54 protein-coding genes and 1 tRNA gene (1 of these 55 only partly in view) are annotated in these 56,232 nt (G+C 71.5%); 14 read left to right on the top strand and 41 right to left on the bottom strand.

All coding sequences use genetic code 11. From position 1 onward, the window contains the following. The 3 genes in view from ACWEF6_RS25680 to ACWEF6_RS25670 are tightly spaced (at most 9 nt apart) and all read right to left on the bottom strand, a layout consistent with a single transcriptional unit that may run on beyond the window. On the bottom strand, positions 1 to 188 hold the beginning of the coding sequence (locus ACWEF6_RS25680; RefSeq protein ID WP_449685281.1) for a carbohydrate ABC transporter permease. Its footprint begins 709 nt before the window's first position; only the first 188 of its 897 coding nucleotides appear in the window; it begins with the start codon at positions 186 to 188; its stop codon lies beyond the left edge, outside the window. A gap of 6 nt (positions 189 to 194) precedes the next feature. Further along, the gene (locus ACWEF6_RS25675) at positions 195 to 1,439 is read right to left on the bottom strand and encodes an ABC transporter substrate-binding protein (protein WP_449685280.1); all 1,245 of its coding nucleotides are present in this window, start codon (positions 1,437 to 1,439) and stop codon (positions 195 to 197) included. A gap of 9 nt (positions 1,440 to 1,448) precedes the next feature. Next, positions 1,449 to 2,027 (bottom strand): response regulator transcription factor, encoded by a 579-nt coding sequence (locus ACWEF6_RS25670; RefSeq protein ID WP_449685279.1) that lies wholly within the window; start codon positions 2,025 to 2,027, stop codon positions 1,449 to 1,451. Between the two features lie 936 nt (positions 2,028 to 2,963). Here ACWEF6_RS25670 and ACWEF6_RS25665 point away from each other — a divergent pair. The 3 genes from ACWEF6_RS25665 (at position 2,964) to ACWEF6_RS25655 (ending at position 6,005) form a co-directional block, all read left to right on the top strand. Continuing rightward, entirely contained in the window at positions 2,964 to 4,118 is a 1,155-nt protein-coding gene (locus ACWEF6_RS25665; RefSeq protein WP_449685278.1) for a glycoside hydrolase family 3 N-terminal domain-containing protein, read from the top strand. A 566-nt stretch (positions 4,119 to 4,684) separates the two neighbouring features. After that, a complete protein-coding gene (locus ACWEF6_RS25660; RefSeq protein WP_449685277.1) occupies positions 4,685 to 5,554 on the top strand; it encodes an oxidoreductase in 870 nt (289 codons plus the stop codon). 43 nt (positions 5,555 to 5,597) lie between these two features. Next, positions 5,598 to 6,005, top strand: a complete 408-nt coding sequence (locus ACWEF6_RS25655) for a hypothetical protein (protein WP_310973657.1) — start codon at positions 5,598 to 5,600, stop codon at positions 6,003 to 6,005. On the opposite strand, the gene ACWEF6_RS25650 is transcribed toward ACWEF6_RS25655, so the two are convergent. Continuing rightward, on the bottom strand, positions 5,983 to 7,299 hold the full coding sequence (locus ACWEF6_RS25650; RefSeq protein WP_449685276.1) for an MFS transporter: 1,317 nt from the start codon (positions 7,297 to 7,299) through the stop codon (positions 5,983 to 5,985). The genes ACWEF6_RS25655 and ACWEF6_RS25650 overlap by 23 nt on opposite strands. A 109-nt stretch (positions 7,300 to 7,408) precedes the next feature. Here ACWEF6_RS25650 and ACWEF6_RS25645 point away from each other — a divergent pair, with 109 nt between their 5' ends. Next, complete coding sequence (locus tag ACWEF6_RS25645) at positions 7,409 to 8,356, top strand: Lrp/AsnC family transcriptional regulator (protein ID WP_449685275.1); 948 nt, start codon at positions 7,409 to 7,411, stop codon at positions 8,354 to 8,356. Positions 8,357 to 8,374: 18 nt separating this feature from the next. Here the strand turns inward: ACWEF6_RS25645 and ACWEF6_RS25640 are convergent, their stop codons facing one another. Continuing rightward, the gene (locus ACWEF6_RS25640; protein ID WP_449685274.1) at positions 8,375 to 8,551 is read right to left on the bottom strand and encodes a zf-HC2 domain-containing protein; all 177 of its coding nucleotides are present in this window, start codon (positions 8,549 to 8,551) and stop codon (positions 8,375 to 8,377) included. 314 nt (positions 8,552 to 8,865) lie between these two features. Between ACWEF6_RS25640 and ACWEF6_RS25635 the strand changes: the two genes are divergently transcribed. Both ACWEF6_RS25635 and ACWEF6_RS25630 read left to right on the top strand, forming a co-directional pair. Further along, positions 8,866 to 9,114 (top strand): hypothetical protein, encoded by a 249-nt coding sequence (locus ACWEF6_RS25635; RefSeq protein WP_449685273.1) that lies wholly within the window; start codon positions 8,866 to 8,868, stop codon positions 9,112 to 9,114. A gap of 277 nt (positions 9,115 to 9,391) precedes the next feature. Beyond that, positions 9,392 to 10,465, top strand: coding sequence for a glycoside hydrolase family 19 protein (locus ACWEF6_RS25630; RefSeq protein WP_449685287.1), 1,074 nt, complete (start codon positions 9,392 to 9,394; stop codon positions 10,463 to 10,465). A gap of 34 nt (positions 10,466 to 10,499) precedes the next feature. Here ACWEF6_RS25630 and ACWEF6_RS25625 read toward each other — a convergent pair whose 3' ends face one another. The 7 genes from ACWEF6_RS25625 to ACWEF6_RS25595 form a co-directional block, all read right to left on the bottom strand. After that, positions 10,500 to 11,246, bottom strand: a complete 747-nt coding sequence (locus ACWEF6_RS25625; protein ID WP_449685272.1) for a thioesterase II family protein — start codon at positions 11,244 to 11,246, stop codon at positions 10,500 to 10,502. 113 nt (positions 11,247 to 11,359) lie between these two features. After that, positions 11,360 to 12,199: a dioxygenase family protein gene (locus ACWEF6_RS25620; protein WP_449685271.1), complete on the bottom strand. Its 840-nt coding sequence runs from the start codon at positions 12,197 to 12,199 to the stop codon at positions 11,360 to 11,362. 73 nt (positions 12,200 to 12,272) lie between these two features. Beyond that, the gene (locus ACWEF6_RS25615) at positions 12,273 to 13,100 is read right to left on the bottom strand and encodes an AraC family transcriptional regulator (protein WP_449685286.1); all 828 of its coding nucleotides are present in this window, start codon (positions 13,098 to 13,100) and stop codon (positions 12,273 to 12,275) included. Between the two features lie 193 nt (positions 13,101 to 13,293). Then, complete coding sequence (locus ACWEF6_RS25610; protein ID WP_449685270.1) at positions 13,294 to 14,442, bottom strand: thioester domain-containing protein; 1,149 nt, start codon at positions 14,440 to 14,442, stop codon at positions 13,294 to 13,296. Between the two features lie 196 nt (positions 14,443 to 14,638). After that, complete coding sequence (locus ACWEF6_RS25605; protein WP_449685285.1) at positions 14,639 to 15,478, bottom strand: tat pathway signal sequence; 840 nt, start codon at positions 15,476 to 15,478, stop codon at positions 14,639 to 14,641. Positions 15,479 to 15,597: 119 nt separating this feature from the next. Further along, complete coding sequence (locus ACWEF6_RS25600) at positions 15,598 to 17,115, bottom strand: cellulase family glycosylhydrolase (protein ID WP_449685269.1); 1,518 nt, start codon at positions 17,113 to 17,115, stop codon at positions 15,598 to 15,600. Positions 17,116 to 17,279: 164 nt separating this feature from the next. Continuing rightward, positions 17,280 to 18,995 carry a GTP-binding protein gene (locus tag ACWEF6_RS25595; RefSeq protein WP_449685268.1) on the bottom strand — a complete coding sequence of 572 codons (1,716 nt, stop codon included), beginning with the start codon at positions 18,993 to 18,995 and terminating at the stop codon, positions 17,280 to 17,282. Positions 18,996 to 19,173: 178 nt separating this feature from the next. On the opposite strand from ACWEF6_RS25595, the gene ACWEF6_RS25590 reads away from it, so the two are divergent. Beyond that, a complete protein-coding gene (locus tag ACWEF6_RS25590) occupies positions 19,174 to 20,277 on the top strand; it encodes a sensor histidine kinase (RefSeq protein WP_449685267.1) in 1,104 nt (367 codons plus the stop codon). 74 nt (positions 20,278 to 20,351) lie between these two features. Further along, entirely contained in the window at positions 20,352 to 21,635 is a 1,284-nt protein-coding gene (gene eno / locus ACWEF6_RS25585; protein ID WP_449685266.1) for a phosphopyruvate hydratase, read from the top strand. Between the two features lie 50 nt (positions 21,636 to 21,685). Here eno and ACWEF6_RS25580 read toward each other — a convergent pair whose 3' ends face one another. From ACWEF6_RS25580 to ACWEF6_RS25550, 7 genes are all read right to left on the bottom strand, one after another. Further along, positions 21,686 to 22,120 (bottom strand): S26 family signal peptidase, encoded by a 435-nt coding sequence (locus ACWEF6_RS25580; RefSeq protein ID WP_449685265.1) that lies wholly within the window; start codon positions 22,118 to 22,120, stop codon positions 21,686 to 21,688. Next, positions 22,117 to 23,931, bottom strand: coding sequence for an ABC transporter ATP-binding protein (locus ACWEF6_RS25575; protein WP_449685264.1), 1,815 nt, complete (start codon positions 23,929 to 23,931; stop codon positions 22,117 to 22,119). The genes ACWEF6_RS25580 and ACWEF6_RS25575 overlap by 4 nt, the downstream gene beginning before the upstream one ends. Next, a complete protein-coding gene (locus ACWEF6_RS25570; protein ID WP_449685263.1) occupies positions 23,928 to 24,434 on the bottom strand; it encodes a TlpA disulfide reductase family protein in 507 nt (168 codons plus the stop codon). The genes ACWEF6_RS25575 and ACWEF6_RS25570 overlap by 4 nt, the downstream gene beginning before the upstream one ends. Then, the gene (locus ACWEF6_RS25565; RefSeq protein ID WP_449685262.1) at positions 24,434 to 24,934 is read right to left on the bottom strand and encodes a MauE/DoxX family redox-associated membrane protein; all 501 of its coding nucleotides are present in this window, start codon (positions 24,932 to 24,934) and stop codon (positions 24,434 to 24,436) included. Before ACWEF6_RS25565 ends, ACWEF6_RS25570 begins: the two co-directional genes overlap by 1 nt. Positions 24,935 to 25,005: 71 nt before the next feature. Beyond that, positions 25,006 to 25,173, bottom strand: coding sequence for a hypothetical protein (locus ACWEF6_RS25560; protein WP_449685261.1), 168 nt, complete (start codon positions 25,171 to 25,173; stop codon positions 25,006 to 25,008). Positions 25,174 to 25,299: 126 nt separating this feature from the next. After that, positions 25,300 to 27,723, bottom strand: a complete 2,424-nt coding sequence (locus tag ACWEF6_RS25555; protein ID WP_449685260.1) for a tetratricopeptide repeat protein — start codon at positions 27,721 to 27,723, stop codon at positions 25,300 to 25,302. 68 nt (positions 27,724 to 27,791) lie between these two features. Beyond that, positions 27,792 to 28,034, bottom strand: coding sequence for a hypothetical protein (locus tag ACWEF6_RS25550; RefSeq protein ID WP_449685284.1), 243 nt, complete (start codon positions 28,032 to 28,034; stop codon positions 27,792 to 27,794). A 10-nt stretch (positions 28,035 to 28,044) separates the two neighbouring features. Here ACWEF6_RS25550 and ACWEF6_RS25545 point away from each other — a divergent pair, with 10 nt between their 5' ends. Together ACWEF6_RS25545 and ACWEF6_RS25540 are read left to right on the top strand one after the other, a co-directional pair. Next, the gene (locus ACWEF6_RS25545; RefSeq protein WP_449685259.1) at positions 28,045 to 28,137 is read left to right on the top strand and encodes an aromatic-ring hydroxylase C-terminal domain-containing protein; all 93 of its coding nucleotides are present in this window, start codon (positions 28,045 to 28,047) and stop codon (positions 28,135 to 28,137) included. Positions 28,138 to 28,382: 245 nt separating this feature from the next. Further along, entirely contained in the window at positions 28,383 to 29,822 is a 1,440-nt protein-coding gene (locus ACWEF6_RS25540) for a DUF1996 domain-containing protein (protein WP_449685258.1), read from the top strand. Between the two features lie 62 nt (positions 29,823 to 29,884). Here ACWEF6_RS25540 and ACWEF6_RS25535 read toward each other — a convergent pair whose 3' ends face one another. The 4 genes from ACWEF6_RS25535 to ACWEF6_RS25520 form a co-directional block, all read right to left on the bottom strand. Then, entirely contained in the window at positions 29,885 to 30,334 is a 450-nt protein-coding gene (locus ACWEF6_RS25535; protein WP_449685257.1) for a hypothetical protein, read from the bottom strand. Between the two features lie 56 nt (positions 30,335 to 30,390). After that, positions 30,391 to 31,122: a hypothetical protein gene (locus tag ACWEF6_RS25530; protein ID WP_449685256.1), complete on the bottom strand. Its 732-nt coding sequence runs from the start codon at positions 31,120 to 31,122 to the stop codon at positions 30,391 to 30,393. 160 nt (positions 31,123 to 31,282) lie between these two features. After that, positions 31,283 to 32,419: a glutathione-independent formaldehyde dehydrogenase gene (locus ACWEF6_RS25525; protein ID WP_449685255.1), complete on the bottom strand. Its 1,137-nt coding sequence runs from the start codon at positions 32,417 to 32,419 to the stop codon at positions 31,283 to 31,285. A gap of 64 nt (positions 32,420 to 32,483) precedes the next feature. Then, complete coding sequence (locus tag ACWEF6_RS25520; RefSeq protein WP_449685254.1) at positions 32,484 to 33,434, bottom strand: zinc-binding dehydrogenase; 951 nt, start codon at positions 33,432 to 33,434, stop codon at positions 32,484 to 32,486. Positions 33,435 to 33,549: 115 nt separating this feature from the next. Here ACWEF6_RS25520 and ACWEF6_RS25515 point away from each other — a divergent pair, with 115 nt between their 5' ends. Both ACWEF6_RS25515 and ACWEF6_RS25510 read left to right on the top strand, forming a co-directional pair. Beyond that, positions 33,550 to 33,987 carry a PPOX class F420-dependent oxidoreductase gene (locus tag ACWEF6_RS25515; protein WP_449685253.1) on the top strand — a complete coding sequence of 146 codons (438 nt, stop codon included), beginning with the start codon at positions 33,550 to 33,552 and terminating at the stop codon, positions 33,985 to 33,987. 15 nt (positions 33,988 to 34,002) lie between these two features. Continuing rightward, a complete protein-coding gene (locus tag ACWEF6_RS25510; RefSeq protein ID WP_449685252.1) occupies positions 34,003 to 35,463 on the top strand; it encodes an aldehyde dehydrogenase family protein in 1,461 nt (486 codons plus the stop codon). A 45-nt stretch (positions 35,464 to 35,508) separates the two neighbouring features. On the opposite strand, the gene ACWEF6_RS25505 is transcribed toward ACWEF6_RS25510, so the two are convergent. Then, a complete protein-coding gene (locus ACWEF6_RS25505) occupies positions 35,509 to 36,723 on the bottom strand; it encodes a zinc-dependent alcohol dehydrogenase (RefSeq protein ID WP_449685251.1) in 1,215 nt (404 codons plus the stop codon). Positions 36,724 to 36,849: 126 nt separating this feature from the next. On the opposite strand from ACWEF6_RS25505, the gene ACWEF6_RS25500 reads away from it, so the two are divergent. Further along, positions 36,850 to 37,932, top strand: coding sequence for an L-dopachrome tautomerase-related protein (locus ACWEF6_RS25500; RefSeq protein WP_449685250.1), 1,083 nt, complete (start codon positions 36,850 to 36,852; stop codon positions 37,930 to 37,932). 176 nt (positions 37,933 to 38,108) lie between these two features. Here the strand turns inward: ACWEF6_RS25500 and ACWEF6_RS25495 are convergent. The 4 genes from ACWEF6_RS25495 to ACWEF6_RS25480 all read right to left on the bottom strand — a co-directional run bounded on the left by ACWEF6_RS25495 (position 38,109) and on the right by ACWEF6_RS25480 (position 41,048). Continuing rightward, positions 38,109 to 38,185 (bottom strand) — tRNA-Leu (locus ACWEF6_RS25495). A 104-nt stretch (positions 38,186 to 38,289) separates the two neighbouring features. After that, a complete protein-coding gene (locus ACWEF6_RS25490; RefSeq protein WP_310973783.1) occupies positions 38,290 to 39,624 on the bottom strand; it encodes an NAD(P)/FAD-dependent oxidoreductase in 1,335 nt (444 codons plus the stop codon). 84 nt (positions 39,625 to 39,708) lie between these two features. Beyond that, entirely contained in the window at positions 39,709 to 40,392 is a 684-nt protein-coding gene (locus tag ACWEF6_RS25485) for a uracil-DNA glycosylase (protein WP_449685249.1), read from the bottom strand. Then, the gene (locus tag ACWEF6_RS25480; protein ID WP_449685248.1) at positions 40,389 to 41,048 is read right to left on the bottom strand and encodes an endonuclease V; all 660 of its coding nucleotides are present in this window, start codon (positions 41,046 to 41,048) and stop codon (positions 40,389 to 40,391) included. The genes ACWEF6_RS25485 and ACWEF6_RS25480 overlap by 4 nt, the downstream gene beginning before the upstream one ends. Positions 41,049 to 41,096: 48 nt before the next feature. Between ACWEF6_RS25480 and ACWEF6_RS25475 the strand changes: the two genes are divergently transcribed. Next, entirely contained in the window at positions 41,097 to 42,590 is a 1,494-nt protein-coding gene (locus ACWEF6_RS25475; RefSeq protein ID WP_449685247.1) for a S10 family peptidase, read from the top strand. Here ACWEF6_RS25475 and ACWEF6_RS25470 read toward each other — a convergent pair. The 13 genes from ACWEF6_RS25470 to ACWEF6_RS25410 form a co-directional block, all read right to left on the bottom strand. Further along, entirely contained in the window at positions 42,568 to 43,356 is a 789-nt protein-coding gene (locus tag ACWEF6_RS25470) for a hypothetical protein (RefSeq protein ID WP_449685246.1), read from the bottom strand. The genes ACWEF6_RS25475 and ACWEF6_RS25470 overlap by 23 nt on opposite strands. After that, positions 43,353 to 44,111, bottom strand: coding sequence for a hypothetical protein (locus tag ACWEF6_RS25465; protein WP_449685245.1), 759 nt, complete (start codon positions 44,109 to 44,111; stop codon positions 43,353 to 43,355). The genes ACWEF6_RS25470 and ACWEF6_RS25465 overlap by 4 nt, the downstream gene beginning before the upstream one ends. A 47-nt stretch (positions 44,112 to 44,158) precedes the next feature. After that, the gene (locus tag ACWEF6_RS25460) at positions 44,159 to 44,995 is read right to left on the bottom strand and encodes a hypothetical protein (protein WP_449685244.1); all 837 of its coding nucleotides are present in this window, start codon (positions 44,993 to 44,995) and stop codon (positions 44,159 to 44,161) included. An 80-nt stretch (positions 44,996 to 45,075) separates the two neighbouring features. After that, positions 45,076 to 46,803, bottom strand: coding sequence for a S8 family serine peptidase (locus ACWEF6_RS25455; protein ID WP_449685243.1), 1,728 nt, complete (start codon positions 46,801 to 46,803; stop codon positions 45,076 to 45,078). A 74-nt stretch (positions 46,804 to 46,877) separates the two neighbouring features. Next, positions 46,878 to 47,876 (bottom strand): ABC transporter ATP-binding protein, encoded by a 999-nt coding sequence (locus ACWEF6_RS25450; protein ID WP_449685242.1) that lies wholly within the window; start codon positions 47,874 to 47,876, stop codon positions 46,878 to 46,880. Further along, positions 47,869 to 48,864 (bottom strand): ABC transporter ATP-binding protein, encoded by a 996-nt coding sequence (locus ACWEF6_RS25445; protein WP_449685241.1) that lies wholly within the window; start codon positions 48,862 to 48,864, stop codon positions 47,869 to 47,871. Before ACWEF6_RS25445 ends, ACWEF6_RS25450 begins: the two co-directional genes overlap by 8 nt. A 4-nt stretch (positions 48,865 to 48,868) precedes the next feature. Further along, positions 48,869 to 49,822 carry an ABC transporter permease gene (locus ACWEF6_RS25440; protein WP_449673703.1) on the bottom strand — a complete coding sequence of 318 codons (954 nt, stop codon included), beginning with the start codon at positions 49,820 to 49,822 and terminating at the stop codon, positions 48,869 to 48,871. After that, the gene (locus tag ACWEF6_RS25435) at positions 49,815 to 50,744 is read right to left on the bottom strand and encodes an ABC transporter permease (protein ID WP_449685240.1); all 930 of its coding nucleotides are present in this window, start codon (positions 50,742 to 50,744) and stop codon (positions 49,815 to 49,817) included. The genes ACWEF6_RS25440 and ACWEF6_RS25435 overlap by 8 nt, the downstream gene beginning before the upstream one ends. Before the next feature lie 79 nt (positions 50,745 to 50,823). Then, the gene (locus tag ACWEF6_RS25430; RefSeq protein WP_449685239.1) at positions 50,824 to 52,449 is read right to left on the bottom strand and encodes a peptide ABC transporter substrate-binding protein; all 1,626 of its coding nucleotides are present in this window, start codon (positions 52,447 to 52,449) and stop codon (positions 50,824 to 50,826) included. A 462-nt stretch (positions 52,450 to 52,911) separates the two neighbouring features. Beyond that, positions 52,912 to 53,865, bottom strand: coding sequence for a Ppx/GppA phosphatase family protein (locus ACWEF6_RS25425; RefSeq protein WP_449685238.1), 954 nt, complete (start codon positions 53,863 to 53,865; stop codon positions 52,912 to 52,914). A gap of 9 nt (positions 53,866 to 53,874) precedes the next feature. Further along, positions 53,875 to 55,041, bottom strand: coding sequence for a lytic transglycosylase domain-containing protein (locus ACWEF6_RS25420; RefSeq protein ID WP_449685237.1), 1,167 nt, complete (start codon positions 55,039 to 55,041; stop codon positions 53,875 to 53,877). Positions 55,042 to 55,181: 140 nt separating this feature from the next. Beyond that, positions 55,182 to 55,691, bottom strand: a complete 510-nt coding sequence (locus ACWEF6_RS25415) for a DUF501 domain-containing protein (protein WP_310973824.1) — start codon at positions 55,689 to 55,691, stop codon at positions 55,182 to 55,184. A 24-nt stretch (positions 55,692 to 55,715) separates the two neighbouring features. After that, on the bottom strand, positions 55,716 to 56,078 hold the full coding sequence (locus tag ACWEF6_RS25410) for an FtsB family cell division protein (RefSeq protein WP_086845214.1): 363 nt from the start codon (positions 56,076 to 56,078) through the stop codon (positions 55,716 to 55,718). Between the last annotated feature and the right edge of the window lie 154 nt (positions 56,079 to 56,232).

Below are 56,232 nucleotides of genomic sequence, written 5' to 3'. Positions count from 1 at the left end.
GGATCCGTGAGCAGGTCGCCGTAGTTGGCGAGGCCGAAGCCGCCCCGGTCGCCTTCGAGCAGGTTCCAGTCGTGCAGCGAAACCCACGCCGTGTAGAGCAGCGGGAAGGCGCCGAAGACGACGAACAGGGCGAAGAAGGGCGCGACGAAGAGCAGCGGCGTGACCGCGCGGTCGAGGCGGTGCTGCACGCGTGGCTACTTCAGGGCGGCTTGGGCCTGCTGGACGGCTGTCGTCCAGGCTTGCTCGACGGTGTCGGTCTTCTCCTCGATCCGCCCGAGGGCCCGGCCGAACTCCGGCCGGACGTCGGCGTCGCGCAGCCCGCGGTAGTTCGGACGCAGCTGGTCGGCCGAAGCGGCGAAGATCCGCCCGGTCGGCGCGTCGCCGAAGTAGCTGTCGGTGTGCGCGACGACCTGCGGATCCTCGTACACCGCGGGCTCGCTGGGCAGGATGCCGTCGGAGAGGAAGAGTTTCTTCTGCTGCTCCGGAGCGGTCAGCCAGCGGGCGAGCTCGTACGCCTCTTTCTGGTGCGTGCCCTGCTTCGGGACGGTCAGGAACGAACCGCCCTGGTTGCCACTCCTGCCGGGCACGGTGGTGACGTCCCACTTGCCGCGGTTGGCGTCCCCGCCGGCTTCCTTGATCTGGCTGAGCATCCACGCGGGGCAGGCGACGGTGGCGAAGGAGCCCTGCTTGATCGCCACGTTCCACGCCTGGGTGAACGTGGTCGCCGCCGCCGTCTGCCCCTTCGCGGCGAGGCCGCCGGAGAGGAAGAAAGCGGTGCGCACGCTCGGATTGCGGTCGGCGATGAAGGAGTCGTCACGCTGGGAGAAGTAGTTTTCCGGCGACTGGTTGAGCATCGCCGTGTAGACGGTGCCGGCGGAGTCGGCGAACTTCACGTTCGGCGTCTTGCTGGTGAACCGCTCGGCGGTGGCGGCGTAGGCGTCCCAGTCCGGCATGAGCTTCGCGACTTCGTCGCGGTCGGTCGGCAGGCCGGCGGCCTGGAACAGGTCGCGCCGGTAGCAGAGGGCGAGGCTGCCCATGTCCGTGCCGAGGCCCAGCACGAAGGCGCCGTCGGTGCCCTGCGCCCACTTCCACGGCACCCACTGCTTTTCGAGTTCGCGGGCGCCGTAGCCGGCCAGGTCGGCGAACTTGTCCTTCGCCTTCCGGTACTGCGGCATGTACTGCTCTTCGATCGCGACGACGTCGGCGGCACCGCGTCCGGTGGCGAGCTGGGTCGCGAGGCCCTTGTGGTGCGTGTCGAAGTCGGTGACGCGGTTCTGCACTGTGATGTCCGGGTGCAGTTTTTCGTATTCGGCGATCAGGGGCGCGTAGCCGAACTCACCGAAGGTCGCGATGGTGAGCTTGGTTTTCCCCCCGGCGTCCCCCGGAGTGCAGGCGGCGAGCGGGATCAACGCGGCGACCAGGATGGCGATCGTTCGCAACAGGCTTCCTCAGATCACACCGGCCCGCACGGCGTAGGCGACCGCGTGCGGCCGGTTGCGCAGGTTGAGCCGGTTGGTCATGGCGTAGATGACGTTCTTCACGGTCCGTTCCGAGTAGCAGAGTTTTCCCGCGATCTCGGCAGTGTCCCAGCCTTCGGCCATCAGGCGAAGCACATCCACCTCGCGCGGCGTGAGCGCCGCCCCACCGCGTTCATCGGCGAGCGCCTCGACCTGCTCACGCAGCGGCGCGGATCGCCCCCGAGCGGCGGCGAGCACGCTCCCGGTGACCCGATCGAGCGCGGTCCGCGGCAGCACGGCGGAGACGTGACAGTCGGCGAGAAGGCCGACGTGCGCAGGGTCGACATGCCCGGCCACCAGCACAATGGCGGCGGGAGACTCAGCCGAGGCGGCCCGCAGAGCGGCCACGGCCTCCCGGTCAACCTCCCCGACGGCGAACACGAGAACGGCCGCCTCACCCCGGCGGGCCCGCGGCAGGACGAGCAGCTCGGGGCGGGACTTCAGGTGGTTGATCAGCCCGGTCAGGGCAATGGGGTCGGAAGCCCACGCCGCCACTCGCACCTGGTCCATCGAACCCTCCTCAGCCCACGACGACGCCTGCCTCGGGCCAGTCTGGTGAGACCGCCTTCACGAATTCTCTAACGGCGGGGGAGCCATTCTTCACGGCGTGAAGTTTGGCGGTTTTGGCGGTGGCGGGGTTGCTGGTTGAGGGTTGAGCGCGCCGGTTGTGGCCGCTCCGGCCGCAGGGTTCCGGCCCGCGGTCGCCAGGCCGAGGCAGCGGGGCCGGCCGCCGCGTTCCGGCCCGCAGTCGTGCGGCGGCAAGGTGGCCAGTCAGGGGCCGAGGCGCTGGTCGGGGCGGCTCTGCCGCCGGCCGCGCTGCCGCCCGCGGTTGTGGAGCCGGGACAGCGGGCCGCCATCGAGGGCAGCCGTGGCTGCTCACGCGGCTGGGCACGTTGGCTGTGGCCGCGCCGGTCTCAGGGTTCGGCCCGCGGTCGCCAGGCCGGGGCGGCGGGGCGGCGGCCGCGTTCCGCCCGCGGTCGCCAGGCCGAGGCAGCAGGGCCGGCCGCCGCGTTCCGGCCCGCGGTCGCGCGGCGACAAGGTGGCCAGTCAGGGGCCGAGGCGCTGGTCGGGGCGGCTCTGCCGCCGGCTGCGCTGCCGCCCGCGGTCGTGGAGCCGGGACAGCGAGCCGCCATCGAGGGCAGCCGTGGCTGCTCACGCGGCTGGGCACATTGGCCGTGGCCGCGCCGGTCTCAGGGTTCCGGCCCGCGGTCGCCAGGCCGGGGCAGCGGGGCCGGCTGCCGCGTTCCGGCCCGCGGTCGTGCGGCGGCAGGGTGGCCGGTCAGGGGCCGAGGCGCTGGTCGGGGCGGCATTGCGGCCGGCCGCGGTCGTCAGGCTGGGGCAGCGGGGCCGTTCTTTACGCCGCCGGGTTGGGGGGTCGACTACGGTCGGGGGGCACACAAACGAGTGAAGGGACCGATGAACCGCCGACGTCTTGCTGCCCTTGGGGTGGCTTTCTCCATCGTGGCCGGTGGACTGCTGGTCGCAGGCTTGGAACCGCGGGTCGTTTCCGGGTTGGCCGTGCCCGTGGCCTCCAGTTCCAGCCGGCCGGCTCCTGCTCCGGCGGCCTCTCCTCCCGCTCCGTCCGCTCCTACCTCGCAGCTCGCGCGGCCGGGTGACTGCGCGTCGATGGCGGCTGGGCTTGATGTTCGGGCTCAGGTTGCGCAGCTGGTCGTTGTGGGTGTGTCCGGGGACAATCCGGCGGCGACCGTTTCGCTGGTGCGGGACCACCAGGTCGGCGGGATCTTCATCGGGGGTAACGCAACAGCGTTGTTGAAAGATCGCTCGCTCGACGCGGTGCAGGCCGTCGCCCGGGTGCCGGTGGCGGTTTCGGTCGACGAGGAAGGCGGGCGCGTCCAGCGCATCGACGACCTCGACGGCGACCTGCCCTCGGCGCGGACGATGGCCGCGACGAAGTCCCCCGACCAGGTTCGGACACTGGCCGCCGAGCGGGGCCGCCAGTTGCGTGCCCGCGGGGTGACCGTGGACTTCGCCCCGGACACCGACGTCACGAACGCCCCCGACGACGACGTCATCGGTGATCGGTCGTTCAGCCCCGACCCGGCCAAGGTGAAGACGTACGCGAAAGCCTTCGCCGAGGGCCTGCGGGACGCGGGAATCCAGCCGGTGCTGAAGCACTTCCCCGGCCACGGCCACGGCTCGGGCGACTCCCACAAGGGCACGGTGGTGACGCCGCCGCTCGACAAGCTGCGCGCGGTCGACCTGGTGCCCTACCGCGGCCTGGCCGACTACGGGCCGGTCGCGGTGATGGTCGGCCACCTCGACGTGCCGGGCCTGACCGGTGGCGTGCCGGCCTCGCTCTCGCCGGCCGCGTACCAGCTGCTGCGCGGCGAGTTCGCGTTCACCGGGCCGGTGGTGACCGACGACCTCGGGGCCATGAAGGCGATCACCGCTCAATACCCGCTGCCCGAGGCGGTGCTGAAGGCCCTGCAGGCCGGCGCGGACGAAGCGTTGTGGTCCTCCGGGGGCCGGGTGGACGAGGTGCTGGACCGGCTGGCCAAGGCCGTGCAGAGCGGGGAACTGCCGAAGCCGCGGGTGCAGGAGTCGGTCGCGCGGGTGCTGCGAGGCAAGGGCCTCTGCTGAGATCCGGCTTGCCCCTGGATCCACTTGCCCCTGGATCCACTTGCCCCTGGACCCACTTGCCCCTGGACCGGCTTGCCTCTGGGACCGCCTCGCCCGAGGACGCCACCCGGCGGATCGCCGGGAAACGGAATCTGTTGCCAGACAACGGATTCCGCGCGCCCTGCCTCGAGCACGACGCCGGAACGATCCGCGCCGGACGCACGCGGAACTGGACCGCCGAGCGGCCGGGATCCGGCGCGGCCGGGATCAGCCGGCCGCCCGGCCGGTCTTCGCCGACCCGGGAGCGCCTGGCCCGGCCTCTGGAGGAGCGGCCGCGTTTTCGGTTGTGCAGAAGGGATCGTTGTCGCCATACCCACGACGGTACCGAACGCGCGTTCGAAGATCACCACTGAATCGGGTGAACATCGGCGGGCAAGTCTCCAGGCCGATTCCGTTGCGCCACAAGGGAAATAGCAGCCAGGCGTCGCGAGCAGCCCCCGATACAAAGGCTACCGATTAGCACCGACAGAAACGGGAAGCCGACCGTGGCTAGACTTTCCGCGATGGCACCCGGCGCAAGGAGCGGCATGGCGAATCTCGGCGGTACCTTCACCCTCGGCGGCGAACTTCCCGTGACGCGCATGGGTTACGGCGCCATGCAACTGGCCGGGCCCGGGGTCTGGGGGCCGCCGAAGGACCGCGACACGGCCGTCGCCGTGGTGCGGGAAGCCGTCGAACGCGGGGTCACCCACCTCGACACCAGTGACTACTACGGCCCTCACACCGTCAACACCCTCATCAAGGACGCCCTGCACCCCTACCCCGACTCGCTCGTCATCGTGACGAAAGTCGGGGCGCGGCGGAGCGCCGACAAGGGGTGGCCGGTCGCCCTGTCGGCCGCGGACCTCACCGAGGCCGTGCACGACAACCTGCGGAACCTCGGCGTCGACGCGCTCGACGTCGTCAACCTGCGGCTCAGCAACGCCGCCGGTGACTACCCCGTCCCGATGTCGGTCGCCGAACCGTTCGGGGTGCTCGCCGAGCTGCAGGCGCAGGGGCTGATCCGGCACCTCGGGCTCAGCCACGTCAGCGCCGAGCAGGTCGACGAAGCGAAGGCGATCGCGCCCGTCGTCTGCGTGCAGAACCACTACAACGTCGCCCACCGCGAGAACGATCCCCTCGTCGACAAGTGCGCCGCCGAGGGGATCGCCTTCGTGCCCTACTTCCCGCTCGGCGGGTTCAGCCCGCTGCAGTCCGGGCTGCTCGACGACTGCGCCGCGCGGGCCGGGGCCACGCCGATGCAGGTCGCGCTCGCCTGGCTGCTGCAGCGGTCGCCGTCGATGCTGCTGATCCCCGGGACGTCGTCGCCCGCGCACCTGCGGGAGAACCTCGCCGCCGCCGAACTGGACCTGCCCGCGGACGTTCTCGCCGATCTGGACCGGATCGGCGCCGCCTGATCGCTACGCTGAGCGCCCGGACAAGCACGAGAACGGAGCAACCGTGGCGGAGTGGGGCGATCTGGTCGCGTACATCAGGCAGTCGTACCGGGTGGTGCGCGACGAGCCCGACGAACTGCGCATCCGTCTCGTCTTCGGCGACGACCCGGACACCGAACAACGGGCGCAGATCGTCGTGATCGCCCGCGAAATCCTCGACCAGCGCGAGGACTGGGTGCAGATCGCGACGCCGTTCGCGCGGCACGAGCAGGTCGACCTCCTGGAAGTGCTGACCGAGGTCGGCGAGGCGATCGTCGTCGGCGGGCTCGCGGTGATGGGCGAGCACGTCGTGCTCCGCCACTCGCTGCCGCTGATCAACCTCGACATCAACGAGTTCACCGACCCGCTCGAGCTGGTCGCCGGCGCGGCCGAGCTGCTGGAGCAGCAGTTCACCGGCCGCGACGACTACTGAGCGGCAGCACCGCCACGGCGGCCGCCACGGCGAGCGCGGCACCCAGCCCGAGCGCCACGGCCGCCGTGCCGGTGCCGAGGTAGAGCCCGCCGAGGAGGGCGACGCCGAGGGTGCCGCCAAGCTGCTGCACCGCGTTGAGCAGCCCGGCGGCCGAGCCCGTCTCGTGCGGGCGGACCCGGCCGAGTGCCGCGGTGAAGAACGGCACCGTGAACGTCCCCATCCCGAGCCCGCACAGCGCCAGCGCCCACGGGTACGCGCCCACCCCGCCGGCCGCCATGGCGAGCACCCCGGCCAGCAGCAGAGCCAGCCCGGCGTACATCACGCGCGGGCCGAACTTCGGCACCAGCCGGGCGCCCGCGACGTACGACGACACCGCGAGCCCCACCGACAGCGGCAGCAGGGTCAGGCCCGCGGTGCGGACGTCGGCGCCGAGCCCCAGCTGCAGCTGCATCGACACCACCTGCATCAGGCCGGTCATCACCGCGAAGAACAGCAGCGACCCGGCGAGCGCGGCCGGAAACCCGCGGTGGGTGAACAGGCTCGGCTCGACCAGCGGCGCGGCCGCGCGGCGCTGCTGGAAGCCGAACACGACCAGCAGCGCGGCGCCGGCCGCGAGCAGGGCCCAGTTCGTCCCCGCCGGGTCGATCAGCGGGTAGACGAGCAGCCCGGCACCGGCGACGACGAGCGCGGTGCCGGTGAGGTCGAGCCGCGGCCGGGTGGCCGCGCGGTCCTCCCGCAGCAGCCGCGCGGCGAGCAGCACCGCGAGCCCGAGCGGGACGTTCACGAGGAACGCCGCCCGCCAAGAGATCGCCTGCGTCAGCAGCCCGCCGAGCAGCGGCCCGGTGACCGCGGACAGGCCCATCACCGGGCCGATCGCGCCCAGGGCCTTCGCGAGTTCGCCGCCGTCGAACAGGGCGCGGATGAGGCCGATGGTCTGCGGGATGATCAGCGCCGCCGCCACGCCCTGCACCGCGCGTGCCCCGATCAGGACGCCCGCGTCCTGGGCCGCCGCGCAGACCAGCGACGCGAGCACGAAGCCCGTCACACCGAGCTTGAACACCTTGGCCCGGCCGAGGACGTCGCCGAGCCGGCCGCCGGTGATCAGGAAGGCGGCGAACGGCAGCGTGTAGGCCGCGCTGAACCACGGGATGCCGGCGGCCGGGCCGGGCAGGTCGGCGTGCACGGCGGGGCCGGCGACCTGGACGATCGTCGCGTCGAGCAGGTTCATGGCCTCGGCGACGAGCAGCACGGCCAAAGCGGCCCAGCGCCGCCGATAACGCGTCAGGGTGAGCACGGAGGTCTCCTTTCGTTCGGCGCCCACCCTGACTTTGCGACCAGTCTGCGTTCCAGCTAAGAGCGTGATTTGGCTGATTTCTTCCGTTCAATGGATCAGAATGAGGGATATGACCACGTTGGACGCCGTCGACCGCGCGCTGATCCACGCGTTGCACCTCGACGGGCGGGCGCCGTTCACCAAGATCGGGGACGTCCTCGGCGTCTCCACGCAGACGGTGGCGCGCCGCTACCGCCGTCTCCGGGCCGAGGCGTCGCTCCGCGTCGTCGGCCTGCCGGATCCGCAGCGGGCCGGCCAAGCCGAGTGGATGGTCCGCCTGACCGCGACGCCGCACACGGCGCAGGACCTCGCCCAGGCGCTGGCGCGCCGCGCGGACACGGCGTGGATCAAGCTGATGTCGGGCGGCACGGAGATCTGCGTGAACGTCCACACGCCGGCCGCGAGCGACCACGCGCTGCTGCTGCGGGACATCCCGCGCACGGCGAGCATCACGGCGGTCTCCGCGCACCAGCTGCTGCACCGGTACTTCGGCGGCCCGACGGCGTGGCTGGGCCGGGCCAACGCCCTCGACGCGGCCCAGATCGCCGCGCTCACCCCGGTCCACGACGGCCCGGGCAAGCCGCTGACCGGCGACGACGCCCCCTTGATGGCGGCGCTGCAGCGCGACGGCCGCGCGGGCCTGGCCGAGCTGGCGACGGCAACCGGCTGGTCGGCGGCGACCGTCGCGCGCCGCCTGGCCGACCTCCTGGCGGGCGGCACCGTGTTCTTCGACCTGGAGATCGATCCGGAGCTGCTGGGGGCGACCACGCAGGCCCTGCTGTGGATGGCGGTGGCACCGGCCCAGCTGGACTGGGTGGCGCGGACGCTGGCGACCCACGCGGAGCTGGCGCTCGTGGCGGCGACGACGGGGCCGGCGAACCTGGTGGCGCTGGCGCTGTGCCCGGACGCCGCCGCACTGCACCACTACCTGACGCACCGGCTGGGGGCACTGGAGGCCATCCGGACCCTGGAGACGGCTCCGGTGCTGCGGACGGTCAAGGCGGCCGCCTCACGCTGAGCGAACGGCCCTAGAGTCCTAAGTGGACTTAACCTCGACCAGGTGGTCGAGCAGGCCGCGGACGGCTTCGAACTCCCGGACCTCCTGGCGGCAGTCCGGGCACGCCGCGAGGTGCCGCTCGACCCGGGCCGCCTCGGCGGCGTCGAGCAACCCCAGGCTGTACGCCCCGAGGTCGGTCCGGTCGTACCGGCCCATGGATCGCGTCTCCGTTTCCGCGTCCCGTGAGGAACGCCCGCACTGTCCGATGCCTCCAGAGTCCTGAGATGGACGCGTCCTCGGCGAAGTTCCGCGGATTTCTACCCGAACGGCCGACAACTTCGGAGGGCAAACAGCCCATGTGAGTGACGACGATGGTCACGCACCTCACCCGTCCGAACACGGAAAGCTTTTGTGCCACGAACTTCGCCGATTCGGCGTCATGGGTCCCCGGCTCGCTCGTCGGACTGGCGTCGGACCGGGATTTCCCCGCTTCGACCTGGGCAAGAAGGCGATCCGAAACGAGGAGAGCGATGACCGTACGGAGCCACCGGGCGGACGACGTCGTGGACGAGGTCGGGGTGTGGCTGGCCGGGGAGTTCGCGGGGCGGCTCCCCGCCTCGGAGATCGACCGCGTCGTCCGGACGACGCGGATCGACCTCGAAGGGAGCATCGCGCCGGAGGAGCTCGGGGAGATGCTCCACCGGCTGGGCCGGGCGAGGCTGCAGCGCATCCTGCACGTCGCCCCGGCCATGCGGGTGAAGATCCCGCAAGCGCGGTGACGTGCCGGGCGGGCACGCGGCTCCGGTGCCGCGTCGCCCGCCCCGCGGCACGCCCGCACCCGAGAGCCGGACGCCTTCGCCGTGACCACACCGGGAGGCGGTTCACCGGAAGGGACCTTCGCGCACAACCCTTGCCCGCGGCCCCCGGCAACCTTGACTGGACTAGACCAATCTGCTCTAGTGACCGGTGTCACCCTCGTCTGGCCGGATGAGCACACCCCCTCCGACACCGGGCGCCCCCGCGCCCGGACTCCGTCGTGGCCGAAGGAGTGAGCGAATCTTGAGAAGACGTCTTGTCGCGGTCCTGTCCGCCGTCGCCGCCGTTGCCGGGCTCGTGTTCGGCGTACCCGCCGCCACCGGGCAGGCCCCTCAGGCGGCCGCCGCCGCGTGCAGTGCCCCGAACTGGGTCGCCGGGCAGTGGTACGACGTCGGCGCCGTCGTCCGCTACACCAACGGCGGTTACTACCGCGCCAAGAACGCCAACCCGGGCTACGACCCCGTCATCAGCACCTGGTACTGGGAGCCCTACAGCTGTGACGGCGGGGGCGGCACCACCTGCAGTTACCCGAACTGGGTGGCCGGGCAGTGGTACGACGTCGGCGCGATCGTCCGCTACACCAACGGCGGCTACTACCGCGCCAAGAACGCCAACCCGGGCTACGACCCCGTCATCAGCACCTGGTACTGGGAGCCCTTCAGCTGCGGTGGCGGCACCGATCCCGGCAACCCCGGCGCGTTCGTGGTGAGCGAAGCCCAGTTCAACCAGATCTTCCCGGGCCGGAACTCCTTCTACACCTACAGCGGCCTCACCGCCGCGCTCTCGGCCTACCCCGGCTTCGCGAACACCGGCAGCGACACCGTCAAGAAGCAGGAGGCCGCGGCCTTCCTCGCCAACGTCAACCACGAAACCGGCGGGCTCGTCTACATCGTCGAGCAGAACACGGCCAACTACCCGCACTACTGCGACTGGAGCCAGTCCTACGGCTGCCCGGCCGGCCAAGCCGCCTACTACGGCCGCGGCCCGATCCAGCTGAGCTGGAACTTCAACTACAAGGCCGCCGGTGACGCGCTCGGCATCGACCTGCTCGGCAACCCGTGGCAGGTCGAGCAGAACTCGGCCGTCGCCTGGAAGACCGGGCTCTGGTACTGGAACACCCAGAGCGGCCCCGGCTCCATGACCCCGCACAACGCGATGGTCAACGGCCGCGGCTTCGGCGAGACGATCCGCAGCATCAACGGCTCCATCGAATGCAACGGCGGCAACCCCGCCCAGGTGCAGAGCCGCGTCGACAAGTACCGCCAGATCACCGCGGTCCTCGGCGTCGACCCCGGCGCCAACCTGTACTGCTGAACCCGCGGGCGGGCGGGGTCACGGCCCCGCCCGCTCAGCCGGCGAGCCGGTCCGCGATCAGCCGGATGACCGCCGCCGCGTGGTCGTTCAGGTAGAAGTGGCCGCCCGGGTACGTCTTCAGCTCGAAGCCCGCCGACGTCCGCTCGGCCCACTGGCGCGCCTCGGCGTCGGTAACCTTAGGGTCCGCGTCGCCGACCAGCGCCACGATCGGGCAGCCGACGTCGGGGCCGGGACGGTAGCGGTAGAGCTCCGCGGCCTTGTAGTCGCTGCGCAGCGCGGGCAACACCAGGTTGCGGATGTCCTCGTCGTCCAGCACCGCCGCGTCGGTGCCGCCGAGCCGCTTGACCTCGGCCAGCAGTTCTTCGTCGCCCTTTTCGTGGACCCGCTCGTCGCGGTGGGCCGACGGCCCGCGGCGGCCCGAGACGAACAGGGTGAGCAGCTTCGTGCCCCGCGCTTCCAGCCGCCGGGCGACCTCGAAGGCCAGGCTGGCGCCCATGCTGTGGCCGAAGAACGCCACCGGCCCGGCGATCTCCGGGGCGAGCACATCCGCCAGCCGGTCCGCGAGCACGAACAGGTCGTCCACCGGGGCCTCGGCGTGCCGGTCCTGCCGGCCCGGGTACTGCACGGCCAGCACCTCCACCGACGGCGCCAGCGCCGCCGACACCGGGTGGAAGTAGCTCGCCGCTCCCCCGGCGTGCGGGAAGCACACGAGCTGCGCCGCGGCGGACGGCGCCGGGTGGAAGCGCCGGACCCACTCGGAGGCGTCGAGGGAAATCGTCATGGTCCCCAATCTGGCAGGCCGCCGGACCGGCGTCGACCCCTAACGTGCGCAGTACCGGCGGCAGGCCCCGGGATGCGGCCGGGGCCTGCCGGTTTCCGGTCAGCCGGGCGGCCTCACTCGGCCCGCCACAGCGCCGGGACGGCCGGGGGCTCCCAGCCCGGCTGCGCGGTGTGCGCCTGCAGGCAGACGTACCCGCGGCCGGCGTAGGTGACCCGGGTGCCCGCCGGGTACGCCGTGCCCACCGCCCAGGACGTGCCCCCGGGCGGCGTGGACGAGGGCGGCGTGGACGAGGTCGGCGGCGCGGACGTCGCGGTCGACGTCGGCGTCTGCGGCACGTTCAGCACGAAGTCGAAGGCGGCTTCCTTCGCGGAGCCGTTGTCCCGCACGGTCATCAGCAGCCGCGCGTCGAAGATCGTGTCGGTGTTGTTGCGCGGCTCGCCGGGGAAGTAGAGCTGCGTGGTCAGGATCGGCCGGCCGGGCGCCTGCACCTTGACGTGGATGTGCCGGGTCCGGCCCGGGTAGAGGCCCGGGACGATCGTGGACAGCGTGAACGCGCCCTGGGCGTTCGTGTACTGGTGCCCGCGGAAGGTGTAGCCGGTGTTGTCGTAGGCGCCGTTGACGTCCGCCTGCCAGAAGTCCAGCAGCGCGCGGTTGATCGGCAGGCAGGCGCGCCCGAAGACGTAGCCGGTCACGGTCAGCCGGGTGCCCTGGGTGCCGGGTGTGACGAGGTTGGTCCGTTCCGGCGAGTTCGGCTTGAAGTACGGCCCCTCGGTCTGCTCGATCGTCGGCTCGTCGCCGTCGTGGCAGGCCGGGGTCAGCTCCGGTGCCGTGCCGCCGACGGCGTTCGCGCGGGCCAGCGCCGGGCCGCCGATCAGCGCGACCGGCGCGGCGACACCCGCGGCCAGCGCGGCCTTGAGCACCGTCTTGCGGCTCAACTGGTTTTCCTCGTCCATGCCTGGCTCCTCGTGGGTGGGGGATCCCTCGAACGTAGGCAGGCACCGGGCGGGCGGCGATGGACTGGCCCCGTCAGTCGTGGTGCTTCTCCCCGCCGCGCCGGAAGTCACCGGGGCTCAGCCCGGTTTCGCGGCGGAAGAACCGGCAGAAGTAGGCCGGGTCGGCGAACCCGACGCGGCTCGCCACCTGCCGGACGGTGAGGTCCGTCCGGAGCAGGAACCGTTGCGCCTCCCGGATCCTGGCTTCGCGCAGCAGCTGCGCGGCCGTGCGGCCGGTCGCGGCCTTCACCGCCTCGGTGAGGTGGCCGGGCGTGACGCCGAGGCGTTCGGCGTGCGCGCGCACCGACCACGGCCCGGGCCCGGGGCGGCCGGTGCGCCGGACGAACTCCGCCGCCACCGCACCGGCGGGCGCGGGCGGCGGCGTGCCCAGCAGCCGGCCCGCCCGCACGACCAGGACGTGCACCAGCGCCCGCAGCACCGACTCCGTGCCCTCACCGCCGCGGCGGTACTCGTCCTCGAGGTCGGCGATCAGCCGGGCGACCCGCGCGTCGGCGTGCTCGTCCAGGTGCAGCCACGGCCGTTCGCTCAGCCGCCGCAGCAGCTCGCGGTCGGCCGGGTGGTCGAGGAGGAAGTCGTCGGTGAACACCACGACGTGCCCGGTCAGCCCGCGGACGCCGGCCCACTGGTGCACCTGCCCGGGCGCGATGACGCCGAAGTGTGGCGGCCGCAGCGGCCACCGAGCGGTGTCGACGACGTGCGCGCCGGTGCCGCCGGTGACGTGGACGAGCTCGTGGAAGGTGTGCCGGTGCGGGAAGTCCGCGCGGGACAGCGGCCCGATCGCGTCGAACGTGCCGACGGCGAACGGCGGCGCGTGCGGGGCGGGCACCTCCAGCCGGTGCATCGGCAGCTCCCCCGGCCGCGGGGTCCGGCAGGGCGTGCCGGGCGGAACGGTCGTACCGCGCATGGCCGAAAAGTCTAGACCAATAGGGAGGCGATTCGCCGGTTTTGCCCCGATGATCGCAATCCGATCGTCGGGTTCCGGACAGCGGAACGGGGCTGGTCCACAGTGGACCAGCCCCGTTCGGCGGTACGTCTTACGCGCGGCTGCGGCGCCGGTTCACCAGCAGCATCAGCGCGCCGCCGCCGAGCAGCAGGCCGCCGATGCCGAACGGAACCGCGGCGTCGACACCGGTGTTGGCGAGTTCGCCACCACCGGAGGGAGCGCCACCGGGCGTGCTCGGCGTGGTGCTCGGGACCGCACCCGCCTCGGTCCAGGACGCGGTCGCCTTCGCGGCCACCTGGGTCTTCTCCGAGTCGGCGACGATCAGCGACTGCGCCGGCTTCTTCGCGTAGTTCTCCGCGACGAACAGGCGGCCGGTGTCCAGCTCGCCGGAGGCCTTCAGGGAGAACGAGCCGTTGCCCGGCTTGGCGCCGGCCGGGACGTCGACGAACAGCTTGCTGCCGTCCTTGACGTCGGCGGTCTTCAGCTCCTTGCCGTCGGCGTCGGTGACCTTGACGCCGTCGGGCAACTCGGCGGTCAGCGACGTGATGTCACCGGACGTGGCGACCTGGAACGGGCCGATCTTGGTGCCGGCCTTGCCCTCGGTCTTCGGCCCCGCGATGTTCAGGGTCGGCTTCGGCTGCTCGCCGATGCCCTTGTTCTGGTCGCCGATCAGGTAGCTGTACAGCGCGGCGACGTCGGCGTTGGCCTCGGCCGGGTTGTTCTCGGCCAGCGGCTTCGTCAGGTTGAGGTTGACACCGTCGCTGAAGTGCCACACCGCGGCCTGCGTGGCGGCGATGGCCTCGCGCTCGGAGACGCCGTCGTGGACCTTGACGCCCTGCTTGGCGAGGGCGGCCTCGACGTCGGTGAGCTTCACGCCCGGGTAGCCGTGGTGCAGCACCCAGTTGATCTTGTCGCTGTTTTTGTTGAACGGCGAGTTCGCGGCCGGGTACTTGTTCCAGGGCGTCTCGACCATGTCGACGTCGGTGCGCATGCCGACGGTGATCTGCACGCAGTAGAGCTTGAGCGTCTTGCCGTCCGACAGCTTGAAGCCGAACAGCTTGGCGATGTAGTCGCCGCCGCCTTCGAGGTTGATCCGGTAGCCGACCGTGCCCGCGTCCTCGACGACGCGGCCGCGCGCGGCGCCGTCGTCCGCGAGGGCGGAGGGAGCGCTGACCATGACCGCGGCGGCCGCGGCGAGCACCGCGATCCCGCCACGCACGAGAGCTGACCTGACCTGCATAAATCTCCTATCCGAGCCCGAACCACGCCGTTAGGGGCGCCGTGGGATCACCATCCCCGACCACGGCGGCCACTGATTCGGGTGAGTGATCACCCGGTCAAGCGATATCGGAGCATACACAGACCACACAAGGGCTACGCACGGTGCCCCCATAAACCCGAATCCCCTTGGAAATCCCCTGAAAGAGGCCCAGATTTCAGGCGCCGAAATACCCTTCGAACAGGATTCCGGCGATCTTCGTGGTGGTCTCCTTGCCGACCTCGTCGCCGCCGGCGACCACCCGCGTGTCGTTCATCAGCGCCAGGGCGTACCGCTCGTCCGGACCGGCGAAACCGACGGAGTTCATGATCCACGAACCGTCGTCGTTGTCATCCGACCAGCCGTTCTTGTTACCCGGGTGCGCGGCCGCCCCGGCACCCCAGACGCCCCACTGCTGGTTGCCGTCCACGGTGCGCAGTTCCCGGACGAGGTAGTCGCGGTGGCGGGCGGGCATCCGGGTCAGGACGTATTCGATCAGCCGGTCCAGGTCGTCCGCCGTGGTGCGGATCCAGCCCCAGTGGTGCGGGTGCCGGTCGCTGAACCGCATGTCGGTCATCCCGTATGCCGGAAATCGACGGCCGAATTCGGTTTCGCCGCCATAACGGGTCCACAACACCTGGGCCGCGTCGTCGTCACTCGAATGGAGCATCCGGTGCATCAGTTCGCGATCTTCGGCGGACAACGAGACCGTTCCGGAGTCCGACCGCAGCAGCAGGTCGACGGCCATCGCGAGTTTCGGCGTCGAGCAGGCCCAGATCAGCGTGCCGGCGGCCGGGCTGCGGTAGACGGCGCCGGTCGAGCGGTCCCGCAGGACGATCCCGGTGACCCCGGGGCGGCTGTCGGCGTAGGCCTGCGCCCGGGCGATCCGCGCCCGCAGGTCCGCGCCGAAGGGGTCACCCGCGCCGGCGTCCGGCGACGCCGGCGGCCGGGGTGGCGGCGCGGGCGACGGGCCCAGCGCGAAGGCCGCGAGCAGCGCGGCGAGCAGGAGCTTGCCCATGAAGTCCCCCGGGTGACGGCGAGCGGGTGTGTCCACCGTGCAGACTGGCACGGACGACCTCGCCGGGGCGAGCACCGGCGGTCACCGCGGCCCGGCCGGCCGCGGTGACCACCGGCCCGTCACGGGTTGACCGTCAGGAGGTGGGCGCGGTACCCCTCGCCGTAGGTCTTGGTGGGCGTGCCCGCGTAGTCCTCGATCAGCACGTTGCCGCCGCTGCAGCCCCAGGGGTTCCACGTCCAGGCCGTGTACCCGAGGTGGTGCGCGTCCAGCCAGGCCAGCACCTGGTCGACGTAGTCGTGCGCGCAGCTGTTCTGCCCGATTTCCCCGGCCTGCACCGGAACCTGGGCCGCGACCGTCCCGATCTGACTGTCCCAGCAGGACACGGTGACGCAGGCGTTGAAGTTGTAGCTGTGCCAGGACGCCATCAGGTTGCCCGCCGGGTCCACGGGCTTGTACGCCAGCCACTGCGTCAGATCGTTGGTCCAGGTGAGGCCCGCGGTCATCACCACGTTCTTCGCGCCGGTCGCGCGGACGGCGTCGACGAGTTCCTGCATGCCCGCCACCGGGTAGGCGATGCCGGTGCAGGTGCCGCCGTCGCGCAGGCACTTCCACGCGGCGGCCGCGTCGGACCAGTTGGCGGCCGCGTCCGGGTAGGGCTCGTTGAACAGGTCGAACACCACGGCGTCGTCGCCCTTGAACGCGGTGGCGACCTGGGTCCAGAACGCCGGCGTGTACTGCCGGCTGGGCATCGGCTTCTGGCAGGTGGCGTTGACGTCGGTGCACGCCGACGACGTCCCGGTGTACTGGCCGTGCGTCCAGTGCAGGTCCAGGATCGGGTTGATCCCGTTGACCTCCAGGAGTTTCGCGTAGTCCTTGACCGCCTGCTGGTAGGGGGCGCCGCTGGGTGTGCCGGACAGGCCGAGCCAGCAGTCCTCGTTCAGCGGGATCCGGGCCGCGTGGATGTTCCACGCCTTCATCGCGTCGACCGAAGCCTGGTCGACCGGGCCGCTGTCCCACATGCCCTTGCCCTGCACGCAGGCGAACTCGCCGCTGGAGCGGTTGACGCCGAGCAGCCGGTAGGGCTTGCCGTCGGCGGTGAGCAGCTGGTTGCCCGAGACGTGCAGCGCGGGCGCCGGGCCGGGCGGCGGCGGGGTCGAGGTGGTCGTCGTCGGCTTGGTGATCGGGGTGGTCGCCGTGGTCGGCGGGGTGCCGGTGCACGCGGCGCCGTTGACCGCGAAGTCGGTGGGCGTGGTGTTGGTTCCGCTGTAGGAGAAGTTCGCGCCGGTGCTGACCGAGCCGCCGGCCGGGATGGCGCCGTTCCAGCTCGCGTTGGTCACGGTGATCCGCTTGCCGGACTGCGTCCACGTGCCCATCCAGCCCTGCTGGAGGGTCTGGTTCCCGGCGTAGGAGTAGGTCAGCGTCCAGCCGTCGGCCGCCGCGGAGCCGACGTTGGCGATCCCGACGGTGACGCCGAACCCGCTTCCCCAGTCGTTGGCCGAGTAGGTGACGCGGCAGGCGAACGCGGCACTCGACTCACGCGCGGACGACACCGCCGTCGTCGACGTGACGACCCCGGCGGCGACCGCGAGTCCCGCCACCGCGAGCGCGGCAGGACGTTTCCCGGCTCTTCCCCACATCGGCACTCCCTTGGGCGAAGTGAGCTTCTGGGAGCGTTCCCAGACGCCGTCACACGGTCGCTGCCCGGCCCCGGGTTGTCAATCACCAACGCCGACAATGGGGCCGAACAGCGCCCGGCGCGTTCACCCGACGACCGCAGGCGTCTCCGCCGCCTGGAGTCCCCCTACGGCCGCCACGGACGGTGGCCGCCGGGCTCGGCCGTGAAGACGGCTTCGCCCTGGCCGAGAGCGGGCAACCGGCGCCGGAAGCCCGCGGTCGCGGCCGCCGGGAGCGTGCCGCTCAGCCGGGCGACCCCGGCCTCGATCACCGGTGGCTCGCAGACGGCCTCCAGCTTGGCCAGCACGATCAGCGCCGCTCCGGCCGCGTGCTCGGGCACTTCGAGGTCGAACCGGTCCACCGGCTCGTACACGCGGGTCCGCGCCCGCCCGAGCGCCAGCGCCAGCAGCCGCGCGGTGACTTCCCGGAACCCGCCGGCCGTGCTGAGCGGCGGCTGGAATCCCGAGTGGGTCAGGGTGACGACGCAGTCGGTGACCTCCCAGCCGTGCGGGCCGCACCCCGCCGAGCGGTACACCGTCTGCTCGATGGCCGTGTGGAAGGCCCGCGGGAGTGAGCCGCGTTCGACGGCCAGCTCGTAGCGGATCCCGCTGCCGGTGTCGCCGGGAGCCACCCGCAGCCCGACCGTGGCGACCGGATCGGCCGGGCCGAGCCGGTCCAGGAACTGGACCGCTTCCCCGACACCGACGGGCTTTTCGACGTGAACCGGCTCCGGCGGCGCGAACCGGGCGGTGAGCCCGAACTCCTCGCGCAGCCGCTCGAGGAGCACCTCGATCTGGACTTCGCCGTAGGTCCGCACCGACAGGCCGCCGCGATCGACCCGGAGACCGAGCAGCGGGTCCTGGTCGCACAGCTCCCGCAACGCCTGGTGCAGCCGGGTTTCCTCGCCGGGCCGCGCGGTGACGACCGAGACGAGCCCGGGCGGCGGGAACAGCCCGGCGTCCGCCACGCCGTCCGGGGAACCGAGCCGGTCGTCGACACGGACGTCACCGAGCCCCGAGAGCCGGACCAGGTCGCCCGCACCCGCGCACGTGACCTTGGTGCCGGCGAGCGTCATCGCCGTGACCCGTCGCCGGCTTCGCTCGACCGTGCCGTCCCCCGCGCGCCGAAAGAGGTCCACCCGGTCACGCACCCGCAACGTCCCGCCGTGCACGCGGGCGTAGGCGATCCGGTCGCCGCCGCGGCCGCGTTCGATCTTGAAGACGGTCGCGCGGAGTTCGGTGCCCGGCACCGCCGTGGGCAGGAAGTCCACGATGCCGGCGATGAGCTCGGGCACGCCGGCGCCGGTCATGGCCGAGCCGAAGAACACCGGGTAGGCCACGCCGGCCGTCACCTGGCCGCGGACGGCCTCGGCGGCCGGCACCATCGCGCGGGACAGCTTCGCCCGCAGGTCGTCGAGCACCCCGGCGGGATCGACGCCGGGCTGGTCGAGCTTGTTGACGAACACCAGCGTCGGCACCCGCAGCCGGCGCAGGATGCGCCAGAGGATGCGCGTGCTCGCCTGGACGCCGCTGGGTCCCGAGACGACGAGGACGACGCCGTCGAGCACGCCGAGCGCGCGTTCGACCTCGGCGACGAAATCGGCGTGCCCGGGCGTGTCGATGACGTTGACCGTCCGGTCGCCGGCCCGGAAGGAGACCACGCCGGTGCTGATCGTGATCCCGCGCCGCCGTTCGATGGCGAGGGTGTCGGTCTGGGTGTTGCCGTCGTCGACGCGGCCGAGCGAACCGACCGCGCCGGTGTCGAACAGCAGCCGTTCGGTCAGGCTGGTCTTACCGGCGTCGACGTGGGCGAGAATCCCGATGTTGAGAGAAGTGAAGGACAAAGAGCACTCCGGATGCCGCAACGCGTACTGGGAATTCGGCGGTGTTGCGGATCTGGCGCATGCTGCCCCCTTCTGCGGACCGGTCGGAGCGGCCCGACCGTAGCCGACGGCCCGGCGGGTGACCAACGGATTAACCGCATATGCCCGCGATATCCCGTCCGGCCTACCCTCACGGCTCGTGAACAGGCGCCCCGGGCTCAGCGCGCGGCTGAAGCTCACCATCAGCTACGCCGGGTTCCTCCTGCTCGCCGGTGCGGTGCTGCTCGCCGTCGTGTGGGTGTCCCTGCTGCGGTACGTGCCCGACAACGATCAGGGCCTGCTCTGGATCGCGCCCAACCGGTACCTGCTCGTGCGCACGTTCGCGCCCGCCGCGGCCACCGCGCTCGGCTTCCTGCTCCTGTTCGGCGTCCTGGGCGGCTGGCTCCTCGCCGGGCGGATGCTCGGCCCGCTCACCCGGATCGCCGACGCCGCCCGGCTGGCCGCGCACGGCTCGCTGTCCCACCGCATCCGCCTGACCGGCCCCGCCGACGAGTTCCGCGAGCTCGCCGACGTCTTCGACACCATGCTCGAACGGCTCGAATCCCAGGTCGGCGAGCAGCAGCGGTTCGCCGCGAACGCCTCCCACGAGCTGCGCACGCCGCTGGCCGTTTCGCAGGCCATCCTCGACGTCGCCGGCCAGGACCCGGACTACCCCCGGGAGGAGCTCGTCGACCGGCTCCGCACGATGAACACCCGGGCGATCGACCTCACCGAGGCCCTCCTGCTGCTCGGCCGCAGCGACCGGCGGCACTTCACCCGCGAGGCCGTCGACCTCTCCCTCGTCGCCGAAGAAGCCGCGGAAACGCTGTTGCCACTGGCCGAACAGCGGCGGATCGAGCTGGACGTCACCGGCGAGCCGGTCCACGCGACCGGGTCCGCCGCGCTGCTCCTGCGCATGGCGACGAACCTCGTCCAGAACGCGATCGTCCACAACCTGCCGGACGGCACGGTCACCGTCCGCACCGAACGCCGTCGCTACGCGAGCGTGCTGCTGGTCGAGAACACCGGACGGCCGCTGCCGCCCGAGCTGGTCCCGACGCTGACCGAGCCCTTCCAGCGCGGGACCGCGCGCACACGCACCGACGAACACGACGGCGTCGGCCTCGGGCTGGCGATCGTGCACAGCATCGTCCGGGCCCACGACGGGATGCTGGAGCTGGCACCGCGTCCGGACGGCGGCCTCCTCGTCACGGTCCGGCTCCCCGCTCGCCGGGGCAAAAATTCCTCGGGATCGATTCAGTGAAATTCTGCTAGCCTCGCCTCGTCTCGCGGCTCACCGTGGCGCCGCTCCCGCTCGACGAACTCACGAGGAGTGCGATGACTGCCATCGTCGGTGTCAAGGGCCGTGAAGTGCTGGACAGCCGGGGCAACCCGACCGTCGAGGTCGACGTCGAGCTGGCGGACGGTTCGCGGGGCCGGGCCGCGGTGCCCTCGGGCGCCTCGACCGGGACCAGGGAAGCGGTCGAGCTGCGGGACGGGGACAAGACGCGGTTCCACGGCAAGGGCGTGCGCAAGGCCGTCGACGCGGTCAACACCGAGATCGCCGAGGTGATCGTGGGCCTGGACGCCGAGGCGCAGGCAACGGTCGACCGCGCGCTGATCGAGCTGGACGGCACCGCCAACAAGGCCCGGCTCGGCGCGAACGCCACCCTGGGCGTGTCGCTCGCCGTGGTCAAGGCGGCCGCGGCCGCCAACGGGCTGCCGCTGTACCGGTACGCCGGCGGCGTGTTCGCGCACCTGCTGCCGATGCCGATGATGAACATCATCAACGGCGGCGCGCACGCGGACAACCCGATCGACTTCCAGGAGTTCATGATCGGCCCGGTCGGCGCGCCGACGTTCGCCGAAGCGGTGCGAATGGGCTCCGAGGTGTTCCACACGCTGCGCAAGTCGCTGCACGACGCCGGGCACAGCACCAACGTCGGCGACGAGGGCGGCTTCGCGCCCAACCTGAGCTCGGCCGACGAAGCGCTGGAGTTCGTGCTGCGGGCCATCGAGCAGTCCGGTTACACGCCCGGCGAAGACATCGCCCTGCTGCTCGACCCGGCGGCGTCGGAGTTCTACACCGGCGAGGTGTACGACTACACGGGCGAAGGCCGCAAGCGCAGCGTCGAAGAACACGTCGCCTACCTCGCCGAGCTCACCGCCCGCTACCCGATCGTGTCCATCGAGGACGGTCTGGCCCAGGACGACTACGCCGGCTGGAAGCAGCTGACCGACACGATCGGCGACCGCGTCCAGCTCGTCGGCGACGACGTCTTCTGCACCAACGTGAACCTGCTGAACGACGGCATCGAGCGCGGCATCGGGAACTCGATCCTGGTGAAGGTGAACCAGATCGGCACCCTGACCGAAACCCTGACCACGGTCGAGACGGCGCACAAGGCGGGCTACTCGGTGGTGATGTCCCACCGCTCCGGCGAAACGGAGGACACGACGATCGCCGACCTCGCGGTGGCCACGAACTGCGGCCAGATCAAGACCGGCTCGCTGTCGAGGGCGGACCGCACGGCCAAGTACAACCAGCTCATCCGCATCGAGGAGGAGCTCGGCGCCGAGGCCCGCTACGCCGGAGCGACCACGATCAGCGGCCGGCGCTGAGACCGCGGCCGGTCGTGAGTGGTAAGGCGGGTTCTAACCCGCCTTACCACTCACGAGCCGTCGTTCGCGCGGGGCAGGTGGCGCACCACGACACCCACGATCCGCTCCCGCGGCACGAACCCGTAGTGGCGCGAATCCCAGCTGGTCGGCCGGTTGTCGCCCAGGACCACCGTGCAGCCGGGCGGGACCAGCTCGCCGCCGAGGCCGTGGATGTCCGGGTCGGCCCAGTTCGCCGGGATGCGGTCGCCCGCCACCGCCACCACGCGCTTGAGCAGCAGCTGGTCGCCCACCGGTGCGCCGCTCGGCAACTGGGGGAAGCGCAGCAGGGCCACCTGGCCGCGGCGGGCGCGGCGGGTCCGGCGCACCAGGACCCGGTCGCCGGACGACAACGCCGGTTCCATGCTCGGACCGTCCACAGTGGTCATGATCAGCCGGCGGCGGACGGCGAAGACGCCGAAAGCCAACAGCGCTAGGAAAACTTTCACGACGCCGCCTGGTACCCGTCGGCCTGCAGGCGGAACAGGCGGGCGTAATCCCCGTCGGCAGCGAGCAGGCTGTCGTGCGTTCCCAGTTCCGTCACGCGGCCGTCCTCGAGGACGGCGATGCTGTCGGCGTCGCGGACCGTGCTCAGCCGGTGCGAGATGAGCAGGCTCGTGCGGCCCTGCCGGTGCTCGCGGATGCGGGCGTGCACCTCGTGTTCGGCCTCCGGGTCGAGGCCGGAGCTCGGCTCGTCGAGGATCATCAGGTCGCGGCCCTCCCGGACGAGCGACCGAGCCAGCGCCAGCCGCTGCCACTGCCCGCCGGACAGCACCACGCCGGCCGAGGTGCCGATCTCGAAGATGCGGGTGAGCGGCGTGTCGTAGCCCTCCGGCAGGGCGGCGATCCGGTCGTGCGCGCCCGCGCGGGTCGCCGCGGCCACCAGCCGGGCTCGATCGTCCAGTGCGGACAGTTCGCCGAGCCCGATGTTCTCGGCCGCCGTCATGTCGTAGTTCATGTGGTCCTGGAACACCGCGCTGATCCGGTTGCGCAGCAGGGCGTGCGGCACGTCGCACAGGTCGACGCCGTCCCAGAGGATCCGCCCGCGCGTCGGGTCGTACATGCGGCACAACAGCTTCACGAGCGTGCTCTTGCCCGCGCCGTTGAGACCGACGAGAGCGACCGCGGTGCCGTGCGGGATCGTGAGGTCGACCCCGCGCAGCACCCACGGGTGCTCGTCGCTGTAGCGGAACCAGACGTCGCGCAGCTCGATCCCGTGCCGCAGCGGGGGAACCGTGTCGCGGGACCCGCTCGGCAGGTCGGGTTCCGCGCGGACCACGGCGACGTGGTGCGCGAACGACAGCAGCCGGGCCTGGCCGTTGGCGATCGACGACGCCAGCGTCCCCAGCGCGGCCTGCACCCCGGCGACGGCGGCGACGAACATCGAGACGTCGCCGGCGCTGAGCGACCCGGCGCGCGCCGACGTGATCGCCCACCAGAGACCAGCCCCGGCGACGGCCGCGCTCAGCGCCGTCAGCCCGCCCATCGTCCACAGCTCCCGGACGTCCATCCGGCGCTGGGCTTCGTTGGCGCTGCGGCGTTCGTCCATCAGCCGGGCGCGCAGGAACGCCCCGATGCCGAACAGGCGGATCTCGGTCGCGGCGGGGATGCCGGTGAGCAGCTGGGTGTAGAAGAACTCGCGCCGGGCGAACCGCTCGATCCGCCACTCGACCGCGGCGCGGCGGCGGGACAGCAGCAGTTCGGCGAGCAGCGCAGGAAGCGCGGCGGCCAGCACGACGCCGGTCATCGCCGGGCTCAGCAGGAGCAGCGAGCCGAGGAAGCCGGCCAGGGACAGCGTTCCGCTGAGCGTGCCGCCGACGCCGTCGACGATCTCCGGCATCCGCCCGCAGCTCTCCTGGGCCAGCCGCAACCGGTCCTGGTAGGCGGGGTCCTCGAAGGTGCGCAACCCGACCTGGCGGCCGAGGGCGGCGAACAGCCGGTCGGTGGCGACCGTGCTCGCCGCCCGGCCGATCTGCGCGCGGACGTAGTGGGTGAGCACGGGCAGCGCGGCGACGGCGAGCCCGGTGAGCACCAGCGCCCCGGCGAGGCCGCCGACCGAGCCCGTGCGCTCGACGAGCCGGTCGAGGACGAGCTTGGTCAGCCAGGCGGTGGCGATCGGGGCGGCGGCCGCGGCCACCGTCAGCACCAGCAGGCCCAGCAGCCGTGCCGGGCCGGACCGCCACAGCAGCGCGGCGGCGGCCGCGGCCGCCGCCCGCACCTGGCCCGCGCCGATCCGCCGGTCCGGTTCCGCCACGGTCACCGGCCGGCGGGCACGGGCAGCTCGTGCACCCGTCCGGCGGTCGCGGTCACCCGCCCGCCGTCGACGACGTACAGCGCGGGCGTCCAGGTGTTGCGGAACGCGGCGGCGACCGGGCCGCCGTCGAACGCCGCCGTCACCACGTGGGCGACCTCGGCGAGCGCGCGCACGGTTTCCGGCTCGTCGCCGGCGAAGACGGCGACGACGTTGTCACGGCCTTGCGCGCGGGCGTAGGCGAGGAAGCCGGGAAGGGTTTCGTGGCAGGCGACGCAGTCGGCGGAGAAGAACGCCACGGTGCCATTCAGCTCGGCAGCCGTGAGCGGCTCGCCGTCGGTCGTGGTGACGGCGAACTCGCCGACGGCCGCACCGGGCTGCAGCGCGAAGAGCGAACCGGAATTCGGCTGCCCGGTCTGCGTCCTCATCCGGCGCAGGATGCCGACGGTCAGGAGCAGGTTGAGCAGGCAGCACAGGCCGAGCAGCACCAGCGCGGCGACGACGATGGGCATCAGGAACTCCTTGCGAACAGGACAGCGATGTCGTCCATGGCGATGACGAGCACGGCCACCACGACGCCGGCCGCGAAGGCCACCGCGGCCCCGGCGACGGACGGCAGGTGCTCCGGCGCGAGCGCGCCGAGGACGGCGGAGCAGATCAGCAGGGTGTTGCGGACCAGGTGACGCGGACCGATCGGGGATTCGGTCGCGCCGAAGCAGCGGCAGGGAGCACGCCGCCCGCGTCGCAGTGAAGCGGCTATGGCGGCGGTGAAAGCCAGCAGCAACGCCGTCGCGAGGGCGAAACCGGCGATCGGGGTGACCAGCACGAGGACGGCGGAGGCGAGTTCGGTGCCCACGACGGCCACCGACACCGGCGTCACCCACCGCGCGGGCATCGGCACCAGCGCGGGCACCGAGCGCGCGAACCCGCGGAAGTCCCGCAGCTTCGAGAACGACGAAGCGGCGAACACCACGGCGATCAGCGCCGTGCCGGCGGCCCGCAGGTACTCCATGTCACTCCCCCACACCGGGTGGTGTCCGCGGGGAAGGGGGCGGACACCACCCGGCACGTCGCCGGTGCGGCTCAGCAGCTGCTGCGGACCTTGGACCACTCGCAGCCGGTCTGCGGGCAGCAGAACCGGTACCAGTAGCCGGGGTGGCCCTGGGCGTTGCAGAAGTAGGCGCCGCTGCAGGCCGAAGCCTCGGCGGTGGGCACGAGCCGGTTGAGCACGCGGTCGATCAGGCGCCCCATGGTGTCTCCCTTCGACGGTGGGTGTCCGAGGCGTGGGAAGTGGTTCGCACCCCCCGCGCCGGCTGCGAGCATTGCGGGCGGCGCGGGGCCCGGGCAGCAATCTCGGACGAACCCGGACGGCGCCGGTCAGCCGCCCGCCGCCACCGGGCGACCCAGCGCCGCCGCGATCTCCGGCGACTCCGGCAACCCCAGCTCCCGGTGCCGCTCCCGCGCCGCCAGCCAATGGCGCCGCGCGCCCTCCGGATCACCAACCGCGGTCAACGCCCTGGCCAAGCCCGTGTGCGCCCGCGCTGCCGCGTGCAAACTGCCCAATTCCGCCGCCATCGCCAACGCGCACTCGTGGGTCGTGCGGGCGTCGTCCGTGCGGCCGAGTTCCTGGGACGCCTCCGCCAGGCACAGCAGCGCCTCCACGTGCAGGTCGCGGTCGCCCGCCTGCTCGGCGATCGCCGTCGCGCGGCGGAAGTACGTGCAGGCCTCGGCGTGGCTGCCCGACCGCAGGTGCGTGTCGCCGATGTTGAGCAGGGTGCGGCCGGTGTCGCACAGGTCGCCGGACTGCTGGTCCATGGCCAGTGCCTTCAGGTGGCTCTCCAGCGCCTCCGCGTACCAGCCCAGCCGCCCGTAGACGAAGCCGAGGTTGGTCAGCGCGGTCCGCTCGCCCGCCCGGTCGCTCAGCTCGCGCGCCAGCGACAACGTCTCCCGCTGAAAGCCCGCCGAGCGCACGAAATCGGCGTTCCAGGAGGCGATCGCGCCCAGTGTGCCGAGCGCCCGGCACTCGCCGGAACGGTCTCCGGCGCCGCGGAAGCAGGCCAGTGCCTCCTCGGCGTGCCGGGTCGCGACGTCGTAGCGCCCGACCTGGCCGTGGGTGGCCGCCAGGCTCAGCAGCGCGTGCCCGCGGGCGATCGGGTCCGCCGACTCCGCCGCGCTCGTGTGCAGGACCAGCGCCTCGCTCAGGTGGCCGCCGGTCTGCAGGTACCGGAACAGCAGCCGCGACAGCAGGCCCGCATGGCCGGACGGCACCCCGTGCACGCCGGCGCCGACCAGGTTGGCCCGTTCGGCGTCCAGCCACGCGGTCGCCGGCTCGCGGTCGGCCAGCGGCGGGATCGGCAGGCCGGGGTCGGGAACGCGGAACCGGTAGTCCCGCATCCGCGGCGCGTACTGGTCCATCGCGGTCGCCGCGGCGTAGGTGTAGTAGTCGAGCAGCCGGGTCACCGCGGCCTTCCGGGCGGCGGGCGCGTCCTCGTCCTGCGCCCGCGCCATCCCGAACGCGCGGATGAGGTCGTGCAGCTCGAACCGGCCCGCCTCCCCGCGCCGCACCAGGCTGGCCGCGACGAGCCGGTCCGCGGTCCGGGTCGCCTCCGCCAGGCCGGTCCCGGCCAGGGCGGCGACGCCGTAGGCGTCCAGGTCGGCGCCCGGGTGCAGGGCGAGCAGCCGCAGGACCCGCCGTTCCGGCTCGGCGAGCTGGTCGTAGGACAGGCTGATGGACGCGTCCACGGCGTTGTCGAGCCGCAGGTGCGCACGCCGCTGCTCCAGCCGCTCCAGGTGGTCGGCCAGCAGCCACGACCGGTGGGCCGGCGCGGTGATCCAGAGCGCGGCGAGGCTCAGCGCGAGCGGCAGCCGCCCGAGTTCGGCGGTGATCCGCCGGGCCACGCCGGGCGCCTGGTCGACCCGCGCCGCACCGACCGTGCGTCTCAGGTACGCGAACGCGTCGTCGGGGCTCAGCACGTCCAGCGGCACGGGCGTGGCCCCCGCCAGTCCGGTGAGCGCCAGGCGGCTGGTGACGAGCACCGGGCCGCCCCGCTCGCCGGGCAGCAGCGGCCGGACCTGGTCCTCGCTGCCGGCGTTGTCGAGGACGACCAGCAGCCGCCGCCCGGCCGAACGCTCCTGGTAGACCCGCGTCTTGCCGGCGAGGTCGGCGGGGACGGCGTGGCCGGGGACGCCGAGCAGGCGCAGGAACGAGTCGAGCACCGCGCCCGGGTCCACCGGCGGCTGGCCGGAGTCGGGGTGGAACCCGCGCAGGTTCACGAAGAGCGCGTTGTCGCACCGGCCCGTCCGCACCAGCTCGTGTCCGAAGTGGACGGCCAGCCCGGTCTTGCCGACCCCGGCCATGCCCGCGATCACCCCCGGCCCACCCGCGCCGAGCACCTCGCCGAGCCGCGCGAGCTCCGCCCGGCGCCCGGTGAAGTGCGGGACGGCCTCCGGCAGGCCGAGCTGGGCCTGCACGAAGGTCGCCGCCTCCGCGCGGCCGCGGACCACCCGCAGCACGTCCTGCCACTCGCCGACGTACCCCGGGTCCGGGTGCAGCACCTCGACCACGGCCAGCAGCAGGTCGGTGTTGGGCCGCGCCCGGCCGGTCTTGAAGCAGTCGGCGACGGTCGTGCGGGCGGTCCGCTCCCCGGGCGGGCGCCCGGCGGCCGTCCAGAGCCGGTTGACCCGCTCGGCGATCTGCGCGTACGACGGGCCGCCCGCCCACGCCTTGAGCAACCGCAGCTGCCCGATCAGCTCGGCCAGCGTGCGCGCAAGCCCCGGATCGGGTGGTTCGGTGAACGCCATTCCGCCATGGTGGCCGCGTTTCCGCGATCGGCGTCCCGATTTCGCCCCAGAAGGCGCCCGGTTCGGCGTCAGCCGAAAAGCGACAAATCGACAGACTCGGCCAAGGCCCGGTAGCCGGCGTCGCTGCCGTGCAGGAAGTCGCCGGAGTGGAACTCCGCCCGGATCCGGCTCGGCTGGTCCGGATCGCGCCAGACGGCGTCGAAGTCCAGCACCGCGTCGAACGCCCCGCCGGTGCGGATCCACTCGTTCACCACCTGCCGCGCGGCCTCGCCCTCCGCGGAGTAGGCCTCCGAACCGCCGAAGGGCGCGATGGTGGTGGCGGTGTTGGTCCGGCCGGACGGGATCGTCGCGTGGGCCGAGGACCGGGAGCCGGACGTGGGCTCGTTCGAGGAAGCCGTGCGCCGCTGGTTCTGAACCCGGGACCTGGCTGCGCGGTTCCCCGGCCGAGCCGATGGTAACGAAACGGCAACGGCACTCTGCCGGTTTGAACCGCTCGTCCGAAATGCCCGTTTCTGCCTACGTCAGGACCGGCGGCCGGAGGTCCGGAACTTCGGTCGCTCCCCGGGTCCCGCACGTCCGGACCGGACGTGTCGCTGGTCGCTGCCCGGGCCGCGCGTCACCTTGCCGCGCCCGGGAAACCGAACGAGGTGAACAACTCCATGCCCCGAAAACCCGCCACGGGCCGGCACCGCATCACCCGGCGCACCAAGCTCGCCACCCTCGGCCTGGGCCTGGCGCTCGCCGCCGGTGCCCTGGTCGTCGCCACCACCACCGGCGGCACCGGTACCGCCGGAGCGTCCGAAGTGGACAAGTCGTTCTTCGTCGACATCACGAAGGTGCCCAAGGGCACGAACGTCAACCAGGCCCTGCAACGCCAAGGCGCCCGCGGAACCTTCACCGTGGACTGCGGCCGCAACGAAAACCAGCACTTCAACCCGGACAACTTCATCGCCCAGCCCGGTGTCCGCAACGGCGCCGAGCACCTGCACGACTACGTCGGCAACCTCTCCACCAACGCCGACTCCACCAACGAGAGCCTCGCGAAGGCCGGCACCACCTGCAAGAACGGCGACAAGTCGACGTACTTCTGGCCGGTCGTCCGCATCGACACCGAGGAAGACGAAGAGAACCCGCCCGCCAAGGAGGTCTCCGGCGATCGCGAGCGGGCCAAGCAGGAGAAGGCCGGGACGCAGGTCGACTGCCCGGACGTCGCCAGCAAGCTCGCCGACGTCCCCGACCAGGCCGCCGCCGAGGTCGAGCGCAACCTCGACTTGCTCGACAACCAGGTCGAGGAGGCGAACGCGCGGATCGCGGGCGGCGACCTCAAGTCGGAGCAGGACATCCGCAACGCCGTGCTGAACCCGCTCGGCGACAAGCGCAAGGCGACTCTCGACCGCATGGCCATCGCCATCGGCCGGACCGGGGCGAAGCCGGAGGACCTGGGCGGTCTGGCGGCCTGCGCCCTGAAGAAGAACGGCCAGGGCGGGCTCGACAACGGCGGCGGCAACAGCACCGGCAAGCCCGCCGAACTGCCGGGGGTCGACGAGAACAACGAGATCGGTGACAACGAAGGCGAGATCCAGCGCGTCGAGCGGGCCGATCTGACCTTCACCAGCGGTGGCGCCCGCCGGGTCGTGGCGATGCCGCAGTTCCTCCGGATCCTCTACGGCGACGCCAAGCAGAGCACGAACGGGCCGGCCAACGTCCGGCCGAGCTGGACGTGCAGCGGGTTCGAGGACCGGCTCACCGACAAGTACCCGATCTGTCCCGAGGGCAGCAAGGTCAAGCGCATCCACGCCTTCCCGAACTGCTGGGACGGCAAGAACATCGACAGCGCCAACCACCGCTCGCACATCGTGTTCGCCGATCAGCAGGGCCGGTGCCCGCAGGGCTTCAAGAACGTCCCGCAGCTGCGGATCACGCTGACCTACAACATCCCCCGGGAGGTTCAGGTCAACGGACAGTACAAAGTGGACGCCTTCGAGCAGGAGAACCACAACCCCCGCTCGGACCACGACGACTTCGCCAACGTCATGGGCCAGCGCCTGATGAACCAGGTGGTCCGCTGCATCAACAGCGGCCAGCGCTGTTCGCAGTGAACGTCCGGTAGGTACGGCTCAGGGCCGGAAAGCGTCTGCTTTCCGGCCCTGAGCGCGGGGGCTTACTGGTGCAGGAGGGAGGTCGCCGGCCCGAGGAGAGAGCCCGCGCCCTGCTGGTTCAGGTTCGGCATCGCGGGGAGAAGTCCCTGGACGTTCGGCAGGAGCCCGCCCAGCAGCGGCAGCCCGTCGCCGATGGCCCGGCCCGACTTCGCCGTCCGCGGCAGCGTCGGCAGGCCGGTCGCCGTCAGCTCGCTGCCGAGCGGCGCGTTGAGGTCCGGTTCCGGCAGGTCGCCGTCGACCTCGGCACTCGGGACGTCCTGCAGCAGGGACGCCGGCACCGAGTACCGCACGGTCGGCGCGGGCAGCGCCTGGGCGACGGGCAGCACCGCGTCGACGGCCTGGGCCGGCTGCGGCAGCTCCACGCCGGCCGCGGCGGCGCTCCCGGCGCCGACCAGCAGGAGGCCGCCGCTGACCAGGGCGACCTGCAGGATTCGCTTGGTGTGAATGCGCATGACAAATACTCCTTCGAGCAAGACTGGGTGATTGGTCCGCGGAAAAACGAGGCGGATCAATCAGGCGTGACGCCGGGCCGGATTTCCGCGGACACCACACCACGGTGCGGCGCACCATTCCGGCAGCGCACCGACTGCGCGCGGGGTGCGGAATCCGGCAGCACGACATCGCCGTAACCGCGATCCTGCCCGGATGCGGGACCGGCATTGGCCGAAATCGAGCAGGGCGGCGGCCACGATCGTCCGCCGGGAGTATTCCCGCCGTGCTCGGCCTGGAGGTCGGCCGGCAACGGTCCCGTGGTCGTGACGACACGAACCGGGACCATCGCCGGCGCGGGGCCGGCCGGTCGCTCGCGCGGGACGCTGTCCACCATCGCGGGCGCGGCTTCGACCGGCCTCGCCGCGCTGGGACTCGCTTTTTCCGCGTGGTCGCGAGGACCTTCGACCGGCCTGTCGAGCTCGGTCGGCCCCGCCGCGGCAATTCTCCCGACGGCGGCGACGGCCGCGGGGATGGCCTTGGGGACCTGGCTTTTCACCAGGTCGGCCAGCCGAGCCGGGTCCACGCCCGGCAATTCGGGCACCACGGGCAGCACCGGGGCAGCCATCCCGAGCGGGCCGTCGGTGACCTGGGTGACGGTGCTGGCCGACGCGGTGGCCGTGAGCCACGCAAGCGCACAGGCGGCGGCCGCGCCCCCGACGACGACGAGGGCGCGCACCAGGAACCGACCGGCCTTCGCCGTGTCGTTTTCCCGCCTGGTCACGATTCGCAGTCCCGTCTGTTCCACCACCGACGATCAATCCCGCCGATTCGGCAGCTTCACCATAACGACACCGCATTCACCGCCGTGACGCACCCCCGTTTTCCGGGCACGCACAATTGTGGCAATTCACCCGGTACAGCGATATAAAAGCTGAATACCGGGGATTTTCGTCAGCCCGATCGGGGGATCACGGCCGCAACAGGACCTTGGTCCAGCCGTCTTCGCGGTGGTCGAACCGCTCGTAGCCCTCGGCCGCCTGCTCCAGCGGCAGTTCGTGCGACACGAGGAACGAGGGGTTGGCCCGGCCGGTGATGATCAGGTCGCGCAGCCGCCGGTTGTACCGCTTGACCGGGCACTGCCCGGTGCCCATGCGCTGGCCCTTCGTGAACAGCGTGCCGTAGTCGAACCCGATCCGGCCTTCCTTCGCTCCCTCGGTCGCCGCGCCCGGGTCCTGCGGGACGTAGACGCCGACGACACCGATGCCGCCGGTCGAGCGCACCGACTTGACCAGGTTGTCCAGCACCAGCTCCGGGTGTTCCTGGCCGGAGTGGTCGTGCGCCTGGTAGCCGACGGCCTCGACCCCGCAGTCCGCGCCCTGGCCGCCGGTGGCCGCCATGATCTGCTCGACCGGGTCCGCTTCGCTGAAGTCCACCGGCAGCACGCCGATCTTCTCGGCCATGGCCAGCCGGTCGCGTTCCTTGTCGACGACGTAGACCTCGGCCGCACCGCGGAGCACCGCGCTGTGCGCGGCCAGCAGGCCCACCGGCCCGGCCCCGAACACGACCACCCGGTCCCCCGGGCGCATCCCGGCCAGCTCGGTGCCGTGCCAGCCGGTCGGGAAGATGTCCGACAGCATCGTGAAGTCGTTCTCGTACTCGGTGCCTGCGGGCAGGTCGAGCAGGTTGAAGTCGGCGTAGGGCACGCGCAGGTACTCGGCCTGGCCGCCGTCGTAGGGGCCCATGTTCGCGTAGCCGTACGCGGCGCCGTCCATGCCTTCGGCCGGGTTGACCCGCAGGCAGAACGACGTCCAGCCCTCCAGGCAGTTCCGGCAGGTGCCGCAGGCGATGTTGAACGGCACGGACACCCGGTCGCCCACCTTCACCCGGGTGACGCCCGCGCCGATCTCGACGACGATGCCCATGTTCTCGTGGCCGAGGACCTTGCCCTCCTCGACCGCGGTCCGGCCTTCGTACATGTGCAGGTCGGAGCCGCAGATGTTCGTCGTCGTGATCTTCACGATCGCATCCGTCGGCTGCTCGATTCCCGGATCGGGCACCTCGCGCACTTCCACCTGGCGCGGACCCCGGTACACCACTGCCTTCATCTCGGCTCCCATCGATCACCGCATGTCCGGCGCGGCTACCCGGCGTGTCCCGCGGTAACCCCGATCAGGTGAGGTCGAGGATCGTCTTCCCGCGGCCGTGCCCGGAATCGAGCCGCTCGTGCGCTTTGCGCACCTGGTCGAGCGGCAGGACCTCGTCGACGACCGGCCGGGCCTGGCGCCGTTCGAACACCGGGGTCAGCTCCTCCAGGCGACGGCGTTCGCGGGTGAGCATGATCCCGTGCAGCTGCTGGTTGCGCTGGTACAGCGGGCTCAGCTCGCCCTCGGGGGCCAGGACCGTCGCGATCCGGCCGAACGCCCGGGTCGCCGCGCAGCTCTTGACCAGGTTCTCCCCGCCGACGAGATCCAGCACGGCGTCGACACCGGTACCGCCGGTGTGCTCCAGCGCCACCTCGACCGGGTCGGCGGCGTGGTAGTCGATCGGGACCGCGCCCAGGTCACGCAGGAGATCCTGGTTGTCGGGGCCGGCCGTGGCCAGCACCCGGGCGCCCGCCGCGGCGGCGAACTGGACGGCGAACGTGCCGACCCCGCCCGCACCGGCGTGCACCAGCACCGTCTCACCGGGACGGACGGCGAGCCGGCGCACGATCGCCTCCCACGCCGTGCCCCCGGCCAGCGGGATCGCCGCCGCTTCGACGTGGCTGAGCCCGCGGGGCTTGGGTGCCGCGATGGCCGCGGCCACGACGTTCAGCTCGGTGTAGCCGCCCGACCGGGACGTCATTTCCGGCGTGTAGTAAACCTCGTCGCCCTCGGCGAACTCCGTCACGCCGGCGCCGAGCGCCTCCACCACACCCGAGACGTCACCGCCCAGGACGGCCGGCAGTTCGAGGTCCGGGATCGCCACCCCCTGCCGGATCTTCGCCTCCACCGGGTTCGTCCCCGACGCGAACACCCGGACCAGGATCTCCCCCGGCCCCGGCTCGGGCCGGTCGACCTCTTCCAGCGTCAGGACTTCCGGACCACCGAATTCCGCCATCACCACGGCTTGTACAGACATCCCGTTCGCGTACCCGGCGAAGGACCGGGCAAACGACTTCCGTTTGCCACCCACTCGCGCGGGTAGCCGCCCAGCGCGGCGTGGTGTGCGCCGCCCTGACCGGAAGGAGCACGACGTGCCCGCACGCACCGCCGACGGCCCGGACCTGCTGCCCGAAACCGAAGAGCTGGCCACCGGCAAGAACTTTGCCGCGGTCACCACCGTGCTGCCGAGCGGGCGGCTGCAGACCCAGATGATCTGGGTCGACGTCGAGGACGGCGAGATCGTGCTCAACACCGAAACCCACCGCGTGAAGGCCCACAACGTCGCCCGCGACCCGCGGATCACCGTGCTGATCCGGGACGAGGCGAACCCCTACCGCTACGCCGAGGTCCGCGGCCAGGTGACCGGCGTCGAGAACGGCGAACGCGCCCGCCGCCAGGTCGACCGGCTGTCCCGCAAGTACACCGGCGAGGACTACCCACCGGACAACATCAAGTCCGAGCGCGTCATCCTGCGCGTGACCCCCGAGCGGCAGACCTACATCGACCAGGCCAAGGGCATCGCCGACTGACCAGGAGGACGGAACGTGGGACTGCTCGACGAACGGGACCGCTGGTCCGGCCGGGTGTTCACCGGCGAATGGACCTCCACCGGCGCAACCACGGCCTCGACCGAGCCCGCCACCGGCGACGAGCTCGGCCAGGTCGGCACGGCCACCGCCGACGACGTCGCCCGCTCCGCCGCCACCGCGGCCGAAAGCGCGCGGGACTGGGCGCACGCCGGCTACCGGGAACGCGCCGCCGTCCTGCGCCGCGCCGCGGCCCTGTTCGAACAGCACCGCGACGAGATCGCCGGCTGGCTCACCCGCGAAGCCGGGAAAACCGCCACCGCCGTCGAACTCGAGCTGAACCTCACCCTCGACGAGCTGCACGAAGCCGCGTCGCTGGCCAGCGCACCGTGGGGCACCCTGCTGCCCACCACCCAACCCGGCCGCACCAGCATGGCCCGGCGCGTCCCCTTCGGCGTGGTCGCGGTGATCGCGCCGTGGAACTTCCCCCTCATCCTGGCCATGCGGTCGGTCGCCCCGGCCCTGGCGACCGGCAACGCGGTCGTGCTCAAACCCGCCAGCGACACCGCGATCTGCTGCGGCGTCGTCATCGCCCGCCTCTTCGAAGAAGCCGGCCTGCCCGCGGGGGTGCTGCACATGCTGCCCGGCAAGGGCAGCGAACTCGGCAACGCCGTCGCCGAAGACCCGCACATCGACATGATCTCCTTCACCGGCTCGACCCCGGTCGGCCGCGAACTGGCGAAGGCGGCGGCCGCCGGGTTCAAGAAGTTCGTCTCCGAACTCGGCGGCAACAACGCGTTCGTCGTCCTCGACGACGCCGACGTCCCGGCCGCCGCGGCCGCGGGCGCGTTCGGCAGCTTCGTCCACCAGGGCCAGGTCTGCATGGCCGTGGGCCGCCACCTGGTCGCCGAGAAGATCGCCGGCGCCTACGTCGAAGAACTCACGCGGATCGCCGACGGCCTGCGGGTCGGCGATCCCCGCGAGGACGTCGACCTGGGGCCGGTCATCAACTCCAGCCAGGCCGACCACATCGAATCGGTCGTGGCGCGATCGGTCGACGCGGGCGCGAAGGTCACCTCCGGCGGCCGCCACGACGGCTTGTTCTTCCGGCCGACCGTGCTCGCCGGCGTCGCCCCCGAGATGCCGGCCTTCACCGAGGAGATCTTCGGCCCGGTCGCGGTCGTCACCACCTTCACCGACGACGACGAAGCCGTCCGCCTCGCCAACGCCACCCCGTACGGGCTCGTCGCCGGAGTCCACAGTGGATCCGCCGTTCGCGCCCGCGCGGTCGGCGACCGGCTGCACGCCGGCATGGTGCACGTCAACGACCAGACCGTGAACGACGAAACCATCGCTCCCTTCGGCGGGATCGGCGAATCCGGAGGCAGCAGCCGGTTCGGCTCGTTCGTCAACCTCGACGAGTTCACCCGCTGGCAGTGGGTCACGGTCCGCGACGAGCAAAGCCGGCCCCGGCTGTGAGCACCGGCCGGCCGGCGCGGACCGTGACCGGCGCCCGTGGAACGGTCAAGCGGAGACGTCCAGGACGGTCTTGAGCCAGCCTTCCTCGCGACGGTCGAACGTCTCGTACGCCGAGATCGCGTTCGCCGGTTCCTCGTGCTGGGTGATGAACGCCAGCGGGTCCACCGCGCCGGAGGCGACCAGGCCCAGCAGCCGCGGCACGTACCGGCGGTGGTTGCAGTTGCCCAGCTTGACGGTCAGGTTGCGGTTCATCGCGTCGCCCAGCGGGAACCGGTCGAACCCCGGCGGGTACACGCCGATCACGCCGATGCTGCCCGCCTTCGCGACGGCCTCCACCGCCCACCGCGCGGCCAGGCTCGGCGCGTCCCCGGGCACCCACTGCTCCCCCGACGGCGAGGCGTCCGGCGCGGCCAGCGCCCGCTCCTGATCGAACTGTTCCGCCTGCTCCGCGAGCTTCTCGGCGGCCGGGCCGCTCGAGGGCCGCTGCGCGTCGACGCCGACCGCGTCGATCACCCGGTCCACCCCGATGCCACCGGTCAGCTCCTTCACCACCGCGACCGGGTCCTCGCGGTTGAAGTCGACGGTTTCGGCGTTCTGCCCGCGGGCCTTGTCCAGCCGTGACGGCAGCCCGTCGACGACGAACACGCGCCCCGCGCCCTGCCGCTTGGCCGAGGCGATGGCGAACTGCCCGACCACGCCGGCGCCCAGCACCAGCACGCTGTCGCCGTGGCCGACCTCGGCCAGCCGGGCGCCGAACCAGGCGGTCGGGAAGATGTCCGAGACCAGGATCGCCTGGTCGTCGCTCACCGGGTCGGGGATGCGCACCAGCGTGGTCATCGCGAACGGGATCCGGGCGTACTCGGCCTGGAGCCCGTCGACCGGGCCGGTCGTTTCGGGGCCGCCGAAGAACGACGTCCCCGCCGACGGCCCGTTCGGGTTGGCCGTGTCGCACTGGGCGAAGTACCCGGCCCGGCAGTACGAACAGGTGCCGCACCCGATCGTGGACGTGACGACCACGCGGTCACCGGGTGAGAACCCGCGCACGGCCGGACCGACCTCTTCCACCACCCCGACGGCCTCGTGCCCCAGGATCGTCCCCGGCTGCATGCCGGGCATCGTGCCGCGGACCAGGTGCAGATCGGTGCCGCAGATGGCGCTGCGGGTGACGCGGATGATCGCGTCGCTGGGTTCGAGGATCTTGGGGTCGGGCACCTCGTCGATGCGGATGTCCCCGATGCCGTGCCAGACGACTGCCTTCACTGCTCCTCCTTCGGCCGGAAGCCATCCGCGTACCCGCCGCGGTGGCCGGTACGCGCTTCGCGGCGAAGCGGTTGATGCCGCGCCGGCCGGGTACGCGGCAACGGTCCCCCATCGAACGGAGCCGTGATGACCGCGACCGACCAGCCGCTCGGCGAACTCGAAGTCGTGCACGAATTCACCGGCCCGATGCCGACCGGGGTCAGCGTGTCCCGCGGCGGCCGCGTCTTCGTCAACTTCCCGAAATGGGGCGACGACGTCCGTTTCACCGTCGCCGAACTCCGCGACGGCGACCTCGCCCCGTATCCCGGCCAGGAGTTCAACGACGCGGCGAGCGACACCGACCCGGCCGCCCTGGTCTCGGTGCAGAGCATCGTCGTCGATCCCGCCGATCGGCTCTGGCTCCTCGACACCGGAAGCCCGCTGTTCCAGCCCACCGCCCACGGCGGCCCGAAGCTGGTCCGCGTAGACCTCGAGCGCGACGAAGTCGCGGCGACGATCCTCTTCCCCGAGGACGTCGCCCTGCCCACGACGTATCTCAACGACGTGCGCTTCGACCTCGGCCGCGGGGTCGCGTTCATCACCGACTCCGCCGACCAGGGCCCCAACGGCATCATCGTCGTCGACCTGAACACCGGCGAATCCTGGCGGCGCCTGCACGACCACCCCAGCACCAAGGCCGAAGAGCCGCCGGACCTGCGCATGGTCGTCGAAGGCCGCGACTTCGTGGAGCGCTCGGAAGACGGCACGACCAGCCCGATCCGGATGGGCGCGGACGGCATCGCCATCGGCGCGGACGGCGCCCGCCTGTACTACTGCTGCCTGGCGTCCCGCCGCTGGTGGAGCGTCTCGACCGACGCCCTGATCAACCGAGACGTGGACGACGAGGCGGTCGCGGCGACGATCATCGACGAAGGCGACAAGGGCGGCGCCGGAGACGGCCTGGAAACCGACGACCAGGGCCGCCTTTACGTGACCGACGGAGAGCACAACGCCATCCACCGCCGCCACCCGGACGGCCGTTGGGAGACCGTGGTCCACGACCCCCGGTTGCTGTGGCCGGACACAATGTCGGTGGCGGACGGCTATTTGCACGTGACGGCGAACCAGCTGCACCGGCAGGACAAGTACCGCGGCGGCAAGGACGAGCGCGAGTACCCGTACGTCTTGTTCCGCACCCCGATCGACGCCGGCCCGGTGAACCTCCGCTGAAACACCGGAACCAACCTGTGCGCCACCGCCGACCACGGCCGGATCACCGGAGCGGACTGCAACGGCGACGACCCGGCCCAGCGCTGAACCATCCGCGGCGACCAGCTGACACACTCCACACCTGCGATGCGGGTCGCATCAACCAGCGCTGGTACCTCAACATCTGATGGTCCGTGTGGTGCCCCCGACGGGACTCGAACCCGCACTGAGTCGATTTTAAGTCGACTGCCTCTGCCGATTGGGCTACGGGGGCACCCACACTCTAGGCGATGCCCCGCCCCGAACCCCGAACACGCCCGACCCTCAAAAGCCGAAAGCCCCCGGCCGACGACGACCAGGGGCTGCCAGCACCGGACCTCAGGACTTCGACACGCGCGCGAACTCGTCTTTCGGGTTGTTGATCTGGCCCAGCGAGATCACCTCGCGGCGGAACAGCCCGCCCAGGATCCAGTCGAACAGGATGCGGATGCGGCGGTTCCACGTCGGCATGGCCTTGAGGTGGTACGCGCGGTGGAAGAGCCAGGCCGGGAAGCCCTTGATCTTCAGGTTCAGCGCGTCCGCCACGCCCTTGTGGAGGCCCAGGCTGGCCACCGCGCCCAGGTTCTTGTGGAAGTAGTCCTTCGGCTTTCCGCCACGCAGGACCTTGATGATGTTCTTCGCCAGCAAGCGGGCCTGGCGGACCGCGTGCTGGGCGTTCGGCGGGCAGGTCGCCGTCGGGTCCTCTTCCGTTCGGGACAGGTCCGGGATCGCCGCGTTGTCGCCCGCCGTCCAGACGTCGGGGTGGCCGACCACCTGCATCGCCGCCGTCGCTTCGAGGCGGCCTCGCTTGTCCAGCGGCAGGTCGGAGTTGGCCAGGACCGGGTTGGCCTTCACACCCGCGGTCCAGATGATCGTGTCCGTGTCGAACTCGGTTCCGTCCGAGAGCACCACGTGGCCGTTCTCGAACGACTTCGCCGCCGTCGACAGGTAGACCTCGATGCCGCGCTTCTCCAGCTGCTCGACCGTGTACACGCCCAGGGTTTCGCGGACCTCGGGCAGGATGCGGCCGGCCGCCTCGACGAGCACCCAGCGGATGTCGGAGGTCTTGATGTTCGGGTAGTAGTTCTCCACCGCGAACCGGGTCATGTCCTCGAGCTCGGCGAGGGCCTCGATGCCGGCGAAACCGCCGCCGACCACCGTGAACGTCAGGAGGCGCTTGCGCAGCTCGGGGTCGAGCGTGCTGGCCGCCTCGTCGAGTTTGGTCATGATGTGGTTGCGGAGGTAGATCGCCTCGCCGATGGTCTTGAAGGCGATGCCCTCCTCGACCAGGCCCGGGATCGGGAGGATGCGCGCGACGGCACCGAGCGCGACGACCAGGATGTCGTAGCCGAGCTGCTCGATGTGGCCGTCGGCCGCCTCGACCGTGACGGACTTCTTCTCGTTCTCGATCTTGGTGACGCGCGCGGTCAGCACGTGGCAGCGCTTCAGCACCCGCCGCAGCGGCACGACCACGTGCCGGGGCTCGATCGCGCCGGCCGCGGCCTCCGGGAGGAACGGCGCGTAGGTCATGTGGGGCTGCGGGTCAACGACGGTCACGGAGGCCTCGTTGGCCCGGAGCATCTTCTGGAGGCCGTACGCCGTGTAGAGCCCGACGTACCCACCACCGAGGACGAGGATCCGAGTCGGTTCCGACTTCGACTTCGCAGCAGCCATGTCCTCATGGTGACACCTTCGCCGCGACCCCGCTCGGGGGCCCCATCCGGCTGTGACCAGCGTCGCTGCGGTTTCCGTAACGATTCAGTTCGGCCCTGTCACCGAGGTCGCGGCGCGGAAGACGTCGGCCACCATGGCGTGGGTCACGCGATGTGTCTGGACATTGCGCGGCGAGACGTGATAACAGCCGAAAACCCGCAGGTCGTCCAGTTTCAGAACGGCCCCGTGCGCGAACGCCGGACGCGGCTGCGGCACCGCCCAGCCGGCCGCGTCCAGCACGGGCAGTAACGCCTGCCAGCCGAACGCCCCCAGCACCACGATCGCCCGCAGTGTCGGACGTAACAGTGCCAGTTCCTCGGCCAGCCACGGGCGGCAGGTGTCCCGCTCGGCCGGCGTCGGCTTGTTCTCCGGCGGCGCGCACCGCACGGGCGAAACGAGCCGGGTGCCGTACAGCTCCAGGCCGTCGCCGATCGCCGTCGACGTCGGCTGGGAGGCGAGCCCGACCTCGTGCAGGACGCGGAAGAGGAAATCACCCGATGGGTCGCCGGTGAACATCCGGCCGGTGCGGTTGGCGCCGTGCGCGGAGGGCGCCAGGCCGACGACCGCGAGCGACGCGTCCGGCGGTCCGAAGCCCGGTACCGGGCGCGCCCAGTAGTCCTCGCCGCGGAACGCCGCCTTGGTGCCCGCGACCCCCTCGCGCCAGGCCACCAGCCGTGGGCAGGCGCGGCAGCCGGCCACCGCCGCGTCCAGCTCGGGCAGGGACCTCATCGCAGCGCCGCCCGGGACAGCCGGTCGGCGTGCCGCGTGGTCTCGGGCAGGCGGTACCGAGGGGTCAGGGCCAGCGTCAGCCGGCAGGCGTGGGCGAGGTCGATCCGGTGCCCGGCCGAGACGTACACCGGTTTGACGCCGTCGCGGGTCCGCAGCACCGCGCCGACCTCCTCACCGGCGTCCACCAGGGGCGCCGACGATCCGCGGGCGGGCGCGGGCTCGGCGTGCGTGCCGACGAAGCGCGTCTTGGCGACGCCGAACGCCGGCCGCCCGGTCAGCACCCCGAGGTGGCAGGCCAGGCCGAAGCGCCGCGGGTGCGCGAGGCCGTGACCGTCGCAGACGAGGACGTCGGGCTCGTGGTCCAGCCGCTCGAGCGCGGCCAGCAGCGGCGGCAGCTCGCGGAAGGCGAACAAGCCCGGCTCGTACGGGAAGACGGCCTTCGCGCGGTGCGTCCGCTCCTCGACCACGGTCAGCCCGGCGGTCTCGAGGGTGACGACCGCCGCGGCGATGCCGCCGGCGCCGTCGTAGGCGACGTCGAGGCCGGTCACCGTCGGCGGCCGCTCGGGGCAGTCGTCGGCGAGGTCGACCCGGCCGCGGAGCCGCTCCTGCACGGCGAGCGCTTCCTCGGCCGTCGACGGCCAGTCCTCGGTGTGCACCAGGTCACCCTGCCACAGGCCGCCGTTCGCGCCGACTAAGTTGGGGCCATGGCGGACAGCACCCCCGAAGAGGCCACCGAGCCGAAGGCCGCGGAAGCGACCGAGGTCGCGGCCGAGCCGACCGATGACATCGTCACCACCCAGCACACGCTGACGGTGAAGCGGAAGAAGCTCGCGTACACGGCGAAGGCGGGCCGGGTCGTGCTCCGTAAGGAGATCGTCAAGGACGGCAAGTCCGAGGGCTTCAAGGCGAAGGCCGAGGTGTTCATCACCTCCTACACCCTCGACGACGCCGACCCGGGCTCGCGGCCGGTGACCTTCGCCTTCAACGGCGGGCCCGGCTCGTCGAGCATCTGGCTGCACATGGGCCTGCTGGGGCCGCGGCGGGTGCTCTCGGGCGACGTCGACGACCTCGTACCGCCGCCGTACGGGCTGGCCGACAACCCCGAGACGCTGCTGGTGCACAGCGATCTCGTCTTCATCGACCCGGTGTCCACCGGCTACTCGCGCGCCTCGGACGGCGGCGAGACGAAGGACTTCCACGGCTTCAAGGGCGACATCGAGTCGGTCGGCGAGATCATCCGGCTGTGGGTCTCGCGCCACGAGCGCTGGCTGTCGCCGAAGTTCCTGGCCGGCGAGTCGTACGGCACGCTGCGCGCCGCCGGGCTGGCCGCGCACCTGCAGGACCGGCACGGGCTGTACCTGAACGGCCTGCTGCTCATCTCGTCGGTGCTCGACCTCGGCACGCTGCGTTTCACGGAGGGCAACGACCTGCCGTACTCGCTGTACGTGCCGACGTACGCGGCGATCGCGCACTACCACGGCCTGCACGGCGAGCGCCCGCTCGACGACGTGCTCGCCGACGCCGAGGACTTCGCGGCGAAGGACTTGCCGTGGGCGCTGTCCCGCGGCGCCCGGCTGTCCACTCAGGACCGGACCGAGGCGGTGGCCACGCTGGCGTCGCTGACCGGCCTCACCGAGTCCTATGTGGACCGGGTGAACCTGCGGATCGAGCACGTCCGGTTCTTCACGGAGCTGCTGCGCGACCGCGGCCTGGTGGTCGGCCGGATGGACGGCCGCTTCACGACGTGGGAGCCGGACGGCGGCCGCGAGCACTCGAGCGACGACCCGTCGATCTCCCGGGTGGTCGGCGCGTACGCGGCCGCGTTCAACCACTACGTGCGGGCGGAGCTCGGGTACGCCAACGACCTGCCGTACGAGCTCATCAGCGAGGACACGTTCAAGGCGTGGTCGTACGCGGACTTCGAGGGCCGTTCGGTGTCGGTGGTCGACTCGCTGAGCTCGGCGATGCGCGCGAACCCGCACCTGAAGGTCCACGTGGCGTTCGGGCACTACGACGGCGCGACGGCGTACTACGCGGCTGAGCACGTGCTGGCCCACCTGCAGATCCCGGAGGAGCTGCGGGACAACATCGACACGGCGTACTACCCGGCCGGCCACATGATGTACATCCACGAGCCGTCGCGGGTGCAGCAGTCGAAGGACCTGGCGAAGTTCGTCAAGAAGGCGTCGAACCGCTGAGCACGGCCCGCAGCCGCCGCCACTGCACGACACCCACGACGACCTGCGCCGCCATCGCGAGCAGGGCGTAGCCGACGAGCCACGGGCGCCACTGCGGCGGCTGCGCGTGGTCGCCGGTCAGCGGTTCGAGCAGCAGCGGCAGGGCGTAGATCCCGGGCATCGCCATGAGCAGGTCGTGCAGCCGCACGGCGGTGTCCACCGCCCGGGAGGTCTCGTCCTCCGCGATGACCGGACGCCGGAGGACGTCGGTGACGATCGCGGTGGTGACCGCCGCCCCCAGGGCCAGCAGCAGGAGCCAGCCGGCCGCGTAGGTGCGGAACGGCGTCGTGGCGAAGATCGTCACGGCGAGCGCGGCCCCGCCGCCGAAGGTGATCAACGGGACGACGAGGAACCAGCCGGTCAGCTCGGTGCGCGGCGGGCCGCCGAGCGTGCCGAAGCGGGCCAGCGCCTGGCGGTCGCGGACCCGCGCGGGCAGCCAGTAGCCGAGGTGCTGGATCACCAGGAGGAAGTAGAGGAACGAGCCGTCCGCCAGCTCCGCGCCGCGGACCCCGGGCAGGAAGGTCAGGCTCAGGAACCCGATCGTGGCGGCCACGTACGCCAGGACCGCCAGGCAGACCCACCGCCACGTGCCGGGCGGGCGGGCGCCGGCGCGGAAGCCCAGCCGCAGGGCCAGCAGGTCGGTCATCGTCGGCACGTCGACGCGGTGCTTGACCAGCCAGCGTCCGGCGGCCACCCGCTCCGCCTCCGTCACCACCGTCGCCGTCACGCGGTCACCGTCCCGTAGTGGCCCGGCGGCAGCCTGCGGTTCCGGAACTCGACCGCGGCACGGGCGTAGACCGCCACGGCCAGGACGAAGTACGCCACCACCGGGACGATCCGGGCCGGGGGCCACGGCCAGTCCGCGGACAGGTCGATCCAGGGCAGGAACGTGAACAGGAACGGCACCATGAACGCCCGGGTGTCGTAGGCCCGCAAGGCCGCGTCGACGGCCGCCGATGCCGTGTCCTCGGCGAGCACCGGGGCACGCAGCGCCCGCTCGAGGACCAGCGCCGAGCACGCGCCGCCGAGCACCAGGGCCGCCGCCCAGCCCGCCGGGTGGGCAGCGATCACCGCGCACAGGACCGCGCCGCCGCCGAACGTCACCCCCATCGCGGCGAGGTACCAGCGGCCCACCTGCCCGGCCGCCTCCCGGAATGGCAGCCGGACGCCGGGGGGAACCAGCCGGGCGGCGGCGCGGTCGGCCCGCCGCACCCGGCGCCACATCAGCAGCGGATAGGCGGTGCAGACCACGGCGACCACCAGGTACCGCGCGAGCACCGGGACCGGCGGGAACAAGGCGACCACGTTGGCCACCGGAGAAAGGACCCAGAAGGCCTGATAGGACCGGGTGGCCAGCTCCCGGGCCCCGACGCGGACCGCGAGCAGCGGCGTCGGCTCGCCCACCGGCACGCCGTGCCGGGCCAGCCACGCCCGCGCCCCCTGTCTTTCGGCGAGCGTCGTCCACGCTGTCACCGCCACCATCGAACCTCCCCCTGTCCCGCCGTACACGCCCGGAGCGCCGGAATGGTTTAGCGGCCGTAGAAGCCGGGCGGCAGCCGGCGGTACCGGTGGCGGATCACCGCCCACCCCAGCAGGTGCAGGACGACGGCGGTGACCAGGTACGCCAGCGCGGACCACCCCAGCCAGCCGGGGATCGCCCAGTCGACGACGAAGACCGGCAGCGCCAGCACGGCGTAGACGGCGCACGGAGCGAACCGGTAGACGTCCTCGGCGCGCAGCACCTGGTCGACCGCCCGCGACGCCTCGTCCTCCGCGAGCACCGGTGCGCGGAGCGCCCGGCCGAGCACCAGCACGGTCGCGGCGGCGCCGGCCGCCAGCGCGAGCGTGTGCGCGCCGATTTCGGCGGCCGGCGAGTACCAGTGCTTCCAGGTGAACTGCGGCCGGGTCAGGAACGACGCGGCGCACAGCGCCGCCCCGCCGACGAACGTGACGGCCGTCGAACTCAGGTACCACCAGCCGATCTGCTTCGCCGCCACGCGGAGCGGGAGCGGGGCGCCACCACCTGTCAAGCGCTCCGCGAGCTGTTCGCGGCTCTGCGTGCGGCGCCAGCGGACCATCTGGAACGCGGCGAAGAGCAGGGCCATGCCGGCGGCCCTTCCCGGCAGGTCCACCTCGTGGAAGAACAGCACGCCCAACGGCCACAGCACCGCGAAGACGATCGCGTACGTGGGGGTTCCCCGGGCACCGATCGCACGCCCGCCCAGGCGCAGCGCGAGCAGCCGGGTCGGCAGCCACACCCGTACCCCGCGCTTGCCCAGCCACAGCCGCGCCCAGTCCACCTCGAGCACCGTCGGCTCACCCGGCAGCCTCGGGTCCACCGGCAGCGCCGGTTCACGAACGATCAACGGAACTCCCCCCGGTCCCGTCGTACACGCGAACCGCCCCGGGAAGGTTGCCTTCCCGGGGCGGATTCGTCCGGTATTCCCTACTTCAGGTACTGCGAGCCGCGCGTCACCGCCGCGTAGGCGTCGACCGCGCCGTGGCCGTAGAAGCCGTTGAACGACGGGTCTCCTTCACACGTGGCGGTGAAGTCGGGCGTGCGGCCCTCCTTCAGGTAGTCCACCGTGCGCGGGACCGGGCAGGCGATCTTCGCCGCCGTGCCCTCGAGGACGCGCTGGACCTTGTCCGGGTCCATGCCGAACTCGCCGTGGGACTTCTTGCCGTACTGCGAGATGATCAGCGCTGCGACGCCGGTGGCGTGCGGGGTGGCCATCGACGTGCCCTGCAGCCACTGGTAGTAGCCGACCCGGCCGTCGGCCGCCGTCGCCTTCTGGACACCCGCGGTGACGCCGTCCGGCGTGATGTTGCCGTCCGCGTCGATGTTGCCCTCGGCGATCCCCACGTTCTTCGGGTACGTCGAAAGGATCTCGTTCTCGAGCGTCCGGTACCACGGGGAGCCGAAGTAGTCGCGGAAGAAGCCGCCCGGAGCCGAGACCGAGATCTGCTCGAGCCCGTAGTTCGAGTAGTCCGCCTTCTTCTGCGACGGCCCGAACGCGCTCACGCCGATCGTGTGGTTGCCCTCGACCGGCAGGTTGAGGCAGGTCGAGTTGTCCACCGTGCGCGGGTGGGTGCTGTTGGCCGGGTAGTCCGGGCTCGTGGTGTCCGGCTGCGGCGCACCCAGGTCGGTGTGCTGGTTGCCCAGCGCGACCAGCATCGTGACGCCCTTGCGGTGCGCGTAGTTCAGCGCGCGCTGGGTCGCCTCGATGATCGTGCGCTGCTCGGCCTGCTCGGCGGGCGAGTCCGCCGGGTTCGCCGTGCAGTTGTACAGCCACGGGTCCGTGTAGAAGGACATGTTGACGACGTCGATGCCTGCGTCACCGGCGTAGGTGATCGCGTCGACGGTCGGCTGCAGGAAGAAGTAACCCGAGTCCTGGCCGGCGCGGATGTTCACCAGCGTCACGTTCGGTGCGACACCGGAGACGCCGAAGCCGTTGGCCGCGGCGGCGATGGTGCCGGCGACGTGCGTGCCGTGGCCGCCGTCGTCGTGGTTGGCCGGGTCGACGCAGCCGCGGAATTCACACGGTCCGTCCACCTCGGCGCCGTTGACATCGGTCGGGATGTCGCGGGTGAAGTTCCGCGAGTCGGCCAGGTCGAAGTTCGGCGCGATGTCCGGGTGCGTGCCGTCGATGCCGGTGTCGATGACGCCGACCTTGACCTGCTTGCTGCCGGCCTGCTTGGTGCGCGAGAGGTCCGAGCGGACGGACTTGAGGCCCCAGAGCTGGTCGTCCAGCGGGTCCATCCCGACGGCCTTGTTCGCGGCGGCCTTCTTCGAAGCGGCGCCGCCGCGGCCTTCCTTCTCGACGCCGGCGTCGCCCTTGGTCTTCTTGCCCGTCCGCGGCACCGAACCGATGGACTGGGCCTTGGCGGCACCGAACACCGCGCGGTTCGTGGCCACGCGCTCGGTGAAGCCGGTGGCCGGCGCGCTGGCCCTGATCAGGCCGACCGCGGTGTTGGTCTCCAGGACCGTGCCGCCCGCGGCCTTGATCGCCTGCTGGGCGCTGCCGATGCTCTGGACGTCCTTGGCGAGCACGGTGAACTCGGTCGCCGGGCCGGACAGCGCGGGCTGCGCCGACGCGGCCGGGACCGCGACGGCGGACACCGCGCCGAACAGCGGCACGGCCAGCACCGCGGCCAGAAGCCTGGGTCTCTTCACGTTTCTCCTCCTCGCGGAAAGCGGTTCCTGCACCGTATAGATCGGACAATGCGCGTACAACGGCCAAACGTCTGTTACGGAACAACCGACTTCTGCTCGGCGAAGTGACAAGCTGACAAGTGCCCGTCGGTCCTGGGCACCAGTTCCGGCACCTCCGTCGCGCACCGGTCCTCGGCCTTCCAGCAGCGCGTGCGGAACCGGCACCCGGACGGGGGATCCAGCGGGCTCGGCACGTCGCCGGTCAGCCGGATCACCTGGCGGCGGCCGCGCACGGCCGGGTCGGCCACCGGCACCGCGGACAGCAGCGCCTGGGTGTACGGGTGGGACGGTCGTTCGTAGATCTCCTCGTCGGTGCCGAGCTCGACGACCTTGCCGAGGTACATCACCGCGACCCGGTTCGACAGGTGCCGCACCACGGAAAGGTCGTGCGCGATGAAGACGTAGGACAGGCCGAACTCGCCCTGCAGGTCACCGAGCAGGTTCATCACCTGCGCCTGGATCGAGACGTCCAAGGCGGACACCGGCTCGTCGCAGATGATCACCTTGGGCCGCAGCGCGAGCGCCCGCGCGATGCCGATGCGCTGGCGCTGGCCGCCGGAGAACTGGTGCGGGTAGCGGTTGAGGTGCTCGGGGTTGAGCCCGACCACTTCGAGCAGTTCCCGCACCTTGCCCGCCCGCGAGCCCTTGGGCGCGACCTCGGAGTGGATCTCGAACGGCTCGCCGACGATGTCGCCGACCGTCATCCGCGGGTTGAGCGAGGTGTACGGGTCCTGCAGCACGATCTGGATCTCGCGGCGCAGTTTCCGCAGCTCGGCGCCGCGCATGGCGAAGATGTCACGGCCCTCGAACTTCGCGGTGCCGCCGGTCGGCTCCTCCAGGCGCATCAGCACCTGGGCGAGCGTCGACTTCCCGCAGCCGGACTCGCCGACGACGCCGAGCGTCTCGCCCGGCATCAGGTCGAACGAGACGCCGTCGACCGCCTTGACCTGGCCGATCGTGCGCTTGAACAGGATCCCGGTGCGGACCGGGAAGTACTTCTTCAGGTCGGTGACCGAGAGGATGGGGTCAGGCACGGGAGCTCACCACCTCTTCGGCGAAGTGGCACGCGCTCGTGCGGCCGAAGCCGATCGCGTGCTGCGGCGGGACCTCTTCCGAACACTTCGCTTCGGCCCGTTTGCACCGCGGGTGGAACGGGCAGCCGGGCGGGATGTCCAGCAGGCTGGGCGGCAGGCCCTTGATGGTTTCCAGGGTCTGTCCTTTGAGGTCGAGCCGGGGCAGGGAGTCCATCAGCGCGGCGGTGTAGGGGTGGGCCGGGGCGCGGAACAGCTCGACGGCGTCGGCCTGCTCGACGATCCGGCCCGCGTACATCACCGCGATCCGGTCCGCGACCTCGGCCACCACCCCGAGGTCGTGGGTGATCAGGACGAGGCCCATCTTGCGCTCGGCCTGGATCTCCTCCAGCAGGTCCATGATCTGGGCCTGCACGGTGACATCAAGGGCGGTGGTCGGCTCGTCGGCGATGAGCAGGTCCGGGTCCAGCGCCAGCGACATCGCGATCATCGCGCGCTGGCGCATGCCGCCGGAGAACTGGTGCGGGTAGTCCTTGATCCGGCGTTCGGCGGCCGGGATGCGGACGGTGTCGAGCAGTTCGATCGCCCGCTTCCGGGCGTCCTTCTTGGACATCCCGAGCCGGACGCGCAGCTGCTCCTCGATCTGGAAGCCCACGGTGAACACCGGGTTGAGCGCGGACAGCGCGTCCTGGAAGATCATCGCGATCTCGCTGCCGCGCACCTCGCGGCGGCGGTCCTCGGACGCGGTCAGCAGGTCCTCGCCGCGCCACCGCACCGCGCCCTTGGTGATCACGCCGGGCGGCATGTCGAGGATGCCCATCACCGTCTGGGCGGTGACGCTCTTCCCGGAGCCGGATTCGCCGAGGACGGCCAGCGTTTCGCCCGCGTGCACCGAGTAGCTCACGCCGTTGAGCACGTTGGCCACGCCGTCGGCGGTCCGGAACTCGACGTGCAGGTCTTCGACTTCGAGCAGGAGTTCGTTGTCGGACAAGGACTTACCTCGACTTCGGATCGAGCGCGTCGCGGATGCCGTCGCCCAGCATCACGAAGGCCAGCACGGTCAGGGTGACGAAGGCGCCGGGGAACAGCAGCATGTGCGGGTCGTTCCGGAAGTAGTCCCGCGAATCGGCGATCAGCACGCCCCACGAGATCACCGGGGCGCGCACGCCGATGCCGAGGTAGGCCAGCGTCGCTTCGGCGCCGATGAACGCGCCGAGGGCGATGGTGGCGTACACCAGCACCGGCGCGATCGTGTTCGGCAGCAGGTGCCGGAAGATGATCCGCGGGGTGCTCGCGCCGAGCCCGCGCGCGGCCTTGACGTAGTCGAGCTGCTTGGCCACCAGCGTCGCCGAGCGCATGATCCGCATCCCCACCGGCCAGCTCAACACCGCGATCGAGCAGACCACCTGGACGATGATGGTGACCGCGCCGGGGTTCGAGCCGGGCGCGTTGAACGTCGTCAGGATGACGATCGCGCCGAGCACGAACGGCAGCCCGGCGAAGATGTCGCCGAACCGCGAGAGCAGGCTGTCGACGAGCCGGCCGTAGTAGCCGGCGATGATGCCGATCACCGAGCCGAGGAGCACGGTCACCAGCGTGGAGAACAGCCCGACCAGCACCGACGCGCGGGTGCCGTAGATGGTGCGGGCGTAGACGTCCTGGCCCTGGTTGTCGTAGCCGAACCAGGCGTCCGCGGACGGGCCCTCGTTCGCGTGCGCGAGGTCGCTGAAGCCCGCGTCCCGCGAGCTGAACAGGCCGGGCGCGATCGCGATCAGCACGATGAACAGGATGATCACCGCCGAGGCGAGCACCGCCGGCTTGCGCCGCAGCTGCCGCCAAGCGTCGCTCCACAGGCTGCGGGGTTTCTGCGGGCCGGCGGCGGAATCGTCCACACGGGACAGTTCGGCCGCGTCGGCCCCGCCGCCGCCCACCAGGTTCGGGTCAGTCATAGCGGATCCTCGGGTCGAGAACGGCGTACAGCAGGTCGACGACCAGGCTCATCAGCAGGTACACCAGTACCAGCAGGACGACCACGCCGACGACGGTGGCGCTCTCCCGGTTCTGGATGCCGCGGAAGATGAGCCCGCCGAGGCCGTTGATGTTGAACACGCCTTCGGTGACGATCGCGCCGCCCATCAGGGCGCCGAGGTCGGTGCCGAGGAACGTCAGCACCGGGATCACCGAGTTGCGCAGCAGGTGGACGAGCACGACCCGGCTCTGCGGCTGGCCCTTGGCGATCGCCGTCCGGACGTAGTCGGCGCGGCGGTTCTCGGCGATGCTCGTTCTCGCCAGCCGGGCCACGTAGGCCATGGACAGGCTGCCGAGCGCGATGCCGGGCACGATGAGCTCGCCGACGCTCGGGTTGTCCGACACGCTCGCTTCGATCCAGCCGAGGCCGTTGCTGCCCAGGGCGAGCTGCAGCACGATCGCGGTGACGAACACCGGCAGCGAGATCAGGAACGTGGTCGAGACCAGCACGAGGTTGTCGAGGAAACCCTTGCCGCGCAGGCCGGTCAGCACGCCGGCGGTGAGCCCGATGACCGCTTCGATGACCACGGCGATCACGGCCAGGCGCAGCGTGATCGGGTAGGACGTGGCGATCAGCTCGCCGACGGACGTGCCGTTGAAGGTTTCGCCCCAGTCGCCGGTGAACAGGCTCCCGAGGTACTTGAAGTACTGGACGAAGATGTTGTCGTTCAGGTGGAACTTCTCGGTCATCTGGGCCACGTAGGACGCCGGGCAGGCGGCCTGGCCGCACTTGCCGGAGAACGGGTCGCCGGGGACCGCCCAGACCAGGACGTAGATGAGGAACGTGGTGCCGAAGAACACCGGGATCAGCTGGAGCAGCCGTCGCAGGACATAGCGGGTCATCAAGTGTTCCTAGTGCGCGCCGGGCGTCGTGGGCGGGGAGTCGTCCCCGCCCACGACGCCGTGGTGGTGGGAGCCGCGGCTACTTCTTCAGGACCTCGATGGACGGGTAGTCCGGCATCCGCCGGAAGTCCAGGGCCGCCGCCTTGAGGTTCTTCGACTTCGCCGCGACACCCTTCTCGTCCCACACCGGGATCGTCGGCAGGTCCTTCGCGACCAGGTCCTCGGCCTGCTGGTACAGCTTGACCGCCGCGTCCTTGTCGGCGGTGGCGTCCGCCTGGGCGAGCAGCGCGTCCACCTGCGGGTTGGAGTAGGTCGAGTCGTTCGAGGACGCGCCGGTCTTGAAGATCGGGTTGAGGAAGTCCTCGATGGACGGGTAGTCCGCCGACCAGTCCGAGCGGCCCATGCCGGTCAGCTTGTGGCCGGTCACGATGCTGCGCCACTGGCCGAAGTCGGTGGCGGGCACGAAGTCGCACTCGACGCCGAGGGTGTTCTTGATGCTGTTGCACGCCGCGACCAGCGGTTCCTTGCGGCCACCGTCCGCGTTGGACGCGATGGTCAGCTTGCCGGTGAAGCCCGACTTCTGGAAGGCCTCCTTGGCGGCGGCCGGGTCGAACTTGCAGAACTGGCAGACGCCGGGCCGCGCGCCCGGGATGCCCTGCGAGATGTAGCCGTCGGCCGGCACGTAGGTGTCGTTCATGACGGTCTTGGTGATCTGCGCGCGGTCGATCGCCATCGAGATGGCCTTGCGCAGCTCGAGGTTGTTGTAACCGGGCACGTAGTACGGGATGTTGATGGTGCTGATCCCGAGCAGGTGGCCGGTGACCAGCCGGTCGCCGAGGTCGTTCTTGTACTTCCCGCCCGCGACGGCCGACGGCGGCAGCGCCTCCATGAAGTCGAGCCGCCCGCTCAGCAGGTCCTGGTAGGCGGTCTCCTGGCTGGAGTAGATCTTGATGTCGAGGTTCTTGAACTTGACCTTGTCCTCACCCTTGTAGTCGTCGAACCGGGTGAGCTTGATGTCCTGGTTGGGCGTCCGCGAGACGAACTTGAGCGGGCCGTTGCCGATCGGGTGCTGCTCGAAGGCCTTGGGGTCCTTGAAGAACGAGTCGGGCAGCGGCGCGAAGGCCTGGTAGCCGACCTTGATGTCGAAGACGGAGAAGGGCGCGTTGAGCGTCACCTGGAACTCGTAGTCACCCTTCGCGACCAGCCCGGACATCTTGTCGGTGGCCGGCTTGGCGTTCTCGTCCTCGGGGTGGACGTCCTGGTACCCCTGGATGTTCGCGAAGAAGTCGGTGTTGAGCTGGCCGTTCGGCCCGTAGGCGCCGTAGTTCCAGGCGTCGATGAAGTTGTGCGCCTTCACCTCGGTGCCGTCGTGGAACTTCCAGCCCTGCTTGATCTTGATGTCGTAGACCTTGGAGTCGGTCGTGGTGATCGAGTCCGCCATCAGGTTGAAGGGCTTGGCGTCCGCCCCCTTGAAGCCGACCAGCGTGGCGAACATCGGCTGCAGCGCCTTGGTGCCGCCGAGGTCGTTGATGTTGGTCGGAACGAGCGCGTTCTGCGGTTCGGTGCCGTAGACGCTGACCGTGCCGTCGGGGTCCGTCTCGCCGGCGCCGGTGGAGCTGCCCGAGCCACCGCCGCACGCGGTGAGCGCGAGCGCCAGCGAGGTCATCACCACCGTGGGTCCCCAGAGCCTGCGCGAACGACGCATGATCCCCTCCATATCCGGTGTGTCCGAAAGGTGAGACGCACGCTATCGGGGCCGGTGAAGCTGATCACGGACTGCGGTGTTGCAAATGTGTGACGGTCGTCGGGACCACCTGGTTGGAGCACAACCAACGTAGGAATCCGGATACTCCGGACGGCCCAGCGCGGACAGCAGGTCATCACCCGCTCACCCACGGTTCGGTTGCGCCACAAGCCCTTTGGGGCGGCCGAACGGTCGGTCAGCCAAAACCGCGCGCAGAACACGCCTCCCGCGTGACCGAACTCGACACCCGCGTGATTGAAGCCGGAACTCGCGTGATCAGCGCCGGATCTCGCGTGATTGAAGCCGGAACTCGCGAGTCACGGGCTCAATCACGCGAGTCACGGGCCCAGACACGCGAGTTACGGGCCCAATCACGCGAGTTACGGGCTTGATCACGCGAGATCCGGGCTTGGTCACCCGTGGTCAGGCGAGGGAGAGGGCGATGCCGTCGAGGATGTCGTGCTCGCTGACGATCAGCTCGGTGGGGCCGCCGCGGGCCGCGAGCTGCTCGGCGAGGGTCTGGACCACTACCGCGCCGCCGCCGATCACGTCGACGCGGCCCGGGTGGATCACCGGGTTGGCCGCCCGGGTCGCGTGGTCCTCGGTGAGCAACCGGGACGCGAGGCGGTCGATGTCCGCCGCGCTCAAAGTGGACAGGTGGACGCGGTCGCTGTCGTACTCCGGGAGCCCCAGCGCGATCGCCGACAGCGTGGTCACCGTGCCCGCGACGCCGATCCACGTGCGGGCGCGGGCGACGTCGACGACGTCGAACGCGTCCGTCAGCATCTTCCCGGCCAGGTCGCGGGCGGCGGCGATCTCCTCCGCGGCCGGCGGGTCGCTCTTGAGCGCGCGCTCGGTGATGCGGACGCAGCCGATGTCGACCGACTTCGCCGCGAGCACCTCGGCCCGCCGGCCGTCCCAGGTGCCGAGGACCAGCTCCGTCGAGCCGCCGCCGACGTCGACCACCACGAACGGGCCGTCGTCCGGGTCCTGCTCGCCCACCGCGCCGGTGAACGACAGCCGCGCCTCTTCGTCGCCGCTGATCACCTCGGCCTCGACGCCGAGGGTCTCGCGGGTCATCCGGAAGAAGTCGTCGCGGTTCTTCGCGTCGCGGGTCGCCGAGGTGGCGACCATGCGGACCTTCTCGACGCCCTTGCGCCGCGCGGCAATCGTGTAGTCGGCGAGCGCGGCCCGGGTGCGTTCGAGGGCCTCGGGGGCCAGCTCGCCGGTGGCGTCGACCCCCTGGCCGAGCCGGACGATTCGCATCTCGCGGTGCAGGTCGCGCAGGTCGACCGTGCCGTCGTGGCGCGGCGTCAGCTCGGCGACGAGCAGGCGGATGGAGTTGGTCCCACAGTCGATCGCGGCAACACGAGGCATGCGATCACCCTAACCGGCGGGTGTCGTCGTCCCCACGGTCGTGGTCGTCGGGGTGGTCGACGTGGTGACCGAGGTGACCGTCTGACCGCAGGTGGGGCTGGGCGTCTTCGTCGTCGTCGGGCTCGGGCTCGGGTCGCCGGTGCCGGTCGGGGTCGGCGACGGCTCGGTCGTGACGCTGGTGACCGTCGTCGTGGTCACCGTCGTCGTCGGCGGCACGCACGTGGACGACGACGTGGCCGGCGGCGCGCTCGTGGTCGGCGGTGGCGCCGAAGGAGTCGTCGGCGGGACCGGCGGGGGCGGGATCGGCGGCGGCGCGGGCAGCGCCGCCGCGTTCGGGGCGCCGACCGGCACCGTGCTGTCCGGCACCTGCATGATCCCGTTGCGGTAGGCGTCCGCCCACAGGATCACCGTGTTCACGTACGTGTCGGAGTTGTTGTACCGGTAGATCGCCCCGCGCAGCTGGTCCGGCTTGGCCAGGTCGAACCCGCCGGAGCACAGGTAGCGGCCGGTGGCCAGGGCCGCGTCGAAGATGTTGTTCGGGTCGGACTTGCCGTCGCCGTTGCCGTCGGAGGCGTAGCCCTTCCAGGTCCCCGGGATGAACTGGGTCGGGCCGACCGCGCGGTCCCACACCGGGTCGGTGTCGAGCAGGCCCTGGTCGGTGTCCGGGATGGCGGCGAAGTTGCCCTGGCCGTTGAGCTGCGGGCCGAGGATCGGCTCCCGGGTGGTCCCGTTCGCGTCGACGTACCCGCCGCGCGCGTGGTTCGACTCGATCCGGCCGATGCTGGCGATCAGCGCCCAGTCGATGTGACACGCGGGCTGCTCGCGGCCGAGGATGCCGGCGGCGTTCTGGTACGCCTTGAGCGCGGTGGCCGGGATGCCGAGCGGGCCGTCGGGGAGCTCGTACGCCGGGAGCGGCTCCGGGCTGACGCTGCCGGGGAGGGTGCCGTCCACGGCGATCTGCTGGAGGGCGGCGTTGCCGGGGTCGTAGCCCTGGGCGAGGGCGGCGTCGCGGGTGTGCGCACCGGTGCCGCCGAGCCAGCCGAGGGTGCCCCCGCCGGCGACCAGCGCCGGGACCACGGCCAGGATGCCGGTGATCAGCGGGTACGCGGTGCGGTGGCGGATCCCGAATCTTCGCGTGTAGCTGCCGACTGCGTCTGGCAGCCGCCGCACGCGCATGTTCAGAACCCTCCTGGCCGGATCGATCGCCGCTTCCGGGACACAGCCTGCCGCAAGCGCGGCGAGGTTTCAGCCCATCGAGAGTCGGAATCGAGCTTTTCGCTCACCCAGACCAGTTATCTGTTCACAGCGCGCGAGTGTTACGCGGCGCAGTCCCCCATCGGCCACCCGTTGGCCTTAAGCAGGGCCAGCGTCTCGTCACCGAAAGGATTCACGCCCGGGCCGACGGCCAGCGTGTGGGCGACGTGCACGTGCAGGCACTTGACGCGGCCCGGCATGCCCCCGGCGGTGACCTGGTGCCCCAGCGGCTCGATCGCGTCCCGCTCGGCGAGGTAGGCCTCGTGGGTCCGCTGGTACTGCGCGGCGAGCTCGGGATCGGTGGTGAGCCGCTCGGTCATCTCCTTCATGATCCCGGACGCCTCGATGGTGCCGATCATCGAGTTGAGCTTCGGGCAGGTGAGGTAGTAGAGCGTCGGGAACGGGGTGCCGTTCTCCAGCCGCGGGCTGGTCTGCACCACGGACGGGTGACCGCTCGGGCACCGCGCGGCGATCGCGCGCAGCGCTCGCGGCGGCCGTCCGAGCTGCTCCGCGATGATCTCGCGGTCGGCGTCGGTGACGGGCTCGAACCGGTGCTGCTGCGTGCTGTTCACGCGGTCCAGGTTAGAGCGTGCCCCTCAGCCGCCCGAGACCTGGTTCCACAGGTTCTCGTACCAGGAGCTGCCCGCGACCTGCTGCTGCCCGGCCGGCGGGGCCGCGTCCGGCGCCTTGTCCTCCGGCAGCTGGACGATGTACGGCGTCTCGCCCGGCTTCACGTACCGCAGCCGGCGGCGGGCCTCGGCCTCGATCTGCGCCGGGTCGCTCAGCTCCGCCTTGCGGCCTTGGAGCTGAGCGACCTCCTGCTGCAGCTGGGCCTGCTGGGCCTGCTGTTCGCGGACCTCGGTCCGCTGGGAGAGGTACGTGCGCAGGGGCACGGCGATGGTGAACGCCAGCGCGCACACCACGATCGCCACCACCGCCGCGCGGCGGGTGGTGGACATGCCGAGCACCTTCGCCGCACCCGACGCCCGCTTCGCCGCCAAGCCGCGGCGCAGCCGGGCCCTGGTGGTTTCCGGGTCGCCGGTGCGGCGGCGCGCCGCCGTCGTGCCGTCCGCCGTCCGCGAAAGGCGTTCGACGGCTTCGCCCGCGATCGCG

The organism is Amycolatopsis sp. NPDC004772 (assembly GCF_053601215.1).
This window is presented reverse-complemented; position numbering and strand designations above follow the sequence as displayed.

What these genes read in the sequence shown, in the direction of transcription:
- ACWEF6_RS25670 (WP_449685279.1), bottom strand. Translation starts at nt 2,027, where the DNA reads ATGGACCAGGTGCGAGTGGCGGCGTGGGCTTCCGACCCCATTGCCCTG.
- ACWEF6_RS25660 (WP_449685277.1), top strand. Translation starts at nt 4,685, where the DNA reads ATGGCGAATCTCGGCGGTACCTTCACCCTCGGCGGCGAACTTCCCGTG.
- ACWEF6_RS25645 (WP_449685275.1), top strand. Translation starts at nt 7,409, where the DNA reads ATGACCACGTTGGACGCCGTCGACCGCGCGCTGATCCACGCGTTGCAC.
- ACWEF6_RS25640 (WP_449685274.1), bottom strand. Translation starts at nt 8,551, where the DNA reads ATGGGCCGGTACGACCGGACCGACCTCGGGGCGTACAGCCTGGGGTTG.
- ACWEF6_RS25635 (WP_449685273.1), top strand. Translation starts at nt 8,866, where the DNA reads ATGACCGTACGGAGCCACCGGGCGGACGACGTCGTGGACGAGGTCGGG.
- ACWEF6_RS25625 (WP_449685272.1), bottom strand. Translation starts at nt 11,246, where the DNA reads ATGACGATTTCCCTCGACGCCTCCGAGTGGGTCCGGCGCTTCCACCCG.
- ACWEF6_RS25620 (WP_449685271.1), bottom strand. Translation starts at nt 12,199, where the DNA reads ATGGACGAGGAAAACCAGTTGAGCCGCAAGACGGTGCTCAAGGCCGCG.
- ACWEF6_RS25615 (WP_449685286.1), bottom strand. Translation starts at nt 13,100, where the DNA reads ATGCACCGGCTGGAGGTGCCCGCCCCGCACGCGCCGCCGTTCGCCGTC.
- ACWEF6_RS25610 (WP_449685270.1), bottom strand. Translation starts at nt 14,442, where the DNA reads ATGCAGGTCAGGTCAGCTCTCGTGCGTGGCGGGATCGCGGTGCTCGCC.
- ACWEF6_RS25605 (WP_449685285.1), bottom strand. Translation starts at nt 15,478, where the DNA reads ATGGGCAAGCTCCTGCTCGCCGCGCTGCTCGCGGCCTTCGCGCTGGGC.
- ACWEF6_RS25600 (WP_449685269.1), bottom strand. Translation starts at nt 17,115, where the DNA reads ATGTGGGGAAGAGCCGGGAAACGTCCTGCCGCGCTCGCGGTGGCGGGA.
- eno (WP_449685266.1), top strand. Translation starts at nt 20,352, where the DNA reads ATGACTGCCATCGTCGGTGTCAAGGGCCGTGAAGTGCTGGACAGCCGG.
- ACWEF6_RS25570 (WP_449685263.1), bottom strand. Translation starts at nt 24,434, where the DNA reads ATGCCCATCGTCGTCGCCGCGCTGGTGCTGCTCGGCCTGTGCTGCCTG.
- ACWEF6_RS25565 (WP_449685262.1), bottom strand. Translation starts at nt 24,934, where the DNA reads ATGGAGTACCTGCGGGCCGCCGGCACGGCGCTGATCGCCGTGGTGTTC.
- ACWEF6_RS25560 (WP_449685261.1), bottom strand. Translation starts at nt 25,173, where the DNA reads ATGGGGCGCCTGATCGACCGCGTGCTCAACCGGCTCGTGCCCACCGCC.
- ACWEF6_RS25555 (WP_449685260.1), bottom strand. Translation starts at nt 27,723, where the DNA reads ATGGCGTTCACCGAACCACCCGATCCGGGGCTTGCGCGCACGCTGGCC.
- ACWEF6_RS25540 (WP_449685258.1), top strand. Translation starts at nt 28,383, where the DNA reads ATGCCCCGAAAACCCGCCACGGGCCGGCACCGCATCACCCGGCGCACC.
- ACWEF6_RS25535 (WP_449685257.1), bottom strand. Translation starts at nt 30,334, where the DNA reads ATGCGCATTCACACCAAGCGAATCCTGCAGGTCGCCCTGGTCAGCGGC.
- ACWEF6_RS25525 (WP_449685255.1), bottom strand. Translation starts at nt 32,419, where the DNA reads ATGAAGGCAGTGGTGTACCGGGGTCCGCGCCAGGTGGAAGTGCGCGAG.
- ACWEF6_RS25520 (WP_449685254.1), bottom strand. Translation starts at nt 33,434, where the DNA reads ATGTCTGTACAAGCCGTGGTGATGGCGGAATTCGGTGGTCCGGAAGTC.
- ACWEF6_RS25500 (WP_449685250.1), top strand. Translation starts at nt 36,850, where the DNA reads ATGACCGCGACCGACCAGCCGCTCGGCGAACTCGAAGTCGTGCACGAA.
- ACWEF6_RS25490 (WP_310973783.1), bottom strand. Translation starts at nt 39,624, where the DNA reads ATGGCTGCTGCGAAGTCGAAGTCGGAACCGACTCGGATCCTCGTCCTC.
- ACWEF6_RS25485 (WP_449685249.1), bottom strand. Translation starts at nt 40,392, where the DNA reads ATGAGGTCCCTGCCCGAGCTGGACGCGGCGGTGGCCGGCTGCCGCGCC.
- ACWEF6_RS25475 (WP_449685247.1), top strand. Translation starts at nt 41,097, where the DNA reads ATGGCGGACAGCACCCCCGAAGAGGCCACCGAGCCGAAGGCCGCGGAA.
- ACWEF6_RS25465 (WP_449685245.1), bottom strand. Translation starts at nt 44,111, where the DNA reads ATGGTGGCGGTGACAGCGTGGACGACGCTCGCCGAAAGACAGGGGGCG.
- ACWEF6_RS25440 (WP_449673703.1), bottom strand. Translation starts at nt 49,822, where the DNA reads ATGACTGACCCGAACCTGGTGGGCGGCGGCGGGGCCGACGCGGCCGAA.
- ACWEF6_RS25435 (WP_449685240.1), bottom strand. Translation starts at nt 50,744, where the DNA reads ATGACCCGCTATGTCCTGCGACGGCTGCTCCAGCTGATCCCGGTGTTC.
- ACWEF6_RS25430 (WP_449685239.1), bottom strand. Translation starts at nt 52,449, where the DNA reads ATGCGTCGTTCGCGCAGGCTCTGGGGACCCACGGTGGTGATGACCTCG.
- ACWEF6_RS25425 (WP_449685238.1), bottom strand. Translation starts at nt 53,865, where the DNA reads ATGCCTCGTGTTGCCGCGATCGACTGTGGGACCAACTCCATCCGCCTG.
- ACWEF6_RS25420 (WP_449685237.1), bottom strand. Translation starts at nt 55,041, where the DNA reads ATGCGCGTGCGGCGGCTGCCAGACGCAGTCGGCAGCTACACGCGAAGA.
- ACWEF6_RS25410 (WP_086845214.1), bottom strand. Translation starts at nt 56,078, where the DNA reads ATGTCCACCACCCGCCGCGCGGCGGTGGTGGCGATCGTGGTGTGCGCG.